The sequence below is a fragment of the Pseudomonas sp. GW821-FHT02H06 genome (assembly GCF_059421525.1).
Window position 1 is genome coordinate 57273 of record NZ_JBWKVD010000015.1, and the last position, 57232, is coordinate 114504.

At 60.7% G+C, this 57232-nt stretch carries 52 protein-coding genes and 1 pseudogene (2 of these 53 only partly in view); 16 read left to right on the forward strand and 37 right to left on the reverse strand.

All coding sequences use genetic code 11. The annotated features are described in order from the left end of the window. Positions 1-83 carry the final stretch of an efflux RND transporter permease subunit gene (locus tag AC07VF_RS21020; RefSeq protein WP_192173030.1) on the forward strand. The gene continues 3058 nt to the left of window position 1, outside the view, so only the last 83 of its 3141 coding nucleotides appear in the window; the start codon falls outside the window, past its left edge; the stop codon is at positions 81-83. A gap of 71 nt (positions 84-154) precedes the next feature. Here AC07VF_RS21020 and AC07VF_RS21025 read toward each other — a convergent pair whose 3' ends face one another. Next, the gene (locus AC07VF_RS21025; protein ID WP_495009647.1) at positions 155-601 is read right to left on the reverse strand and encodes a hypothetical protein; all 447 of its coding nucleotides are present in this window, start codon (positions 599-601) and stop codon (positions 155-157) included. Positions 602-860: 259 nt separating this feature from the next. Between AC07VF_RS21025 and AC07VF_RS21030 the strand changes: the two genes are divergently transcribed. After that, positions 861-3113 (forward strand): glycoside hydrolase, encoded by a 2253-nt coding sequence (locus AC07VF_RS21030; RefSeq protein ID WP_495009648.1) that lies wholly within the window; start codon positions 861-863, stop codon positions 3111-3113. Positions 3114-3156: 43 nt separating this feature from the next. Here AC07VF_RS21030 and AC07VF_RS21035 read toward each other — a convergent pair whose 3' ends face one another. The 13 genes from AC07VF_RS21035 to AC07VF_RS21095 all read right to left on the reverse strand — a co-directional run bounded on the left by AC07VF_RS21035 (position 3157) and on the right by AC07VF_RS21095 (position 15892). Then, positions 3157-3783 carry a class I SAM-dependent methyltransferase gene (locus AC07VF_RS21035; protein ID WP_192173027.1) on the reverse strand — a complete coding sequence of 209 codons (627 nt, stop codon included), beginning with the start codon at positions 3781-3783 and terminating at the stop codon, positions 3157-3159. Positions 3784-4134: 351 nt separating this feature from the next. Next, on the reverse strand, positions 4135-4779 hold the full coding sequence (locus AC07VF_RS21040) for a methionine ABC transporter permease (RefSeq protein WP_122536756.1): 645 nt from the start codon (positions 4777-4779) through the stop codon (positions 4135-4137). Further along, on the reverse strand, positions 4769-5899 hold the full coding sequence (locus tag AC07VF_RS21045; RefSeq protein ID WP_495009649.1) for a methionine ABC transporter ATP-binding protein: 1131 nt from the start codon (positions 5897-5899) through the stop codon (positions 4769-4771). Before AC07VF_RS21045 ends, AC07VF_RS21040 begins: the two co-directional genes overlap by 11 nt. Before the next feature lie 2 nt (positions 5900-5901). Further along, positions 5902-6696 carry a MetQ/NlpA family ABC transporter substrate-binding protein gene (locus tag AC07VF_RS21050; protein ID WP_495009650.1) on the reverse strand — a complete coding sequence of 265 codons (795 nt, stop codon included), beginning with the start codon at positions 6694-6696 and terminating at the stop codon, positions 5902-5904. Positions 6697-6791: 95 nt separating this feature from the next. After that, entirely contained in the window at positions 6792-8165 is a 1374-nt protein-coding gene (locus AC07VF_RS21055) for an LLM class flavin-dependent oxidoreductase (protein WP_495009651.1), read from the reverse strand. Then, a complete protein-coding gene (locus AC07VF_RS21060) occupies positions 8165-9376 on the reverse strand; it encodes an SfnB family sulfur acquisition oxidoreductase (RefSeq protein WP_495009679.1) in 1212 nt (403 codons plus the stop codon). The genes AC07VF_RS21055 and AC07VF_RS21060 overlap by 1 nt, the downstream gene beginning before the upstream one ends. 37 nt (positions 9377-9413) lie before the next feature. Continuing rightward, complete coding sequence (locus tag AC07VF_RS21065; protein WP_495009652.1) at positions 9414-10655, reverse strand: SfnB family sulfur acquisition oxidoreductase; 1242 nt, start codon at positions 10653-10655, stop codon at positions 9414-9416. 137 nt (positions 10656-10792) lie between these two features. Beyond that, positions 10793-10933, reverse strand: a complete 141-nt coding sequence (locus AC07VF_RS21070; protein WP_495009653.1) for a hypothetical protein — start codon at positions 10931-10933, stop codon at positions 10793-10795. A 210-nt stretch (positions 10934-11143) separates the two neighbouring features. Continuing rightward, entirely contained in the window at positions 11144-11878 is a 735-nt protein-coding gene (locus AC07VF_RS21075) for a hypothetical protein (protein ID WP_192173020.1), read from the reverse strand. Between the two features lie 572 nt (positions 11879-12450). Beyond that, complete coding sequence (gene tcyN, locus AC07VF_RS21080) at positions 12451-13194, reverse strand: L-cystine ABC transporter ATP-binding protein TcyN (RefSeq protein WP_192173019.1); 744 nt, start codon at positions 13192-13194, stop codon at positions 12451-12453. A gap of 3 nt (positions 13195-13197) precedes the next feature. Continuing rightward, positions 13198-13866 carry a cystine ABC transporter permease gene (tcyL, locus tag AC07VF_RS21085; RefSeq protein ID WP_495009654.1) on the reverse strand — a complete coding sequence of 223 codons (669 nt, stop codon included), beginning with the start codon at positions 13864-13866 and terminating at the stop codon, positions 13198-13200. Then, positions 13863-14660, reverse strand: coding sequence for a cystine ABC transporter substrate-binding protein (gene tcyJ, locus AC07VF_RS21090; protein ID WP_192173018.1), 798 nt, complete (start codon positions 14658-14660; stop codon positions 13863-13865). Before tcyJ ends, tcyL begins: the two co-directional genes overlap by 4 nt. Positions 14661-14890: 230 nt before the next feature. Next, positions 14891-15892 carry a D-cysteine desulfhydrase gene (locus tag AC07VF_RS21095; RefSeq protein ID WP_495009655.1) on the reverse strand — a complete coding sequence of 334 codons (1002 nt, stop codon included), beginning with the start codon at positions 15890-15892 and terminating at the stop codon, positions 14891-14893. A 215-nt stretch (positions 15893-16107) separates the two neighbouring features. Between AC07VF_RS21095 and epsC the strand changes: the two genes are divergently transcribed. Together epsC and betT are read left to right on the forward strand one after the other, a co-directional pair. Beyond that, positions 16108-17052 carry a serine O-acetyltransferase EpsC gene (gene epsC, locus AC07VF_RS21100; protein WP_197983925.1) on the forward strand — a complete coding sequence of 315 codons (945 nt, stop codon included), beginning with the start codon at positions 16108-16110 and terminating at the stop codon, positions 17050-17052. A 492-nt stretch (positions 17053-17544) separates the two neighbouring features. After that, positions 17545-19539 carry a choline transporter BetT gene (gene betT / locus AC07VF_RS21105; RefSeq protein ID WP_495009656.1) on the forward strand — a complete coding sequence of 665 codons (1995 nt, stop codon included), beginning with the start codon at positions 17545-17547 and terminating at the stop codon, positions 19537-19539. Positions 19540-19654: 115 nt separating this feature from the next. On the opposite strand, the gene AC07VF_RS21110 is transcribed toward betT, so the two are convergent. Then, a complete protein-coding gene (locus AC07VF_RS21110; RefSeq protein WP_495009657.1) occupies positions 19655-20407 on the reverse strand; it encodes an SDR family oxidoreductase in 753 nt (250 codons plus the stop codon). 238 nt (positions 20408-20645) lie between these two features. Between AC07VF_RS21110 and mgrA the strand changes: the two genes are divergently transcribed. Then, complete coding sequence (gene mgrA, locus AC07VF_RS21115) at positions 20646-21683, forward strand: L-glyceraldehyde 3-phosphate reductase (RefSeq protein ID WP_074890138.1); 1038 nt, start codon at positions 20646-20648, stop codon at positions 21681-21683. Between the two features lie 107 nt (positions 21684-21790). Here the strand turns inward: mgrA and ntrC are convergent, their stop codons facing one another. The 6 genes from ntrC to glnA all read right to left on the reverse strand — a co-directional run bounded on the left by ntrC (position 21791) and on the right by glnA (position 28066). Further along, entirely contained in the window at positions 21791-23227 is a 1437-nt protein-coding gene (gene ntrC / locus AC07VF_RS21120; RefSeq protein WP_074890141.1) for a nitrogen regulation protein NR(I), read from the reverse strand. Next, the gene (gene glnL, locus AC07VF_RS21125) at positions 23224-24309 is read right to left on the reverse strand and encodes a nitrogen regulation protein NR(II) (RefSeq protein WP_074890143.1); all 1086 of its coding nucleotides are present in this window, start codon (positions 24307-24309) and stop codon (positions 23224-23226) included. Before glnL ends, ntrC begins: the two co-directional genes overlap by 4 nt. A gap of 302 nt (positions 24310-24611) precedes the next feature. Next, on the reverse strand, positions 24612-25256 hold the full coding sequence (locus AC07VF_RS21130) for a DUF4124 domain-containing protein (RefSeq protein WP_495009658.1): 645 nt from the start codon (positions 25254-25256) through the stop codon (positions 24612-24614). Beyond that, positions 25240-25764: a DUF4124 domain-containing protein gene (locus AC07VF_RS21135; RefSeq protein WP_495009659.1), complete on the reverse strand. Its 525-nt coding sequence runs from the start codon at positions 25762-25764 to the stop codon at positions 25240-25242. The genes AC07VF_RS21130 and AC07VF_RS21135 overlap by 17 nt, the downstream gene beginning before the upstream one ends. Before the next feature lie 126 nt (positions 25765-25890). Next, positions 25891-26457, reverse strand: a complete 567-nt coding sequence (locus tag AC07VF_RS21140) for a chorismate mutase (RefSeq protein WP_495009660.1) — start codon at positions 26455-26457, stop codon at positions 25891-25893. A gap of 202 nt (positions 26458-26659) precedes the next feature. Further along, complete coding sequence (glnA, locus tag AC07VF_RS21145) at positions 26660-28066, reverse strand: glutamate--ammonia ligase (RefSeq protein WP_037018763.1); 1407 nt, start codon at positions 28064-28066, stop codon at positions 26660-26662. 332 nt (positions 28067-28398) lie between these two features. On the opposite strand from glnA, the gene thiI reads away from it, so the two are divergent. Then, on the forward strand, positions 28399-29853 hold the full coding sequence (thiI, locus tag AC07VF_RS21150; RefSeq protein ID WP_122624387.1) for a tRNA uracil 4-sulfurtransferase ThiI: 1455 nt from the start codon (positions 28399-28401) through the stop codon (positions 29851-29853). A gap of 140 nt (positions 29854-29993) precedes the next feature. Then, positions 29994-31814, forward strand: a complete 1821-nt coding sequence (typA, locus tag AC07VF_RS21155) for a translational GTPase TypA (protein WP_122536774.1) — start codon at positions 29994-29996, stop codon at positions 31812-31814. A 203-nt stretch (positions 31815-32017) separates the two neighbouring features. Here the strand turns inward: typA and AC07VF_RS21160 are convergent, their stop codons facing one another. The 3 genes from AC07VF_RS21160 to AC07VF_RS21170 form a co-directional block, all read right to left on the reverse strand. Further along, entirely contained in the window at positions 32018-32473 is a 456-nt protein-coding gene (locus AC07VF_RS21160) for a YkgJ family cysteine cluster protein (protein WP_074890161.1), read from the reverse strand. Between the two features lie 121 nt (positions 32474-32594). Then, the gene (locus AC07VF_RS21165; protein ID WP_495009661.1) at positions 32595-33980 is read right to left on the reverse strand and encodes a GTPase/DUF3482 domain-containing protein; all 1386 of its coding nucleotides are present in this window, start codon (positions 33978-33980) and stop codon (positions 32595-32597) included. After that, complete coding sequence (locus tag AC07VF_RS21170; RefSeq protein ID WP_495009662.1) at positions 33973-35352, reverse strand: DUF2868 domain-containing protein; 1380 nt, start codon at positions 35350-35352, stop codon at positions 33973-33975. The genes AC07VF_RS21165 and AC07VF_RS21170 overlap by 8 nt, the downstream gene beginning before the upstream one ends. Positions 35353-35606: 254 nt before the next feature. On the opposite strand from AC07VF_RS21170, the gene AC07VF_RS21175 reads away from it, so the two are divergent. Together AC07VF_RS21175 and AC07VF_RS21180 are read left to right on the forward strand one after the other, a co-directional pair. Further along, complete coding sequence (locus tag AC07VF_RS21175; protein ID WP_282373378.1) at positions 35607-36119, forward strand: dihydrofolate reductase; 513 nt, start codon at positions 35607-35609, stop codon at positions 36117-36119. Positions 36120-36425: 306 nt separating this feature from the next. Then, positions 36426-37481, forward strand: a complete 1056-nt coding sequence (locus AC07VF_RS21180; protein WP_495009663.1) for an HAD family hydrolase — start codon at positions 36426-36428, stop codon at positions 37479-37481. A 44-nt stretch (positions 37482-37525) separates the two neighbouring features. On the opposite strand, the gene AC07VF_RS21185 is transcribed toward AC07VF_RS21180, so the two are convergent. After that, a complete protein-coding gene (locus tag AC07VF_RS21185; protein ID WP_495009664.1) occupies positions 37526-38794 on the reverse strand; it encodes a DASH family cryptochrome in 1269 nt (422 codons plus the stop codon). Positions 38795-38937: 143 nt separating this feature from the next. Here AC07VF_RS21185 and AC07VF_RS21190 point away from each other — a divergent pair, with 143 nt between their 5' ends. Beyond that, on the forward strand, positions 38938-39402 hold the full coding sequence (locus AC07VF_RS21190) for a DUF3429 domain-containing protein (RefSeq protein ID WP_423573810.1): 465 nt from the start codon (positions 38938-38940) through the stop codon (positions 39400-39402). A gap of 144 nt (positions 39403-39546) precedes the next feature. Here the strand turns inward: AC07VF_RS21190 and ilvD are convergent, their stop codons facing one another. Next, complete coding sequence (ilvD, locus tag AC07VF_RS21195; RefSeq protein ID WP_192173005.1) at positions 39547-41394, reverse strand: dihydroxy-acid dehydratase; 1848 nt, start codon at positions 41392-41394, stop codon at positions 39547-39549. 422 nt (positions 41395-41816) lie between these two features. Continuing rightward, a complete protein-coding gene (locus AC07VF_RS21200; RefSeq protein ID WP_237252892.1) occupies positions 41817-43013 on the reverse strand; it encodes a class I SAM-dependent rRNA methyltransferase in 1197 nt (398 codons plus the stop codon). A gap of 167 nt (positions 43014-43180) precedes the next feature. Here AC07VF_RS21200 and AC07VF_RS21205 point away from each other — a divergent pair, with 167 nt between their 5' ends. The 3 genes from AC07VF_RS21205 to AC07VF_RS21215 all read left to right on the forward strand — a co-directional run bounded on the left by AC07VF_RS21205 (position 43181) and on the right by AC07VF_RS21215 (position 45399). Further along, the gene (locus AC07VF_RS21205; protein ID WP_192173003.1) at positions 43181-44047 is read left to right on the forward strand and encodes an HDOD domain-containing protein; all 867 of its coding nucleotides are present in this window, start codon (positions 43181-43183) and stop codon (positions 44045-44047) included. A 38-nt stretch (positions 44048-44085) separates the two neighbouring features. Continuing rightward, on the forward strand, positions 44086-44898 hold the full coding sequence (gene mutM / locus AC07VF_RS21210) for a bifunctional DNA-formamidopyrimidine glycosylase/DNA-(apurinic or apyrimidinic site) lyase (protein ID WP_192173002.1): 813 nt from the start codon (positions 44086-44088) through the stop codon (positions 44896-44898). Between the two features lie 165 nt (positions 44899-45063). Then, positions 45064-45399, forward strand: a complete 336-nt coding sequence (locus tag AC07VF_RS21215; RefSeq protein WP_192173001.1) for a multidrug transporter — start codon at positions 45064-45066, stop codon at positions 45397-45399. Here AC07VF_RS21215 and ggt read toward each other — a convergent pair. From ggt to AC07VF_RS21235, 4 genes are all read right to left on the reverse strand, one after another. Beyond that, on the reverse strand, positions 45381-47114 hold the full coding sequence (gene ggt, locus AC07VF_RS21220; protein WP_346631027.1) for a gamma-glutamyltransferase: 1734 nt from the start codon (positions 47112-47114) through the stop codon (positions 45381-45383). The two genes, AC07VF_RS21215 and ggt, sit on opposite strands and share 19 nt — an antisense overlap. Positions 47115-47201: 87 nt before the next feature. Continuing rightward, positions 47202-47453, reverse strand: coding sequence for a YfhL family 4Fe-4S dicluster ferredoxin (locus AC07VF_RS21225; RefSeq protein ID WP_065991092.1), 252 nt, complete (start codon positions 47451-47453; stop codon positions 47202-47204). A gap of 99 nt (positions 47454-47552) precedes the next feature. Continuing rightward, entirely contained in the window at positions 47553-48035 is a 483-nt protein-coding gene (gene coaD, locus AC07VF_RS21230) for a pantetheine-phosphate adenylyltransferase (protein WP_282368658.1), read from the reverse strand. Positions 48036-48358: 323 nt separating this feature from the next. Next, a complete protein-coding gene (locus tag AC07VF_RS21235; protein WP_495009665.1) occupies positions 48359-49798 on the reverse strand; it encodes a coniferyl aldehyde dehydrogenase in 1440 nt (479 codons plus the stop codon). A 147-nt stretch (positions 49799-49945) separates the two neighbouring features. Here AC07VF_RS21235 and AC07VF_RS21240 point away from each other — a divergent pair, with 147 nt between their 5' ends. From AC07VF_RS21240 to AC07VF_RS21250, 3 genes are all read left to right on the forward strand, one after another. After that, positions 49946-51142, forward strand: a complete 1197-nt coding sequence (locus tag AC07VF_RS21240; protein ID WP_495009666.1) for an MFS transporter — start codon at positions 49946-49948, stop codon at positions 51140-51142. A 72-nt stretch (positions 51143-51214) separates the two neighbouring features. Then, entirely contained in the window at positions 51215-51916 is a 702-nt protein-coding gene (locus AC07VF_RS21245; protein ID WP_495009667.1) for a TetR/AcrR family transcriptional regulator, read from the forward strand. A 62-nt stretch (positions 51917-51978) separates the two neighbouring features. Next, entirely contained in the window at positions 51979-52833 is an 855-nt protein-coding gene (locus AC07VF_RS21250; RefSeq protein WP_346627257.1) for a sulfurtransferase, read from the forward strand. Between the two features lie 18 nt (positions 52834-52851). Here AC07VF_RS21250 and AC07VF_RS21255 read toward each other — a convergent pair whose 3' ends face one another. From AC07VF_RS21255 to AC07VF_RS21280, 6 genes and pseudogenes are all read right to left on the reverse strand, one after another. Further along, positions 52852-53175, reverse strand: a complete 324-nt coding sequence (locus AC07VF_RS21255) for an AzlD domain-containing protein (protein WP_495009668.1) — start codon at positions 53173-53175, stop codon at positions 52852-52854. Then, on the reverse strand, positions 53172-53900 hold the full coding sequence (locus tag AC07VF_RS21260; RefSeq protein ID WP_495009669.1) for an AzlC family ABC transporter permease: 729 nt from the start codon (positions 53898-53900) through the stop codon (positions 53172-53174). The genes AC07VF_RS21255 and AC07VF_RS21260 overlap by 4 nt, the downstream gene beginning before the upstream one ends. Positions 53901-53968: 68 nt before the next feature. Next, positions 53969-54985 (reverse strand): hydrolase, encoded by a 1017-nt coding sequence (locus tag AC07VF_RS21265; RefSeq protein WP_495009670.1) that lies wholly within the window; start codon positions 54983-54985, stop codon positions 53969-53971. Beyond that, positions 54969-55589 carry a 16S rRNA (guanine(966)-N(2))-methyltransferase RsmD gene (gene rsmD, locus AC07VF_RS21270; protein ID WP_065991110.1) on the reverse strand — a complete coding sequence of 207 codons (621 nt, stop codon included), beginning with the start codon at positions 55587-55589 and terminating at the stop codon, positions 54969-54971. Before rsmD ends, AC07VF_RS21265 begins: the two co-directional genes overlap by 17 nt. Further along, positions 55589-56965, reverse strand: a pseudogene (locus AC07VF_RS21275) (M16 family metallopeptidase); the annotation flags it as partial. The pseudogene AC07VF_RS21275 and the gene rsmD, both read right to left, overlap by 1 nt. Positions 56966-57081: 116 nt before the next feature. Next, positions 57082-57232: the 3' portion of a M16 family metallopeptidase gene (locus AC07VF_RS21280; RefSeq protein WP_495009671.1), read on the reverse strand. The gene runs 1202 nt beyond the window's last position; 151 of the gene's 1353 nt are visible here — the last part of the coding sequence; the start codon falls outside the window, past its right edge; its stop codon occupies positions 57082-57084.

Here is a 57232-nt window from a genome sequence, read left to right on the forward strand (position 1 = left end):
GCAAACATCAGGAACGCCAGCAGGAAGAGCAACACCGCCGTGATGACGATACGGACGACGGCGCGTCCTCTCCCGCGCATTAATACCTATGGTTCAGGCGGAAGCGGTCGGGTGGCCACTTCCGCTTTTTATCTGCGCACCGGTGAGGGGGTTGTCAGGTCAGCTCGAAATCTTTGAAATGCACCTGCCCTGCCTGAGTTTTCAACTTTTCCGGATCAGAGACGGTGTGTACCTGCACGGTCACCGTAGTGGCAGGGATCGGTTTGCGCTTCATCTCGAGAGTGACTTTCTTCCACTCCTCGGTTGCTACCGAAATGTCACCAAACGCCTCGGCGCTCCCGACCGTACTGATCAGCACCCCATAACTGAATAGTATGGAATCGCCGGGCTTTATGATTTCCCCGGCCCGCACATAAAAACTAAATTTGCTGGGTTTATAATTGCCCTCCGGGAGGGACTGGGACAGACCGGCTGCCTTTGCCAGCTGCACGTAGTAAACCGACCCCTCTTTCTTGATCCCCCCAGTGACCTCAGTGGGGGTGATGGTCCAGGGTTCTAATTCGCCCGATGCGAAGTCACTGTTTTTCAATAAATTACTCATCGTCATTCCCTTGCTGATTGGCGATTGGCAGCCCGTGTTCATCAGGCAACCGGATCGTGGTTGGCACTCATGGCGCGGGTCCAGTGTGTGCGCGGGGACAGGAAGGGGCTACTGTCAGAAATGACAGTCCCGGACCCCCGTCAATTGAGCGAGCATTTGCGAGGTGGGGCAAGACCAGTCGTGATTTAGGAACGGTCCGACAGACACTCGTCGGTCCCTGCCTTACTGTGCCCCGCTGAATCGCTTCGCGGGGCTCGGCATGTCTTTTTCCTTGGTACGCTTGTGTGTCTGCCTCTTGTTGGGCTGGATGCTCCCATTCAGCAGTTCGGCTGAAACGTTGGAAAACGACTTCTGGCGGGTGGACGTTGATCCGCAGACACTCGCGGTCCGCGTCTCGCCGAGCGGGCAACCTGCCTTGCAAGCGTCAAGCGGGGTCAAGGCGCATCGCGTCAGTGAGCTCAAGACCTCGCAGGACTACCTCGCGTGGCAGTGGGACGAGGGCGCCTGGCATCTCGAAGCCCGGCTGCAGCAACGTGACCTCTTGCTGACCATCAAGGCCCGGAATGCCGGGGTACTGGAGTTCCTGAATCAGCCAGGCGACGCCATGGGCAAAGCGCTGATCTGGCCGATGGCAGAGGGGCATTATGTCCCTCGGGGGAACACTGTCTGGCAGCAGTTTCTTGCGACCCAGGGCGAGATCAACACCACACAGGACTTGAGCCTGCCGCTGTGGGGCATGGACCACGGCGCATTCACCCTGACCTGGCTGTTGACCCATCCATTCAACAACCGCCTTCGTTTGCATCTCCAAGGTGACGCCCTGGGTTTGTCCGCCCGACATGAGTTCACGGCGCTGGATGTCAGCACGCCAATGACCTTTCGCCTGTCGCTGGATGCCGCCGATCCGCTCGCTGGCGCAAGGCGTTACCGGCAGTGGCTCATCGACAATGGAGACTATCAGACGCTGGAAAGCAAGTTCGAGAAAACCCCAGAGGGGCGCAAGCTGCTCGGCGCCGCTCACCTGTATCTGTGGGGCAACGACCTGTTGGCCCTTGATGATATTCAGTCCTGGGGGCGTCTGACTCAGGTACTTGCGTCCGACGACCCACTGGCTGTGCAGTTGCGCAACCGGCTGGATAAAGAAGCGCTGGTTTTGCTGAGTGGCAGCCAGGGACCATTGCAGCGCTGGCAACAAGTCGCCCTGTTGCGCAGTCTGAACAGCGCGTTCAACTCGGTCGCAAGACAAGCATGGCAACGTGATGCCCAGCCCGACGTGTCGCGGTTGACGTCGCGTTACGGTGAGCTTCGCGCGGAGGTCGCCCACCTGTTTGCCGGAGCTCTCGCGGATGACCCGTCGACATGGGGCGGCGTGCTATCCCTGAAGGGTATCGAGAGCCTGCAAGCATCTGGTTTGTCACGCCTGTGGCTGGGGCTCGGCGAAGGTTGGGAGGGAGGTCTCTGGCATCCCGAAGCCGTTCGCGCCGCTGTGCAGGCGGGGTATCTGATTGCGCCCTATGACTCCTACGAAACGGCTCTGGCGACCCATGAAAACCCGGACTGGGTGACCGCTCACTTGGGCAGCGACGCACACCGTCAATGCGCCATTGTGCTGAAGGACGGAACGTTCAAAGCCGGTTTTCAACAGTCCGGGCATTACACCGATCCGCGTTGTGTCCGGCCGTTAATGGAGGCGCGGGTTACAGCTGTCCAGGCCGCTGCCGGTTTCAATAGCTGGTTTCTGGACGCCTATGCCACGGGGATGCTGTTCGACAGCTATCGGCCCGGCGCGACCATGACCGAGATGCAAAACGCCGCCGCTAATGTCAGTGCTTCGCAGTGGGTGGCTGAAGCCCGAGCGCTGCCCTCAGGTTCCGAGGACGGCAATGCCGTCACCGCCCAGGGCATCCTTTTCGCCCACGGCATGCAGACGCCGGTGATCGGATGGGGTGATCCGGAGCTCAGCCAGCACAAGTCCTCCCGCTGGTACCTGGGCAGTTGGTACCCGCCGGAGCAGCCGGACGTGTTCTTCAAACCGGTACCGATCAAGGAGCCTTATCGCACCATTCACTTCAATCCGACGACCCGCCTGCCGCTCTATCAGGCCGTGTTCCATGGATCGGTCATCACGACTCATCACTGGCTTTTTGACAGCCTGAAACTGGTCAATGTCAGGCAGGAGAACGAGCTCGCCCAGTTGCTCTACAACGTGCCGCCGCTGTATCACCTGAGCAGCGCGACGCTGGGCGAGCGGTTGCCGGTGATGCAGCGTCAGGACCGGTTTTTCAGGCCACTGCATGAGCGCCTTGGTACCCAGGCGATGACGGCGTTCAGTTGGCTGACGCTTGATCGACAAGTTCAGCAGACCACGTTCGCGGACGGAACGAGACTGGTGGCGAACTTCGATGGTGGGACCCGTGAGGTAGGGACGACCCGGTATGCAGGGCATAGCGTGACGGCGGTTGCGCCTGACGGAGCGGTCAGCGTCTATCACGCAACAGGCGAGGGCGGCTGATGCGCCAGGTTTTCCGAGTCTCGCTACGGGAGACCTGCAGCGGTCAGACCTTGCGCCACACGCTCGCCAGCCATGGCTGTTGATCTCTCGGTAATCCCGGCGGTCGGTAGTAATGCTCGACTTCGGTAAACCCGGCCTCGGTCAGTAACGCGCTCCACGACTCCAGATCATGGAACGCGCCATAGCGCTCGCCTTTCCAGCCTTCCTGATTGTCACCTCGGGGATTGGAGCTGAACAGCACGCCGCCGGGCTTGAGTGCAGCGCGCAACTCACGCAGCACCCGAGGCAATTCCTGACGCGGTACGTGGAACAGCGAGGCGTTGGCGAAGATGCCGTCGAAGCGTTCTGCGGGCAGATCAAGTTCCAGGAAGTTCTGGTGCAGCACCTCGCAGCCGCTGTCGGCGCGGGCCATCTCGGCAAAGCGTTCGGAGCCATCCAGGCCAGTGGCGATGTGGCCCATGGCAGTGAAGGTCTGCAGATCACGGCCAGGCCCGCAGCCGAAATCCAGAATCTGAAACGGCGCCGGGCCTGTGATATTGCGCAGCAGCGCATCAATGTTCTGGCTCACATCATGGTCGCGGGTCCCTTCGCGAAAACCCTCGGCGACATCGTTGTAGTTGCCGAGGGTAGTGGCCGTGATCTGGGCGAGGTCGGTTTGATCAAGTTTCATGAGGTGGTTGTCTGGGCGAATAAGGCCGCCAATATACCCCGCTCCCGAATTGCAATCTCCTGGCGGGACTGCATGCCGTTGGTAGGACCGGCTTCAGCCGGGAAGAGGCCCGTGGCAGCGCGATCAATTTTGCAGTGTGGCACCTGCCGCTTTCCCGGCTAAAGCCAGTCCTACTGAATAACGCATGCCGACAGTGGGACCGGCTTCAGCCGGGAAGAGGCCCGTGGGCAGCGCCATCAATCTTGCAGTGTGGCACCTGCCGCTTTTCCGGCTAAAGCCGGTCCTACTGAATGAACGCATGCCGATAGTGGGACCGGCTTCAGCCAGTCCTGCAGGGAAGGCGCCCTTTGATCAGCGCTTGTTCAGTCGCAACGCCAATCGGTCCCCGCCCAACTGAATCACCGCTACCAGGATCACCAGCAACACGATCACGGTGAGCATCACCTGCGTATCAAACCGCTGATAACCGTAGCGATAAGCGATGTCGCCCAGGCCGCCCGCGCCGATGGCACCGGCCATGGCCGACGAATTGATCATTGTCACAATGGTGATGGTAAATCCGCCGACGATGCCCGGCAGCGCTTCGGGCAACAGCACGTGCCAGACGATGTGCCACCGGCGGCAGCCCATCGCTTGTGCCGCTTCGATCAGGCCGTGGTCCACCTCGCGCAGGCTGACTTCCGCAATACGCGCGAAGAATGGCGTCGACGCGATGGTCAGCGGCACCACCGCCGCCCACACGCCGTAGGTCGTGCCGACGATCAGCCGCGTGAACGGAATCAGCGCGACCATCAGAATCAGGAACGGCACCGAACGAAAAATATTCACGAACGCGCCCAGCACCCGGTTCACATTGGGCGCCTCAAAAATGCCTCCCTTGCCGCTGGTGACCAGAATCACCGCCAGTGGAATGCCCAGAATCAACGCAATCAGCGACGACACGCCCACCATCAGAAAGGTGTCGATGACGCCCTGCCACAGACGATCAAGCCACATAACCCAATACCTCCGCGTGCTGCGCGTGTTTGCGGGCACGATTGAGCAATTCGTCCGCCGACAGCGGCGAATGACTTACCGCCAGCAGCAGGTGACCCAGCGCACGCCCCTGAATGCGTTCGACGCCGCCATGCAGCAGGCTCACCCGCCCGCCAAATGCATTGAACAGTGCCGACAAATCAGGCTCCTTGCCGTCGCTGCCGGTGAATTGCAGGTCCAGCACAACGCTGACGTGTTGTTCGGATGGCTGCGGCTGCAAGCGCGCCTGCAAATCCTCCGGCAGCGCATGTTGCAGCGGCGCCAGCAGCGTCTTGCTCACCTCATGCTGTGGATTGCCGAACACCTGCCAGACCGGGCCCTGCTCGACGACCTCACCTTTTTCCAGCACCACCACCCGGTCACAGATCTCCCGGATCACCGCCATCTCGTGGGTGATCAAAATGATCGTCAGGCCCAGGCGCTGATTGATCTCGCGCAGCAGGCCGAGAATCGATTGCGTGGTTTCCGGGTCGAGGGCCGAGGTCGCCTCGTCGCACAGCAGAATCGCTGGATCATGCACCAGCGCCCGGGCAATGCCGACGCGCTGCTTCTGCCCGCCCGACAATTGCGCGGGATAGGCGGTGTGCTTGCCTTCCAGCCCCACCAATGCCAGCAGCTCGGCGACTTTGCGCTGACGCTGCGCCTTCGGCACGCCCGCCACCTTGAGCGGCAGCTCGACGTTCTGCCAAACGGTCTTGGCCGACATCAGATTGAAGTGCTGAAAGATCATGCCGATGCGTCGGCGCAGCGCCACCAGCGTGTCTTCGTTGAAGTCGCCGATGTCCACCTGATCGATCAGCACGCGTCCGCTGCTGGGTTTTTCCAGACGATTGATGGTGCGAATCAGTGACGATTTGCCTGCGCCGCTTCGGCCGATGATGCCGAACACTTCACCGCGCTGGATATCCAGATCGATGGCCTGCAGCGCCGGCACCGGCCCTTGCGGACCTTCATAGACCTTGCCCAGATTGATGAAGCGCACATGGGCGCGTTGCTTCTCCGGGTGCAGTTCTGCTTGCTCGGCGGCATGGGGAGCCGCAGCACCCTCAAGCGTCAAAGCGCGTTGCGCGGATGCCGTCATGATCAGTTCTTCCAGCCAACCTGATACAGCGAGCCATTGACCTTATCCAGCGAGGCTCGCACGACCGGCGAGTGTTGGTAGATGTCGATGAACTTGGCCAGACGCGGGTCATCCTTGTGGTCCGGTTTGATGACGAACTGAATCACGTACTCCGGGTGATCGAGGCCGTCGAACAGAATCGCCGAGCCGGCATCGAAGGTCTTCGACAAACGAATGTAGGCCGGGTAGCCCTGCACGAGATCGGCATCGTCATAGGCGCGCACCAGTTGCACGGCCTCGACCTGAATCAGCTTGAGCTTCTTCGGGTTGGCGGTGATGTCGTCTTCGGTGGCCTTGTAGCCCACGCCCGGTTTCAACGTGATCAAGCCGGCCTTGGCCAACAGTTGCAGGCCGCGTCCGCTATTGATCGGGTCATTGGCGATTGCGACGGTGGCGCCTGTTGGCAGCTCATCGAAGCTTTTGTACTTCTTCGAGTACAGCCCGACATTGTTGATGATGCCCGGCGCGTACGGCACCAGATCAAAACCCGACGCCGCTTTGGCGTTTTCCAGAAACGGGATGTGCTGGAAGTAGTTCACGTCAATGTCGCCGGCGTTGAGGCTGACGTTGGGCGCGATCCAGTCGGTGAATTCCACCAGCTCGACCTTCAGGCCTTGTTTATCGGCTTCGGCGACGGCCGCTTCCAGCGGGATGGCGAACGCCGCCGTGGTGCCGACTTTGAGCGGTTGATCGGCAGCGTGGGTGACGCCGGCAAACAGGCCCAGGGACAGGGCGAGGGTGAGGAGGGTTTTGGTCATGGGTGGTAATCCGGGTCAGTGGTCTGGTTTGAATTCTTGGGTGTCTGTGGAGCCGTCTTCGCGAGCAAGCTCGCTCCCACGGAGTTCGAGCTCGCTCACGCCTGTGATGGGGTGAGTGTCCTGAAGCTCGCCCCCGCATGCCGTTCCGGCAGTCGAGCGTTGCCGTCCTCAAACAGCTTCTCGCGCAAAGTGCCGTGCTCGTATGCGGTCTTGTATGAGCCGCGCCGTTGCAGCTCGGGGATCACCAGATCGATGAAATCCCCGTAGCTCTCCGGGGTGACGATGCGGGTCAGGTTGAAGCCGTCCAGGCCGGTTTCGGCGATCCACGATTCCAGCTCGTCGGCGACCTGCTCGGGCGAGCCGATCAGCGTGATGTAACGGCCGCCGAGGGCGTGTTGATCGAGCAGCTTTTGGCGGGTCCAGTCGTTGTTCTTGAGGATCTTCGTGGCTGACTGAATGGCGTTGCCTTTCACGTGCTGGATCGGCTCGTCGAGCTCGTAGTCGGCGAAGTCGATGCCGGTGGACGCAGCAAAATGCGCGAGCCCGGCCTCCGCGCTGGCGTAGTTCAGATACTCCGCGTACTTGGCTCGCGCCGCTTCTTCGGTGGGGCCGACGATGACGTTGAGGCCCATGAAGACCTTGATGTCATCGGGGGTGCGCCCGGCGGCCACGGCACTGGCGCGGACCTTGTCGACCTGCTCGCGGGTCGCGGGTTTGTTCTGCGCGCTGATGAAGACGCACTCGGCGTTGCTGCCGGCAAACTGCAAACCGCGCTCGGAACTGCCCGCCTGAAACAGCACCGGCGTGCGCTGCGGCGACGGCTCGCACAGGTGATAACCTTCCACCTGATAGAACTCGCCGCTGTGCCGCACGTAATGGACTTTTTCCGGCTGGGCGTAGATGCGCGCCTGACGGTCCTCGATGACTGCGTCGTCCTCCCAACTGCCTTCCCACAGCTTGTACAAAACCTCCAGGTATTCATCGGCCTGGTCGTAGCGGCGGTCGTGTTCGATTTGCTCGGTCAAGCCCATCGCGCGCGCGGCGCTGTCCAGATACCCGGTGACGATGTTCCAGCCCACGCGGCCGCGGGTCAGGTGATCCAGCGTCGACATGCGCCGGGCGAACAGATACGGCGCCTCGTAAGTGAGGTTGGCGGTCAGGCCGAAGCCGAGGTTTTTGGTGACCGCGGCCATGGCCGATACCAGCAACAGCGGATCATTCACCGGCAACTGGATCGATTCCTTCAGGGTTACGTCCACCGACTTCTGGTAGACGTCATAGACCCCGACGATGTCCGCGATGAACAACCCGTCGAACAGCCCGCGCTCCAGCAACTGCGCCAGTTCGGTCCAGTATTCGAGGGTCTTGTACTGGGTGGACGTATCCCGTGGGTGTGTCCAGAAACCGTGGTTGATGTGGCCGATGCAGTTCATGTTGAACGCGTTGAGCAGGATCTTTTTCTTGCTCATCAGATCGTCCCCCGGCGTGGCGGGTTGACGTCATTGAGGTAGTAGTTGCCGATGGCGTGATACTTCCAGCGCACCGGGTCGTGCAACGTGTGGACCCGCGCGTTGCGCCAGTGCCGGTCAAGGCCGTGCTCCGCCAGCGTGGCCTGGGAACCGGCGAGTTCGAACAAGGTGCTGCCGGCTTCCAATGAGATGTCGGTGCTGATCGCCCGCGCCTCCGCGACCGCAATCGATGCCTGGGCCAGATTGTCTGCTGTGGTGTCGGCCTGGGCTCGATCCAGGAATTCCCCCGAACGTTCGAGCAGGGCTTCGGCGGCGTGCAGGCGAATGCCGAGCTTGCCAAAGCTGTGCAGCGTCAGCGGGTCATCGACGGCTTTTTCGATGCCAGAGTCGATCCAGGGCCGCGTGCGGGTGCGCACGAAATGCAGCGCGTCTTCAAAGGCCGCGCGGGCGATGCCGGTGTCGATGGCCGCATGGAGAATCTGCGCTAAAGGGCCGACAGTGGTCGGGCGCTCGAAGGCGGTCTGAAACGGCACCACATCATCGGCGTCAACGTACACGTTATCGAACACCACCGAGCCGCTGCCCGTGGTGCGCTGGCCGAAGCCGCTCCAGTCATCGATCACGCTCAGCCCCGTTGCGTTGGCTGGCACGAATGCCAGCTGCTGCACGCCGTTGTCATCAACGACCGAGGTTGGTATGCGTTGGGCGTAAAGCGCGCCGGTGGCGTAGAACTTGCGGCCGTTGATGCGCCAGCCGTTGCCGCTGCCGTCGCGGCTCAGTCGGGTGGTGCGGTCGTGGGCGGTTTTGGTGCCCAGTTCAGCCAGCGCGTTACCGAAGCGCTGACCGGCGAGGACCTCGGCGTACAGACGCGCCTGCTGCGCCGGGCTGCCATTCACCCGCAGCACTTCCAGCGCGTAAAAGTGGTTCTGTGGAATTTGCCCCAGAGAGGCGTCGGCGGCAGAGATGATCCGAATGACCTCGGCCAGGGTGACATTGGACACGCCAGCGCCGCCAAAGGCCTTTGGCACACTGATGCCCCACAGTCCCGAGCGGGAAAACGCTTCCAGTTCCTGATGGGGCAGGCGACGTTCGCGATCACGCGTCGCGCTCTGTTGCTTGAAATCTTCCGCCAGCGTGCGGGCGATACGCAGCGCCTCGGCGTCGTCACGAATGATCGCAGTCACGGCGGTCGCCTGCGTGTCACGCGGCAAGGTTTGAAGGCTCATAGGTGTGCTTCCAGTGGTCTGGTTATATCCAGGAGTGACGGGCGGGCAGGGCGCCGTTCAGGTGCCAGGCGCCGACGGCGTGGACCTTCCAGCGCACCGGGTCGTGGAGGGTGTGAACCCGCGCGTTGCGCCAGTGACGATCGAGATTGAATTCGGCCAGCGTCGCGCGACTGCCCGACAGCTCGAACAGCTTTTCGCTGGCCTGCAGGGCGATTTGCGTGGTCAGCACCTTGGCTTCGGCGACCACGATGGAAGCGCGAGCGGCAGATTGTTCGTCGATGGGTTCGGCGGCGATGTCATCCAGCACGCGGCCGGCCTTGCGCAGCAGCGCTTCTGCGGCGTGCAGCTCGAGTTTCAGCTTGCCGATGTCAGCGATCACATACGGATCGTCACCGGCGCGCTCGACATTGGCGTCGATCCACGGCCGCGAACGCTCGCGCACAAAACGAATGCTTTCGTCGATGGCTTCCCGGGCAATGCCCGCATCGATGGCGGCCTGAATCAGTTGCGAGACCGCGCCCTGAATGTTCGGAGACAGGCCCAGCTTCCAGTTATCAACAACCAGTTCGCCACTCACGCGCACGTTTTCCAGCAGCACGCTGCCGCTGGCGGTGGTGCGCTGACCGAAGCCGGACCAGTCGTCGATGATGTGCAGCCCCGGCGTCCCGCGTGGCACGAACACCAGCACCTGTTTGCCGTCGTCATTGATGGCCTTGACCGCCACCCAGTGAGCGAACAGCGCCCCGGTCGAGTAGAACTTGCGGCCATTGAGCAAAAACTGATCACCGTCCGCAGTTATTCGCGTTCTGACGTCGAGGGTGTTTTTGGTCCCGCGTTCGGGGCCGCCGTTGCCGATACGTGCGCCGTCGAGAACGCTGGCGAACAGGGTTTCTTTCTGCGCCTCGGTGGCGCTGCCGATCAGCGAGTTGAGAATCCCGAAGTGGTTTTGCGGAATCTGGCCCACGGCAGGGTCAGCCGCCGAGAGGATGGCGAAGACCTCGGCCACGGTTACGAACGACACCTGCGGCCCGCCGTATGCGCGCGGTACCGTGATGCTGCCCAGGCCGCTGCGGCTGAACAACTCGATTTCCGACCAGGGCAGTTGCCGCTCGCGGTCTCGCGTGGCGGCATTCGGACGCACGATCGCGGCCAGTTCATGGGCCGCGGCAAGGGCATCGGCGTCGTTGCGCAGTACGTTGGCAGGGAGCAGGGGAGGAGCTACGTCCAGGGTGTGCTGGACAGAAAGGGCGTTCAGATCAGTCATGGTGGTGACCTTCACGAGCGCGAGCACTGGGGTCGTTGTGCTTGACCATTCGAACCTCGAATCAATACCGCGATAGCGGCGGGAAAATTGACGATGGTCCGGTGGTCCGGTGCATATACCCTAAGCGTGTATAAACATTAAATAAACTCACATTTAGGAATAAGCATAGAAGGCGAAATGGCGGCTGCTGTCGCCAGCGCCGTGGCTTGCGTGTAGGTCAGGCATGAACCGAAGGCCAGCGCCAGAATCATGTACTTGACCAAATGGCTGAAGGGCATGGCGAACACCTTGTGAGGGGTTTCACCGCAGGCTAGCAGCCCGTTCCCGCGGATCCAGGGGGAAGCTGTAGGACGCTGATGGAGATGATGTGGGAGGTTTCTTCTCTGTGGCTGATCCGTGGCGTCGTTCACGGTTGCAGCACGCCAGGCGGCAGACGTATCGCGGCGCGCCGAGGGTGCGCCGCGACAGCGTCTTGAGCGGGGTCGATATCAAGCTCCGACCTCATCGGTCATGTCGGTCGATACCTTGATCAATCGCGCCGGTGCCCAGCGCGAGTTATTGCCGACCCGGTCAATCACGCAATAGCTCACCTCCAGGTGCGGATCATCGCCCGCCTCGCGCACCAATTCTGCTGGTACTTCAACCACGATGGGCAGTCCGACGTCTTCTTGGGTGAGCGCTGGCAGATCCAGACGCATGTCGCCCCAGCGAAGAGTGATTTCATCGTAGGCATCCATGTTGGGATAAGCGTCGAGGGTGAGCTGTACGCCCTCATCGAAGTGGCGCGCAGTCAAACCGTCCTGCATGACCGACTCGGCGAACGTCACCGGTGCCAGTCCCTGATTCTCATCGCCCTCGCCGCTGACCAATTGACCGCCGGGAATCTCCAGTTTGACCCATAGCTTGGCGCCGGGAGATTTAATGGGTTCGCTGCCAATTTTGGTAACGCGATAGTAGGTTTTCACTTTTCCACTTCGAAGAAAACTTTCGGGTACATGTAGGACGGATGTATGCCCGATGTCGGACTCCGATAAAAGTTTTGAGGCGGCATAACAGCCTCCCCAAAACAATTCGATCAAATCACCGCAGTCCATCTCTGGCCAGGGGTCGATGTGCACTCGCAGATCGGCCGCCGCCAGGGCGCCAATCCCGTGCTTGTTCGACTGCGGAAGATACGGCGCCATCAACTTGAAAGACTGAGTCATTACAGGGATACGGATCATCTTTTAATACTCTTCGAATGCGTGCCTGGATCAAGGCAAGTCAGGTGATTAATTCATTGCAACTGCAGCGTGAAAACGACTGGCACTAGTACACGCCGGGATGCATAGGCATGGCAAACATTACAAACGGTGGTAATTAGTGGGTTGCTGTTCTGGAAAAAGAATAAACCGAGAGCGATTTCAGCTAATTGTGTTGCGGTGTTTGTGTCAACAGTGATTAAGTTTTTAAAGTGTGTGTAACGCAAATGCAGAAGTTTCCTACAGTTGGGCGTTGCTTATGGGGAGGGGGGTGCGACTGTGGTCCTACCTGAGCCGCCGGGCGCGCCGTATTCCACAGTCAGCAGGCTGATGAAAAGTGTCAGCGGCAGTTATTTGTGGGCGAGGAAATGGTCAATCAACGTTGCGGGGAAGTAGAGCGAGTCAGCGCTGTTCGTATTGAAAAAACAGATAGATTGATTACGGCAAGCCGGCGTCGAAATAGTAGGACTTTTAGTGGGTCAACGCTTTTCTAAATATGAACGACAAAGAAAACGGCGCCTATTGGCGCCGTTTTAAACACATAACGTGTCGGACTAATTCCTGCTGCGCTCAAGAAACTGCCTTGTGCGTTCTTCTTTAGGGTTGGCGAACAGCTCTTTCGCTTCGCCCTGTTCAACGATGACGCCCTTGTCGATGAAAATTACCCGGTTGGCGACGTCCCGCGCGAAGCTCATCTCGTGGGTCACGATCACCATCGTGCGTTTCTCCAGCGCCAGAGCGTGGATCGTATTCAGCACCTCGCCCACCAGCTCGGGATCGAGCGCCGACGTTGGTTCATCGAACAGAATGACCTCCGGCTCCATGGCCAGCGCCCGGGCAATCGCCACACGCTGCTGTTGACCACCGGACAGACGCCGCGGATAAGCGTCCTCTTTACCCGCGAGGCCGACCTTCGCCAGCAGCGTGCGGCCCAGCTCGATGGCCTGTTCGCGCGGCATCTTCTTGACCACAGTGGGGCCTTCGATGACGTTTTCCAGCGCGGTGCGGTGGGGGAACAGATTGAAGTTCTGGAAGACGAACCCGACATGCTGGCGCAGTTGCCGGATCAGACCCTGCTGCTGGCTCAACGGGCGGCTCAAATCGACTTTGATGTCGCCCACGACAATGCTGCCGCTCGTAGGCACTTCCAGCAGATTCAGGCAGCGCAGCAGCGTCGTTTTACCCGAACCGCTAGGGCCGATGATCGCTACCACTTCGCCCGGCTCGACCGTCAGGTCAATGCCCTTGAGCACTTCGTTGCCCTTGAATTGCTTGGTCAGTTTTTCAACCGTGATCATGCCTCAGGACTCCACATCGTGGCGGTTGGCCCGTGCTTCCAGGCGATTTTGAAAATGCGCCAGGATGCTGCACAGCACCCAGTAGATCAGGGCGACGGTGAGATACATGGTGAAAATCTCCAGCGTCCGCGAAGAGATCAACTGCGCCTGGCGGAACACTTCCGGCACCTGAATGGTGGCGGCCATCGCCGTGTCCTTGACCAGTGAAATAAAGCTGTTGCCCAAGGGCGGCAACGCGGTGCGTGCAGCTTGCGGCAGGATGGCGCGGCGCATGGTCTGGGCGCGCGTCATACCAATGCTCGCAGCGGCTTCCCACTGCCCTCGGTCCACCGAACCGATCGCGGCCCGAAGGATTTCGCAGGCATACGCGGCCATGTTCAGCGACAGGCCGATCAGCGCTGCGGTGATCGCATCCAGTTCAATGCCCAGGTCCGGCAAGCCGTAATAGATCATGAACAGCTGGACGAGCAGCGGCGTGCCACGGAAGAACGAGACGTAAACCCTGGCGACGGCGCTGATGACCCAGATCTTCGACAAACGCATCAGTGCCAGGCCGAAGCCCAGCACCAATCCGAAAAACATCGACCCCAGGCTCAAGCCCACCGTGTAATACGCGCCCTTGAGCAGGAAGGGCGCGGAGTCCAGCGCGAGCTGAAGGCTCTCTGGAATCATTTGGTCACGTCAGCCTTGAAGTACTTGTCCGACAGCTTGGCGAGGGTGCCGTCGGCGCGCAGCTTGTCGATGGCCTTGTTGATCGCGTCCAGCAGTTCAGGCTCGCCCTTGCGCAGTGCGATACCGGATTCCTGACGGGAGAACGGTTCGCCGGAAACGGCCAGCTTGTCTTTGGTCTTGGCGACCAGTTCCAGCGCAGCGAGACGGTCGACGAGGATGGCGTCGATACGGCCGACACGCAGGTCCTGGTATTTGGTCGGATCATCGTCGTAGGTTTTGACGATGGCATCAGGCACGTTGGCTTTCAGCCATTCTTCGTAGTTGGTGCCCAGGCCGACGCCCACTTTCTTGCCTTTCAGGTCTGCGGCCGTTTTGATCACGCCGACGTCTTTGGTCTGCACCAGCGCTTGAATGCCCGACACGGTGTAGGGTTCGGAGAAGTCGTACTTCTTTTTACGCTCGTCGGAGATGGTCACCTGATTGACCACGACATCCAGACGCTTGGACTCCAGTGCCGCCAGAATGCCGGCCCACGGCGTGGCCTGCAGCTTGACCTTGACGCCCAGTTCCTTGGCCAGTGCTTCGGAGAACTCCACTTCGAAACCGGTCAGCTTGCCGTCTTCACCCACGAAGCTGAACGGGGGATAAGTGCCTTCCAGGCCGACATTAAGGGTTCCGTTCTTTTTGATGGTTGCCAGTTGATCGCCAGCGACAGCCTGGCTGACCAGACCCGTGCCCAGCACCAGGCTAAAGGCCGACAACAGAAAGGTGCGGCGGATTGCAGACATGTTCATGAAAGTCCCCTGTTTTAATTGGAATGTCAGGCAAGTATCAGACCCGACGAAGCTACGTTGGCATCACGCGTTTATCCAGCTTTTTCAGTCGCCTGCAACGCTCTGCACGCCGGCTGGCGGCGATCATAAGACTCGAGCCCAACGATGAAAAATAATAAAAAGCGGATCGGTTATCAGTTTCTGGAATATGGCGTTCACGCGACGGTTTGCGTGGCAGCGGGACGAAGGCCCTATCCCGCCGAAAAGACGTCTTGATACGCAAACAAAGCTGGCGCGCCGCCGGTGTGGAGAAAGACGATCGGGCCGTCTTCGAAGCGCTGCCGGCCAATGCCGTCGAGCAGTCCGGCCATGGCTTTGCCGGTGTAAACCGGATCCAGCAACAGCCCTTCATGGCTGGCCACCAGCCGGATCGCTGCCAACGTCCCGGCATTCGGCTCGCCGTATCGTGGGCCGAAGTATTCATCCCACAGCTGCACCTTGAATGCGGCGGGCAATGATTCGCCCAGCAGTTCGACGGTTTGCTCGGCCAGGCGCTGAACCTTGGGCGCCTGGGTTTCTTCCGGACGCGATACGGTCACGCCTATCACCGGAAGCTCAGGCAGTTCTTCCGCCAGCGCCAACGCCAGGCCGCTGTGGGTGCCGGCACTGCCCGACGCGAGCACGACGGCCGCGAATGACAGGCCGCTTTGCTTGATCTGCTCGGCCAGCTCAAAACCGGCCTGCACATAACCCAGAGCGCCGAGGGCATTCGAACCGCCGATTGGCACCAGATAGGGCCTCTTGCCGCTGAGGCGAAGTCGGCTGGCCAGGGCTTGTAACTGGTCGTCGGCGTTGTCGAGGTTCTCGACCAATTCGACCTTGGTATCGAACAAATCCAGCAGCAGGCGATTGCCGTTGCCCAGGTAATTGCTGTCGTCGGTTGCAATCGGGTTTTCCAGCAGCGCCACACAACCCAGGCCGAGGCGGGCGGCGAGGGCAGCCGTCTGACGCACGTGGTTGGACTGAATGGCGCCCGCAGTGATCAGCGTGTCACAGCCCTGAGCCAGGGCGTCGGCCGCGAGGTATTCCAGCTTGCGCAGCTTGTTGCCGCCCATGGCCAGCGGGGTGACGTCGTCGCGTTTCACGTAAATGTCGCGCCCGGCCCAGGTCGAAAGGCGTTCGAGCTTTTCAAAGGGCGTCGGACCGCCGAGCAATTCCAGACGATTAAAACGGGCGAGCTGTTGTTTGATCATGGTGGCGTCGACAGGTCTGCAATTGAGTCGCAGGACTATAGGCAGACGTTTCCCACAGGGCAACCGCCCGGCGTCCTCCGTCCCCTGCACAGAAGCCCCACGAAAATAGTTATTTTTTTGCCGCGAAGGGATGTCGTAGAGTGATTCCACTTCGGCCGTTACAGCCTGACTCGCCGTTGAATTGAGGAGAAATCTGCGTGAGCACTATTCCCGACCTGTCCCCGGAATCCTGCGCCGAGGGCGTGACCGGCCACTGGCAACTGCAGCGGATTGTGGGCGAATTGCGCGCCGCGCGTGATGACTGGCGTACCAGCAACGGCCGAATCAGCGGCGAGAAGGGCGGCCGCGAGCTGCCTTCCCGCGAGGCCATGCGCGACATTCTCGATGCGCTCTGCGGCGCGCTGTTTCCAATGCGGCTGGGGCCGGTGGACCTGCGCGAAGAGAGCGAGGACTTCTACGTCGGCTACACCCTCGACGTGGCATTGAATTCGCTGCTCGATCAGGCGCGGCTCGAACTGCGCTACGCCGCCCGCCAGAAAGGCCAGGATGCCAGCTGCGCGGATGTGCATGCGGAACGGCTGATTCAGGATTTCGCCAGCGCACTGCCGACGATTCGCCGCGTCCTCGACACCGACGTGCTGGCGGCGTACCACGGTGACCCTGCCGCGCGCAGTGTTGATGAGGTGTTGTTGTGCTACCCGGGCATTTTGGCGGTGATTCACCATCGTCTGGCCCATCATCTGTACCACAACGGTTTGCCCCTGCTGGCGCGCATCAGCGCCGAACTGGCCCATTCCGCCACGGGCATCGATATCCATCCCGGTGCGCAGATCGGCCCGAGCTTCTTTATCGATCACGGGACCGGCGTGGTCATCGGCGAGACCGCGATCATCGGCGAGCGCGTGCGCATCTATCAGGCCGTTACCCTCGGTGCCAAACGCTTCCCCTCCGATGAAGACGGCCAATTGCTCAAGGGCCATGCCCGTCACCCGATCGTCGAAGACGATGTAGTGATCTATGCCGGCGCCACGATTCTGGGGCGCATCACCATCGGCAAGGGCTCGACCATCGGCGGCAACGTGTGGCTCACGCGCGGCGTCCCGGCGGGCAGTAACGTCAATCAGGCGAGCCTGCAGCATGAGGATGGCTGTCCGAAGTAGCCCGTCATATCGCAAATTTCAGGGTGAGCACACTGGCCTCTTCCCGGCTGAAGCCGGCCCCACTAATTGACCGCATAGCTCTTGTAGGACCGGCTTTAGCCGGGAAGGCGTCAGTCGTTATGTCGCAAATCTTCGGGTGAGCACACTGGCCTCTTCCCGGCTGAAGCCGGTCCTACTAATTGACCGCATAGCTTTTGTAGGACCGGCTTTAGCCGGGAAGGCGTCGGTCGCCATACCGCCAAGCCTCCATAATTTTCCAGCGCATTGAAAACCCTACCGAACCCACGGAACGAAAGGCTTTCGTCGTCCGTCCTACCCTCGCCTGATTAAGCGTCACGCCACCGTGCATTAGTCTCCGGCCGTCTATTCGTGCTTTAATTGAACGTTCAATCAAGTTAAACCGGTGGTTCGCTGCCCGCTGATCTCAGGAGGCCTACCTTTGCCGCATCTACGTTGCATGATCGATCCCCTCGCCCGCGCGGCGGTATTCATATGAATAATTCAAGCGCTTCGAACAGCTCGCCTGTTCGCATGAACGGCCCTGTTTTCTACTTCGCTGCCAGCTTCATCCTCATCTTCGGACTGGTCGTGATCGGCTTCCCGGAAGCCTCAGGGGCCTGGTTGCTCGCCGCGCAGAACTGGGCCGCCAACACCGTTGGCTGGTACTACATGCTGGCCATGACCCTGTATCTGCTGTTCGTTGTGGTCACTGCGCTGTCCGGCTACGGCAAGATCAAGCTCGGCGCCGACCACGACGAGCCCGAATTCAGCTATCTGTCCTGGGCCGGCATGCTGTTCGCCGCCGGGATCAGCATCACGCTGTTCTTCTTCTGCGTGTCCGAGCCGTTGACCCACATGCTGCAGCCGCCCCAGGGTGAGGGCGGGACCACCCAATCGGCACGTCAGGCCATGCAGCTGCTGTTTCTGCATTGGGGCCTGCATGGGTGGGGCGTTTTCGCCTTCGTCGGTATGGCGCTGGCCTACTTCGCCTATCGCCATAACCTGCCGCTGGCGTTGCGTTCGGCGCTGTATCCGTTGATCGGCAAGCGCATCAACGGCCCGATCGGTTACGCAGTCGACGGTTTCGGCATCATCGCCACCATCTTCGGCCTCGGTGCTGACATGGGGTTTGGTGTACTGCACCTGAATTCAGGGCTCGACTACCTGTTCAACGTGCCGCACACCCAATGGATTCAGGTCGGTTTAATCACTCTGATGATGGGCGCGGCAATCCTCGTAGCCATTGCGGGCGTCGACAAGGGCGTGCGGGTCATGTCCGACATCAACATGCTGCTGGCCTGCGCGCTGCTGCTGTTCGTGTTGTTTGCCGGACCCACTCAGCACCTGCTCAATACGCTGGTGCAGAACATCGGCGATTACCTCGGCGCGTTGCCGGTCAAGAGCTTCGACGTCTATGCGTACGATGGCCCGAGCGACTGGCTGGGTGGCTGGACCGTGTTCTATTGGGCGTGGTGGATTGCCTGGTCGCCGTTCGTGGGTCTGTTCATCGCGCGTATCTCCCGTGGTCGCACCATTCGTGAATTCGTCTGCGGCGTGCTGCTGATCCCGCTGGGCTTCACCCTCGCGTGGATGTCGATTTTCGGTAACAGCTCCATCGACCTGGTGCTGAACCACGGCATGGCTGCGTTGGGCCAATCGGCTATCGACGATCCGTCGATGACCCTTTACCTGATGCTGCAGACGTACCCATGGAGCCGGACGGTCATTGCCGTGACGGTGTTCATCAGCTTCGTGTTCTTCGTGACTTCGGCCGACTCCGGCACCGTGGTGCTGTCGACGCTTTCTGCCAAAGGCGGCAGCCCGGACGAAGATGGCCCGAAATGGCTGCGTGTGTTCTGGGGCGTGATGACGGCGCTGATCACCAGCGGCTTGCTGTTCTCGGGCAGCATCGATGCGCTGAAGTCGGCGGTGGTACTGACTTCGTTGCCGTTCTCGCTGATTCTGCTGCTGATGATGTGGGGGCTGCACAAGGCGTTCTACATGGAGTCCCAGCGCCAGATCGCTCAGCTGTATTCACTGGCACCGGTCTCCGGATCCCGGCGTGGTGGCTGGCGTCAGCGTCTGACTCAGGCCGTGGCGTTCCCGTCCCGTGATGAGGTTTACCGCTTCCTCGACCAGACCGTACGCCCGGCGATTGAAGAAGTGACGGCAGTGTTCGTCGAGAAGGGCCTGACCGTCGTGACTCAGCCGGATCCGGCCAACGACACGGTGGGCCTGGAAATCGGCCACGGTGAAGAGCGTCCGTTTGTGTACCAGGTGACCATGCGTGGCTATTTCACACCGTCCTTCGCACGCGGCGGCATGGGCTCCAAACAGCTGAACAACCGCCGTTATTACCGCGCCGAAGTGCACTTGAGCGAGGGCAGTCAGGACTACGACCTGGTGGGCTACACCAAGGAACAGGTCATCAACGACATCCTCGACCAGTACGAGCGCCACCTGCAGTTCCTGCACCTGGTGCGTTAAGGCGCTTTCTTTTGTAGAAAAACACGTGCCCGCAAGGGCGTCGTGTCAGTCGCCCAACCGGGGACGGACACGACGCCCTTGCGGGCACGCTTGCTTTTACACCTTCGATTTCTACCTAAGCCAAGCCACCATTGGCCCGCAGCACCTGCCCATTCACCCAGCCTGAATCCGGGCCGGCCAGAAAGGACACGACGCTGGCGATATCTTCCGGCTGCCCCAGGCGCTGCAACGGCGGCATGTTGGCAAAGTGCTGGATTTGCTCCTCGGTTTTGCCTTGCAGGAACAGCTCGGTCGCCACCGGCCCCGGCGCGACGGCATTCACCGTGATATTCCGCCCGCGCAGCTCCTTGGCAAATACATGGGTGAAGGCTTCGACGGCCGCCTTGGTCGCGTTATAGATGGCATAGCCCGGCAGGTTCAGCGCCAGCGCAGTGGTGGAGAAGTTGATGATGCGACCGCCGTCGTTCATCCGCGCGCTGGCCTCGCGCAACGTGTTGAAGGTGCCTCGGGTGTTGATGTTGAACGCCTGATCGAATTGCTCATCGCTGGTGTCTGCCAGCGGCAGTGCCTTCATGACGCCGGCGTTATTGACCAGCACATTGACCTTGCCCAGCTTCGCTTCCGTTTGCTCGAACAGTTCGTGGACCTCGTCAGCCTTGGCAACGTCGGCTTTGATCGCGATGGCCTGACCGCCCTCGTCGTTGAGCTGCGCAACCAGGGCGTCCGCTTCTGCCGCGCTGCTGGCGTAATTCACGACCACCGCGAAACCATCGTGGCTCAAGCGCCGGGCGATTTCCGCGCCGATACCACGGGAGGCGCCGGTGACGATGGCGACCGGACGGGGGATGTGTGGAGTGGACTGCGTCATGGTGAGGCTCCGATTCATTTGAAAGTGAGTGCAGCTTCACATGGCAGACCGCGCTGATAAACGCCGCAGAAACGCCTTCATTGTTCTGCTGCAGCGAACAATGCAGTGGCCGTCGCTTTCCTTCAGCGCTGGAGCGTAGCGTTCGTCCACTCTCTTGAACCCCCTCGCCGCAGAGAAATCCGAGTAATCTCGCAGGTTCGTTTTGTGACTGACTTCCATACAAGAAAGAGAGGACTGGATGACTTACATCGCTGCCGAAAACCGTTATGAACGCATTCCCTATCGCCGTGTAGGCCGCAGTGGGCTGGTGCTGCCAGCGCTCTCCATGGGTCTGTGGCACAACTTCGGTGACAGCACGCCGATCGACACCCAGCGTGCGATGCTGCGCACGGCCTTCGATCTGGGTATCAACCACTTCGACCTCGCCAATAACTATGGCCCGCCGTACGGCAGTGCCGAAATCAACTTCGGTCGCCTGCTCAAGGAAGACTTCAAGCAATACCGCGACGAACTGATTATCTCCAGCAAAGCCGGCTGGGACATGTGGCCAGGGCCTTACGGTCAGGGCGGCGGATCGCGCAAATACGTGCTCGCCAGCCTCGATCAGAGCCTGCAGCGCATGGGCCTGGACTACGTCGATATTTTCTATTCCCACCGCTTCGACCCTGATACCCCGCTGGAAGAAACCGCGAGCGCACTGGCCACCGCTGTGCAGCAGGGCAAAGCGCTGTATATCGGGATTTCGTCGTATTCGGGCGCCAAAACCCGCGAAATCGCAGGCCTGCTGAAAGAGTGGAAAGTGCCGCTGCTGATTCATCAGCCGGCCTATAACCTGCTCAATCGCTGGGTGGAAAAAGACCTGCTGGACACCACCGAAGAACTCGGCTCGGGCGTCATTGCATTCACCGCGCTGGCCCAGGGGCTGCTGTCGGACAAATACCTGAACGGCATTCCAAAAGACGCACGGGTCAACCGTCCCGGTGGCGGGTCGCTACAGGCGGCGCATTTATCGGAGCAGAACATCGAGCACGTGCGTGCGCTGAACGAGATCGCCAAGCGTCGCGGTCAGAGCCTGGCGCAGATGGCACTGGCCTGGACACTGCGCGATCCGCGCGTCACGTCCGCACTGATCGGTGCAAGCCGTCCGGAGCAGATCATCGAGAACGTCGGCGCCCTCGACAATCTTGAGTTCAGTCAGGAAGAACTGGCCGAGATCGACCGGTTTGCGGTGGAAGGCGGGATTAATCTGTGGGAGAAGCCATCTTCGGCTGAGTAAACCCGCAGCCATCGTGGGCGCCCTTGCCCGCGATGGCGTCCTGCCTGCGGCGAATCCGTCTTTCAACTGACGCCATCGCAGGCAGGCGCTGCTGCCTATCGCAGGGCTTAGCCCTCGTCACCCTCGTCGTCATCCCCGCCATCGATCTTCATACCCAACTCCTTGATCTTGCGGGTCAAGGTATTGCGGCCCCAGCCCAGCAGCACGGCGGCGTCGCGACGACGGCCGGCGGTGTGCTTGAGCGCGGTCTCGATCATGATGCGTTCGAACGTCGGCACGGCACTGTCCAGCAGGCTGGATTGACCGCGGGCCAGCGCCTGATCGGCCCATTGGCGCAGCGCTTGTTCCCAGTTGGTCACCGGGGCAGCGTCCTGGGGCAGGCTCAGCAATTCGGGCGGCAGATCGCTGACATGCACTTCGCGGCCCGACGCCATCACCGTGATCCAGCGACAGGTGTTTTCCAGCTGACGGACGTTGCCCGGCCACGGCAGGTGCTTGAGGTATTCCTCGGTTTCCGCCTTCAGCAGCTTGGGCTCAACAGCCAGTTCCTGCGCAGCGCGGCTGAGGAAGTGGCGTGCCAGCGTCGGAATGTCTTCGCGACGGTCGGACATGCGCGGGATGTGAATGCGGATCACGTTCAGGCGGTGGAACAAGTCTTCGCGGAACTTGCCTGCCTGGACCAGGGTTTCCAGATTCTGGTGCGTCGCCGCAATAATGCGCACATCGACTTTAACCGGCACGTGGCCGCCAACGCGGTAGAACTCGCCGTCAGCCAAGACACGCAGCAACCGGGTTTGGGTATCGGCCGGCATGTCGCCGATTTCATCGAGAAACAGGGTGCCACCGTCGGCTTGCTCGAAACGCCCACGACGCAGGTTCGCCGCGCCGGTGAACGCGCCTTTTTCGTGGCCGAACAGCTCGGACTCCATCAAGTCTTTCGGAATCGCTGCCATGTTCAGCGCAATGAACGGCGAAGCCGAGCGTGGGCTGTGGCGGTGCAGGGCGTGGGCAACCAGCTCTTTACCGGTCCCGGACTCGCCGTTGATCAGCACGGTGATGTTGGAGTGGCTCAAGCGGCCGATGGCGCGAAACACCTCCTGCATCGCCGGCGCTTCGCCGATGATTTCCGGGGTGCGGGTCAAGGTTGGCGGAACGGCCAGGCCCTGCTGCTCCTGAGCGTGCTGATTGGCACGTTTAACGAGCGAAACGGCTTCGTCAACGTCGAACGGCTTTGGCAGGTACTCGAACGCACCGCCCTGATAGGACGCCACGGCGCTGTCGAGGTCCGAGTGAGCGGTCATGATGATGACCGGCAGGCGTGGATGCTGTTCGCGAATGCGCGCCAGCAAGTCCAGGCCGCTGGCGCCGGGCATGCGGATGTCGGAAATGATCACGTCCGGTTGCTGACGGGCCAGGCGGCTCATCACGCCATCGGCGCTGTCGAAACTCTGCGTGGTCATGCCCTCTTGCTGCAGGGCTTTCTCCAGTACCCAGCGGATGGAACGGTCGTCATCGACGATCCAGACAGTTTCACTACGGCTCATGTCGACGCTGCTCCTTGTTCCAGCGGCAGGAAGATCGAGAATGTTGTATGGCCAGGGTGGCTATCACACTCGATCAGCCCCTGGTGCTGACTGATGATGTTCTGGGTAATGGCAAGGCCCAGCCCGGTGCCATCCGGGCGGCCGCTGACCATGGGGTAAAAAATGGTTTCTTGCAGCTCCGGCGGAATGCCGGGGCCGTTGTCGATGATTTCGATCTTGCTGACCAGACGATGGCGCACATGGCCGATGGTGAACTGGCGCATGGCACGCGTGCGCAGGCTGATGCGGCCCAGACGCAGCTCGTTCTGGCTGCTGATGGCCTGCATGGCGTTGCGCACGATATTGAGCACGGCCTGAATCATCTGCTCGCGGTCAATCAGCACATCGGGAATGCTCGGGTCGTAGTCGCGCACGATAGTGATGCATCCCTGGCTTTCGGCTTCGACCAGGCTGCACACGCGCTCGAGCACTTCATGCACGTTGGTCATCGCCAGCATCGGCAGCTTGTTCGAGCCCAGCATGCGGTCGACCAGATTACGCAGGCGGTCGGCTTCTTCGATGATGACGTTGGTGTAGTCCTTGAGGCTCTCCTCCGGCAGCTCGCGTGCCAGCAACTGCGCGGCGCCGCGAATCCCGCCAAGGGGGTTCTTGATTTCATGGGCCAGGCCACGCACCAGCATTTTGGTGGTCTCCTGCTTGGACAACTGAGCCTCTTCCTTGGTGATCCGCAGCAAGCGATCACGGGGATGGACTTCCAGCAGCAGCATGGTCTCGGCCTGGGAAAGAATCGGGGTGACGGCGTAATCGACCGTCAACGTCTGGCCGGTGAGGGCGGTCAGCATCGCTTCACGTTTCGTGAACGGGTGCGCCTGTTCCACCGCCTGACGAAGCGAACTGAGCGCTTCGGCAGATTCGGTGAACAGCTCGCTGATGAATTGGCCGTGGCTGCGCTGACCACTGATGGCCAGCAGCATTTCAGCGGCAGGATTCATGTACTCGAGGCGCAGGTCCGAGTTGAGCAGAATCGTGGCAGTGGTCAGGTTGTCGAGTAACAACCGATGCAACGCATCGCTGATAGTCATGAATCCCGGTGACCTCTTTTGGCTCTATGCACTCGGGCTGGGCCGTGAGTGCAGGCTCTGATTGGTCTTTGCCAGCGTATGGAACCGCTAGAACGTGTGGTGTGCTCGCGCATTCATTACAAAATGCAAAAACCAAACCAAGGCTCCGAAAAGAAGCGCGGGTTGAGTAATTACGAACGTTTTTTGGACGGCAGGCCCGGCGACAGTGCATGGATTCCTGAACGTCGAACCAAAATGGGCTTATTACGCGAAAGCTCGTTCAGGTTATGCACCAGAATAGAGCATAGCCGGTCGGGCAGGGTTTAGCGGAAGAACGAAAAGAAACTCGATTCTTCTTCCGGCTTGTCCTTGATAGGGCATTCGGGGCGCACACCGTAATCATCGTTTTTACAGGGCTGTGCGAGCCGCTTCTGGGCCAGAGAGATGCGTATCAGGTGAAAGGGTTGATTGGGGGTTCGCTCCAGCACTCGCCCGTACTGATCAATGATCTCTACGGACAGCTGGTGAGTGCCACGGTCGATGTTCGTCAGCGGGAAAACCGGGCTGCGCGTCGGCTCGCCGTAGGGTTTGCTGTCGAGCAGTAACCGGTACAAGTGATCCGGCTGCAACTCGGGATCATTGCTGACGGTGACATTCAGATTGCCTTCAATGTCGCGGATCGTGCTGTCGGGTTCCGGCGCCAGAATGCGCAGCAACTGATAATGGAAGATGGGTCTCGCCGCTGGCTTCGGTGTGGATGCCCGACTGGGCGCCTTCGTGGGCTGATCGACCCGGTTGGTCGGCGCTATGTCGACCTTCTTCGCATTGCGGTGAGGCTGATCGGTGAAGACCCGATTGCCGTCTGCATCGACGTAGGTATACACCTCCGCCAAAACGTCCTGGCTCACGCTGAACAGCAGGCACAGAGCGACGGCCAACTGGTAGACGTATTTAAGGCCGGCCGACATGGACTCGCTGCACTGTCAGATTGACCGTCTCGCTTTGCTGGATCGAACGCTGATTTTCCAGCACCTGAACCGAAAAGCTGTGTTCGCCCCGATCAAGCTCCATGACCTGCAGCCGAGGAATATTCGTGGGCTGGCCATAGGGTGCGCCGTCCACCACCAACTGCAACAAATGCCCAGGCTGCAAACGGGGCTCTATGGCCACGCCAACAGTGAACGAGCCGTTATTGGCACGAAGCGCTTCGTCCTGGGGCAGGTCTTTCAGCGCGAGCACCTGATAGGTGGCAGCGGTTTGCTGATTCTGGTTCTGGGTCGCGGGCAGTGGCGGCGGCGCGGCAGGCACGACGGTCTCGACGCTGTTGAGCGGCGGCAGCTCGACAGTTTCGGCTTTGGTACCGTTCGGCGGCTGGTTGCTGTACGCCGTGTTCCCGGAGGCATCGGTGTATTTGTAGATCTGCGCGGCAGCGGGCAGCGCAAATACCAGCAACAGAAGGGCAAGACATTGACGCATGAACACTCCGGTGCAGCGATCAGGACAACCAACAATGGTGCCGCGCTAAATCCATGACGCGGCACGGGTCAGCATAGAGGAATACTGATCGACGGTGTCATTTGAGAAGCGGACCTGCGCACCCGCTCACGGGCTTGGTGTGGTCCGGCAGAGGTCGCCTCCCGCCCGTTGCAGCGCGGTCTCAATGACGGGATCACTTGCCTGTCGCTGGATTTCCGACTGCACCCAGCCAGCGCATTTGGCATCGCTGCGGTAAGGCTGAAACGCCGAGTAACTTTGCATCAACACCGGCAGCAGCGTATCCAGCCGACCCCGGATGCCATCGGTCAGGTTGACGTCTGGCTTCTCCGGGGAGTGGCCGGTTTCGCGCCACTGCTCGATACGCGCGTATTGCACCATCTTGTTGGCTTCCATCTGGGCGGTCATGAAATCGCGTACGTCGTCGGCGCCCAGCTCGAATTCACTCGCCCGTGACTCGGCGTTCTGAATCACCTGGCGCTCGCGCTCACTGTCCTGAACCGGCTTGCCGCTGTGCCATTTGCTGCGCGCCACGTCATTGGCGATTTCCAAGCGTTGCTCCATGGCTGCGATGAGCGGTTGAAGCTGTGCGGGAGGCTGCTGAGTGTTCGCTGCATAAAGGCCTGGCGCAAACACGGCCAGCGCGAAGAGGGTGATCTGAATCAGCTTGGGCATAAGGGTGTGTTCTCGCATGAGTAATCTGGCTCGCGATCGTCGAGGCACGTGTTCGGAAAAGTCGGAGTGCTGACTATATTGCCTCAACAGGTGATCTCAACTGCGTTACATATGTATGTACGTAACGCGGCGAAAGACGAGCACAAAAAAGGCCTCCCGAAGGAGGCCTTTTGTTCACGCGGCTTTCGCCGACGCGACTGGATCAGCAGCTGTAGTACAGCTCGTATTCCAGTGGGTGTACGAAGGTGCGCACTTTGATTTCTTCTTCGGATTTCAACGCGATGTAAGCGTCGATGAAGTCGTCGCTGAATACGCCGCCTTTGGTCAGGAACGCACGACCTTTGTCCAGCTCTTCCAGGGCTTCCTTCAGGCTGCCGCAAACTTGCGGGATCTCTTTCGCCTCTTCAGGCGGCAGGTCGTACAGGTTTTTGTCAGCCGCATCGCCAGGGTGGATCTTGTTCTGGATGCCGTCCAGGCCAGCCATCAACAGGGCAGCGAAGGCCAGGTACGGGTTGGCTGCCGGGTCCGGGAAACGTGCTTCGATACGACGGCCCTTAGGGCTGTTGACGTAAGGAATACGGATCGACGCCGAACGGTTACGAGCCGAGTAGGCCAGCATGACCGGCGCTTCGAAGCCTGGAACCAGACGCTTGTACGAGTTGGTTGCCGGGTTGGTAAAGCCGTTCAGGGCCTTGCCGTGCTTGATGATGCCACCGATGAAGTACAGAGCGGTGTCGGACAGGCCGGCATAACCTTCGCCTGCGAAGGTGTTCTTGCCATCTTTGGAGATGGACATGTGAACGTGCATACCCGAACCGTTATCGCCGTACAGAGGCTTTGGCATAAAGGTAGCGGTGCGGCCGTAAGCGTCGGCGACGTTGTGCACGACGTATTTCAGGGTCTGAACTTCGTCAGCCTTTTTAACCAGCGTGTTGAATTTCACGCCGATTTCGTTCTGGCCTGCGGTTGCCACTTCGTGGTGGTGAACTTCGACGACCTGGCCCATTTCTTCCAGGGCGTTGCACATTGCGGTGCGGATTTCGTGGTCGTGGTCGAACGGTGGAACCGGGAAGTAGCCGCCTTTGATGCCTGGACGGTGACCCTTGTTACCGCCTTCGATGTCAGCATCGGACATCCACGAACCTTGTTCGGAGTAGATTTTGAACATGGAGCCGGAGATGTCGGACTTGAATTTCACTTCGTCGAAGATGAAGAATTCTGGCTCAGGGCCGGCGAATACAGTGTCACCGATACCGGTCGACTTCAGGTATTCCTCGGCGCGGTGAGCAATGGCGCGTGGGTCGCGATCATAACCTTGCATGGTCGAAGGTTCGATGATGTCGCAAACCAGGATCAGGGTAGGCTCTTCGGTGAACGGATCCAGCACGGCGGTTTCGTCGTCCGGCAGCAGGATCATGTCGGAGGCTTCAATACCTTTCCAGCCCGAGATGGAGGAACCGTCGAACATTTTGCCGACTTCGAAGAAGTCGTCTTCCAGCGCATCGCGGGCCGGCATGGTCACGTGGTGCTGAGTGCCTTTGGTGTCCGTGAAGCGCAGATCAATCCACTTTACGTCATGATCTTTGATGAGTTGAACCGACTTCGACATGTTGTCCTCCGGGGTGGATTAGGGCCTGAGTAGTGGTTGGCCCTTCAATTTGGGTGATGCCGGGCGCGATACTCGACCAAGGCAACCTGCCTCACAAGGGAGCAATTTGCATGCCAGTGCCCTGTGTTGGGTTTTCCGAGGGAATAGCTGCCTTTAAGCGCGTTAAACGTCGCATATTCGAAAACCGGCGCACCCTTATGGTGCCAAGTAATTGTATACAGGGCCGTTTTGGTGCGCGGACGATTGGCCGTACGATAACTGGTTAAACCTTGAGCAATTTCCGCTATAATCCGCGCCCCCCTTTTTCGACCGGGACCTAGCGCGCTGTTTTCATGAAATTAATCGTCAAAGTCTTCCCAGAAATCACTATCAAAAGCCGGCCTGTGCGCAAGCGCTTCATCAAACAGCTGGCCAAGAACATCCGTACGGTGCTCCGCGATCTGGACCCGGCGTTGGTGGTGGATGGTGTGTGGGACAACCTTGAGGTCGAAACCAGGGTCGAGGATGCCAAAGTCCTGCGCGAGATGACCGAGCGCCTCAGCTGCATGCCCGGCATCACGCACTTTCTGCAGGTTGACCAGTATCCGCTGGGCGACATGGAAGACATCTACGAGAAGTGCAAGCTGCACTTCGGCGACGCGCTCCCCGGCAAGATTTTCGGGGTGCGCTGCAAGCGTGCGGGCCATCATGACTTCAGCTCCATGGACGTCGAGAAGTACGTCGGCAGCAAGCTGCGTCGTGAATGCAACGCCGCCGGCATTTCGCTGAAAGCCCCGGAAGTCGAGGTCAGAATCGAGATTCGGGACCAGCGCCTGTTCGTGATCCACAGCCAGCACAACGGCATCGGCGGTTATCCGCTGGGTTCGCTTGAACAGACCCTGATCCTGATGTCCGGTGGCTTTGACTCAACCGTGGCCGCGTACCAGATCATGCGTCGCGGCCTGATGAGCCATTTCTGCTTCTTCAATCTGGGCGGACGTGCCCACGAGCTGGGCGTGATGGAAGTCGCGCACTTCATCTGGAAGAAGTACGGCAGCTCTCAGCGGGTGCTGTTCGTGAGCGTACCGTTCGAGGAAGTTCTGGGAGAAATTCTCGGAAAAGTCGATAACAGTCATATGGGCGTAGTATTGAAGCGTATGATGTTGCGCGCTGCGACCAACATTGCCGACCGGCTGGAAATCGACGCGCTGGTGACCGGCGAGGCGATTTCCCAAGTGTCCAGCCAGACGCTGCCCAACCTGTCGGTCATCGATTGCGTAACGGAGAAGCTGGTCCTGCGACCGCTGATCGCCAGTCACAAGCAGGACATCATCGACCTGGCCGATCAGATCGGCACCGGCGATTTTGCCCGGCACATGCCCGAATACTGCGGTGTGATTTCGGTGAATCCGAAGACCGCCGCCAAGCGCAATCGGGTCGAGCACGAAGAAAAATCGTTCGACATGGCCGTGCTCGAACGTGCGCTGGAAAACGCTCGTCTGGTACCGATCGATCGCGTGATCGAGGAATTGGGCCAGGACGTTCAGATTGAAGAAGTCAGTCAGGCGCTGGCGGGGCAAGTGGTCATCGACATCCGTCACCCGGATGAAGCAGAAGACCGCCCGCTGGCGCTGACTGGCGTCGAAGTACAAACGCTGCCGTTCTTTGCATTGAACAGCCGTTTCAAGGAACTGGATGACACGCGCCAGTACCTGCTCTATTGCGACAAAGGCGTCATGAGTCGCCTGCATGCTCATCATCTGCTCAGTGAGGGGCATGCCAATGTGCGCGTTTATCGACCGAGCTAAGTGCCCGGGGCTGTTTGCCTGTGGCTTGCGTCACCGGCCCCCCGACACCAGTCGTCAGCCGTAACGGCTTTCGCCGGCTCCACCGTTCATAGCTGCCTACAATCAGACAGCTGACCGAATCCTCTGATCGAGATACACAAGTGATCGAAAATCTACGCAACATCGCCATCATTGCTCACGTTGACCACGGTAAAACTACCCTCGTCGACAAGCTTCTGCGCCAGTCCGGCACCCTTGAGCGCAACGAGCTCAACGACGAACGCGTGATGGACTCCAACGACCAGGAAAAAGAGCGCGGTATTACCATTCTCGCGAAGAACACCGCGATCAACTGGAATGGCTACCACATCAACATCGTTGACACCCCGGGCCACGCCGACTTCGGTGGTGAAGTAGAGCGCGTGATGTCGATGGTTGACTCCGTTCTGCTGCTGGTCGACGCTCAAGACGGCCCTATGCCGCAAACCCGTTTCGTGACCAAGAAGGCTTTCGAAGCCGGCCTGCGTCCGATCGTGTGCATCAACAAGGTTGACCGTCCAGGCGCGCGTCCGGACTGGGTTCTGGACCAGATCTTCGACCTGTTCGACAACCTCGGTGCCACCGAAGAACAGCTGGACTTCAAAGTCGTCTACGCCTCGGCCCTGAACGGCATTGCCGGTCTGGATCACACCGACATGGCTGAAGACATGACCCCGCTGTACCAGTCGATCGTCGACAACGTACCTGCGCCGAAAGTCGACCGTGACGGTCCGTTCCAGATGCAAATCTCGGCACTGGACTACAACAGCTTCCTGGGCGTCATCGGTGTTGGCCGTATCGCTCGTGGCCGCGTCAAGCCGAACACCCCGGTTGTCGCGATCGGTGCTGACGGCAAGCGCCGCAACGGCCGTATCCTGAAACTGATGGGTCACCACGGTCTGCACCGCATCGACGTAGAAGAGGCTGCCGCTGGCGACATCGTCTGCATCAGCGGTATGGACTCGCTGTTCATCTCCGACACTCTGTGCCACCCGGACGCAGTTGAAGCGATGAAGCCGCTGACCGTTGACGAACCGACCGTTTCGATGACCTTCCAGGTCAACGACTCGCCGTTCTGCGGTAAAGAAGGCAAGTTCGTGACCTCCCGTAACATCAAGGAGCGTCTGGACAAAGAGCTGCTGTACAACGTTGCTCTGCGCGTTGAAGAAGGCGACTCGGCTGACAAGTTCAAGGTCTCGGGCCGTGGTGAGCTGCACTTGTCGGTACTGATCGAAACCATGCGTCGCGAAGGCTTCGAAATGGGTGTCGGTCGTCCTGAAGTGATCATCCGTCAGGTAGACGGTGTGAAGCAGGAACCGTTCGAAAACGTCACCATCGACACCCCTGAAGAATCCCAGGGCAAGGTCATGGAAGAGATGGGTCTGCGTAAGGGCGACCTGACCAACATGGTGCCGGATGGCAAAGGCCGTGTGCGTCTGGAATACAACATCCCTGCTCGTGGCCTGATTGGTTTCCGTAACCAGTTCCTGACCCTGACCAACGGTGCTGGCATCCTGACCTCGATCTTCGACCGCTACGACACCATGAAGTCCGGCGACATGTCCGGTCGTCAGAACGGCGTTCTGGTATCGGTTGAAACCGGTAAGGCACTGACCTACTCCCTGGAAACCCTGCAGGCGCGCGGCAAGCTGTTCGTCGAGCACGGTCAGGAGATCTACAACGGTCAGATCGTTGGCTTGAACAGCCGCGACAACGACATGGGTGTGAACCCAACCAAAGGCAAGAAGCTCGATAACATGCGTGCTTCGGGCAAGGACGAGACCATCGCTCTGGTTCCACCTGTTCGCTTCACACTGGAACAGGCTCTGGAATTCATCCAGGACGACGAGCTGTGCGAAGTCACCCCTAAGTCGATCCGTCTTCGCAAGAAGATCCTCGACGAAGGCGAGCGTACCCGTGCTGCCAAGAAAGCCAAGGCGTAACTAGCCCCGGCTGAACGAAAACGCCCCCGGTCGAAAGGCCGGGGGCGTTTTTGTTTGTGTGGATTTTGGTTTGGCCGGTGTCGATGTGAGGGCGATGTTGCTCAATCCGGCCCCTTCCCGGCTAAAGCCGGTCCCACTAAAGCCCGCGCGCCTTTGGTAGGACCGGCTTTAGCCGGGAACGCGTGCGCGAACTCTGTAGGGGCTTAGAACTTCAACGGCACCCGGCCGGAGTTCGAGTTCAGCGTACCGGTGCTTTCGCGCACGACTTCTTTCGGCTTGTACGCGCAATAACCCGGGCGAGGGCCGATCTTCGGGTGATTGCGGCAGGTGTCGGGGCGCTTGTCGTAGATCGTGCACAGCCGGCTCTTGCGATCCAGGTACAGGCAATCGTTGTTGCTCATGCGCTGGAGGGTGAAGATCCCGGACTTCTGATTGAAGCGCTCGACGATCCCGTCCTTTTGCAACCGCTTGGCGATGTTCTTCGGGTTATCCCCTTGTTCGAACTCGTCAACGATGCCGATGCGGATCAGGTCCTTGATCTTCACTTCCACAGGCAGCGTGCAGCAGCTGGAAACGCAGCCCCCGCACATATAGCTGGAGTATTTCTGCCAGGTCTCGATGCGGTCGAGTTCTGCAGCGGCGATCAAGGTGGGTTTCATGCGCGTGTGCTTCCGGGTGTATCGGGCGCGCGATCATACCGGTCCGCGCGCAATTCCCCTACCGCAAAATGATTGAAGCGACTGTCGGCAGCTTGCCGCCCGATCAGTCGTGTGGCTCATTTCAGACGAGCACGGTCTTCGCCAACGCCTCAACTTGCTCCTGCCGCTCGCTTTGATTCAGCTTCGCCCCCGGATTCAGCGACGACCATTGCGGGTGCGCCCGCGCCTTATGCAGCGCCTCTGGCAGCTTGCCTTCGCGCCAGGTTTTGTCGAGAGGGGCCGTCAGTTTGATGCTCTCTATCGCGGCATGACCCCGCACCTCCAAGGCTTGCAGCAGTTGCCGTTGGCGCAGCGCCAGCAGTCGGAGCACGGCATCGTCGACCGTCAGTTCGCGCTGCCCCTTGAATTTGTCCATCAACCGGCTGCCATAACTGCGCGCTGTTTGCAGGGCGCCGCCGGCAATCGCGCCGACCAGTGCCGCCGCACCCAGCGTGATGCCGCCGACCAGCAGGTCCACGCCTGCACCTGCCGCCGCGCCCGCAGCGATACCGCCACCCACACGTACGCCCAGCAATTTCAGGGTTTCGGGATTGAACAGGTCATCGCCCCAACGGCCGTCCATCAACGGTAAATCGCTGGCTGAGGCGTCTTCGCGACGAAAGGCGTAGAGCTTGAGCAGCGACTCGACGCAACGTTGTTCGCGCTGGCGCACGGCCTTGCGCAGGTCATCGATCGCCGCCTGCACCTGACCGGAATCCGTTGCCACACTTCGGCGACAGGCTGCGCAGTCCAGCAACAGTTCGGCGATCAGCCTGGCTGCGCTCTGCTTGCGAGCTTCACGCTGGGCCTGCTGGTCTGCGATAAGACGCTCAAGTCTTCCCCGTGATGTTTCCAGCAGCAGGGCGAGGCTTTCATACAGACGGCGTTCGCCATCTTCCGGTGGGGCGACGCTGTCGAAGCGTACCAGCGCATGCAGCCCAAGACGCGCCAGCGCTTCACGCCAGTCCGGTTCGCGCTGCTGCGCACTGCTGACAAAATTGAGCACGGGCAGCAAGGGTTTGCCGCAACTGGCGAGGACCGCCAGCTCGTCGCGATATTTGGCGAGCACCGGCTCTCGCGCGTCGATCACGTACAAGCCGGCGTCGGAGGCGAGCAACTGACGAAGCACTTTGGCTTCCTGTTCGAAACGCTGGCGCGCCTCGCTGCCCTCCAGAAAACGCCCGAGCCGCGCCGGGCCGTCGAGCCGTTCGCCGGGTCTGTCCAGCCGCTCGAGATAATCCAGCAGGGCGATGGCGTCTTCCAGGCCGGGCGTGTCGTACAGCTCAAGTAGCGCCTCGCCATCCACCGACAACCGCGCGCCTTCGACGTGCCGGGTGGTGCTCGGGCGATGGGAGACCTCGCCGAAGCCGACATCGCGCGTGAGCGTGCGCAACAGCGAGGTTTTGCCGACGTTGGTGTGGCCAACCACGGCCAGTTTCAGCGGTCGAATTGCGTCCTTGTCAGTCATGTCCGCCCTCCAGCCAGGTCACTGGCGCGCTGTCGGTCCAGTTCAGTTCAAGCTGCTGCAACGCCGTGTGCCAATCCTCCAGTCGGTCGGCGTCCAGCGCCTGTCCGCTGGGGGCCGGCAACAGCCAGATGCGTGTGGAGGTGGCACAGCGCGCGAGTTCTGCAATCAACGCCAGGCTGCCGCGGTCTGGCGAGCGACGTGGGTCGCAGGCAATGGCAAGGCGCGCGGGCGGATAGCGTGTCAGTTGGTCAAGCAGTGTGCGCCGTGATTCCCGGGAGTCGAGAACGCCGGCATTGACCACGTTGTCGGGAAGCTCGGGCGGCCACGGCTGCTGATTGTCCAGCTCGATGGCGACGAGCAGCGCGCCCTGGCTTTCGCTCGCCGACGGACCGGAGGTTACCGCGTGAAGCTGAGGAGGCGCTGCATCGTTGATGCCCAGCCGTTCACTGCTGGGCATCAAGCGCTCGCGCAGTTCGACGAAGTCGGGGTGATTCAGATCCAGCGCCAACCCTTGTCGACCCACGCGCCAACGCAGGTAACACAGCACCGTCAGCAGAAGACGCGGCACAATACCGAACACCACCAGCACGCCGACCAGCCATCCGGCCCAGGCCTGACGGGCGTTTTCGATGGCGAGGGCGTTGTCGCCGCTGGCGCGAATCATCGATTCGGTCGGCACGCTGAAACCCAGCAACGACGGAATCGCCCCCAGGCCTCGGGTCAGGCTGACAAAAGTGTCACTGCCCAAAATGGTCGTTTCCCAGACGAAGCCGTAGCGCCGCGTCGCCATCAGTAACAGCAGCAGCGTCAGGGCGCTGAGCAGGGCGAGCAGCCACAGGCCATTGACGCAGATGCCCAGCACCCAGCGGTTCAGACGCTTGCGTTGCAGCAGCAATATCAACGCCGGCGCGAGCTGCGCGGCCTGGGCATCGCGTGCCAGCTTCTCGCTGAGCCACATCCAGAGGCGACCGAGGCCAGCGGTACTTTCCCCGACGAAGAGCAGGCCCATCGCCCAGCTTGTCAGCAGAATCAGGTTAAGTCCGAGCAGGCTGCCCAGCGCCCAGAACACATTGACGGGTGTCTGTCCGTCGCCCAACGCAGCGAAAGCCAGTCCGGCGCCGCTGACCACCGCGAACACCGCCAGCACGATCAGCGCCAGCCGCGCGCCTTGTTTCCAGTGGTGCAGGGCCTTGCGCATGCCGTCACGTTCGGCGAGCCACAGGGCACGGTGTTTGATCCGGGTTTGCAGGTCGCCCGCAGCGGCGCGAGCGCGGCGATTGGCTTCTTCGTCTTCGAGCGCGCCGGCGTGTTCTTCACGCAGGCGCACAGCTTCGGTCAGCCAGAGTTCATCAAGGGGAGTCAGTGCAGTCACGCGGCGTCTCGTCGGTAAAGTCGTGGGTGAGCATAACCGGTGTGGCTGCGATCGCGCATTGCCAAGGGTTCGCGTTGTTTGGACAACCGCCATCGCGAGCAAGCTCACTCCTACAGGTTCGTCGTTCGCAATTTTCCGCCATCTGCGGCCATTGTAGGAGTGAGCTTGCTCGCGATAGGGTCCTTCCGGGCGATGGTCATTCGGCTCGCACTCCGGGGAAGGAATCCGGGGGTGGCCTCTGATATCCTCGCGCCATGAAAAAACATCTCCCCCTGAGCTTGATCGCCGCACTCGCTGAAAACCGGGTCATCGGCGTCGACAATTCCATGCCCTGGCACCTGCCGGGCGATTTCAAATATTTCAAGGCAACCACGCTGGGCAAGCCGATCATCATGGGTCGCAAGACCTGGGATTCCCTGGGCCGTCCGCTGCCGGGCCGGTTGAATCTGGTGGTCACGCGCCAGCAGGATTTGCAGCTTGAAGGCGCCGAAGTATTTACCTCTCTGGACGCGGCGGTGCACCGCGCGGAAGAGTGGGCGCGCGAGCAAGGTGTCAGCGAAGTGATGCTGATCGGCGGCGCTCAGCTCTACGGGCAAGCCCTTGAGCACGCTGACCGCCTGTACCTCACCCGCGTTGCGTTGAGTCCCGAAGGCGATGCGTGGTTTCCGGAATTCGATCTGGCGCAGTGGAAACTGGTTTCCGACACGCCAAACCCGGCGCTGGATGACAAGCCTGCGTACAGTTTCGAGGTTTGGGAAAGGGCCTGATATCGCTATCGCGAGCAAGCTCACTCCTACAGGGGGAATGCGATCAACTGTGGGAGTGAGCTTGCTCACGAAGATGGCATTTCAGCCGGTGAAGATTTAGGGGATGTGCTGGCCTATTCGCGAGCAAGCTCGCTCCCACGAGTTTAAGCAGCTCAAGCGTTGTCACAAAAACGTCGTTTTCATGTCATCTGTCGCGAATGGCGCCCGAGGTGACGCGGTGAGGACGGACGTTGTCGCTGACGCATCGAAACAGTCATGGCTTTTTGTTACGGTCCTCCTCGAACCAAAAAAGGGGAGGGGATCACCATGAAATTCGTACCAACATTATTGGCCACCGCACTGTGTCTGGGCCTGGCCGGACAGGCACTCGCCACCGAACTGACCCACTGGCCTGCGCCCGCCGCCAAGCAGCTCAACGCAATGATTGCGGCGAACGCCAACAAAGGTAACTTCGCCGTTTTCGACATGGACAACACCAGCTACCGCTACGACCTGGAAGAGTCACTGCTGCCGTTCATGGAAAACAAAGGGCTGATCACCCGCGACACGCTCGATCCTTCCCTCAAGCTCATCCCGTTCAAGGACACCGCTGACCATAAGGAAAGCCTGTTCAGCTATTACTACCGGCTGTGCGAAATCGACGACATGGTCTGTTATCCATGGGTCGCGCAAGTGTTTTCCGGCTTCACCCTCAAAGAACTCAAAGGCTACGTCGACGAGCTGATGGCCTCGGGTAAACCCGTACCAAGCTCGTATTACGAAGGCGATGTGGTCAAGACTATCGAAGTGCAGCCGCCCAAGGTCTTCACCGGCCAGGCCGAGCTGTACAACAAGCTGATGGAAAACGGCATCGAGGTCTATGTCATGACCGCGGCCTCCGAAGAGCTGGTGCGCATGGTCGCCGCTGATCCCAAGTACGGCTACAACGTGAAGCCGCAGAACGTGATCGGCGTGACCACGCTACTGAAGAACCGCGAGACAGGCGAATTGACGACCGCGCGCAAGCAGATCACCGCCGGCAAGTACGATGAGAAAGCCAACCTCGGTCTTGAGCTGACGCCTTACCTGTGGACCCCGGCGACGTGGATGGCCGGCAAGCAGGCGGCGATCCTGACCTACATCGATCAGTGGAAAAAACCGGTGCTGGTGGGCGGCGACACCCCTACCAGCGACGGTTACATGCTGTTCCACAGCGTCGACGTCAGCAAAGGCGGCGTTCACCTGTGGGTCAATCGCAAGGACAAATACATGACCCAGCTCAACGGCATGATGAAGACCAACGCCGAGGCCCAGGCCAAGGAGGGCTTGCCGGTGACGGCGGACAAGAACTGGGTGATCGTCAAACCGGACGAGATTCAGTAACCCGTCTCATCGCGCGGCGCGGCGATATGCCGTGCCGTGCACTCTCAGGCCCATAGCCTGCGGTAGGCGCCGTCGGCATCATGTTCGTCCGCCTGCTTCGCGGTGTTGAAGCGCCGACCGCCCCTCGGGTCCGTTCCGTAGCCGGCGATGTACAGCCAATTGCCCTGATTGCTGTAGACGTCGTAATCCACCAGATGCGCTTCGAACCAGGCGGCCCCGGCGCGCCAATCGCCCTTCAGGTCAAAAATCAGGTAACTGGCGACGATCTGGCGCATTCGGTTGGATAAGTAGCCGGTTGCTGCCAATTCCCGCATGCCAGCGTCTATCAATGCTTCCCCGGTTTCACCCCGACACCAGCGCGCGAACCCCTGTGGGTTGTGGCCCGGCTCGCTGCCACCTTTCAGGCCGCTGGCGCGGTAGAGAAGCCGGCCGTATTTGAGGTGCAGCAAGCGAAAGTAATCACGCCACAGCAACTCGAAGTAGATCCAGTACGTGCTGTCGTTGGCGCCGTGTTCGGCCTCGAAAGCCTTCAACGCCTGATCAATCTGCGGCGCTGACAGCGAACCCCGTGCAAGCCAAGGCGAAAACTTGGTGGAGTCGTCCACAGCACTCAGGTTGTTGCGGGTGGCTTTATAGCTGTTCGCCAGACCCCGACGGAAATACTGCTGCAGATGTTCGATGGCCGCCTGCTCGCCGCCGCTGAACGCTTGCTGTTGATAAGGAAACGCCGAGCGGGTGTCCAAAGCGGGAGGCGCCTGCAGCGTGACCGGCTTGATGCTCGAACCTGGGGGCAGTGCAGGAATTGTCGTTGGCGACGGTATGACGGGGCGTGCAGAGGTGTGGGCTTTTTCCACAAGGCGGCGAAAGCTACTGAACACATCCGGCAGCTCTTCGACCGCCATGGGCAACTCGTCCAGCGAAAACAGCGTCGACTGCCAGTGATCTTCCACGGTCAGTCCCGCTGCGCGAAGGGCTTGCACCTGTGCTTCCTCTTCGGGCGCCGCGATGCGTTCGCAGATGACCGTATCGACACCCCATTCGTGGGCCAGGGCGACAAGCCGCTCCACCGGATCACCCTCGATCTGCATCAACCCACTGCCGTGAGCCCGCAACTGCTCGGCCAGTGCGTTGACCGCTGATTGTTCGAAATACTGGCGGTGGGCGCCGATACGCTCGAATCCCCACGGCGTCGAAGTCGCTACGGGTGTGCAGTGAACCGGCAGCAGCGTGTTGGCAAGTTCACACGCGTGAGTAAAGGCAGGGTTGTCGGCAAGCCGAAGATCCTGACGGAACCAATAGATCAACGTATTCATATGAAGGTCTCAGCGTCTAGGGATCAAGGCCTTGATCAGTTGGTTTGAGGACGTGGTCCTTTTTCCGTTCGAGCGAAGAGAAGCTAAACAGGATTGCGCTTTTGAGCGATAGTCTTTCAAGTAAATGACTGGAAGGGGCTCAAATGAAAGCGTTGTCGCTGTCTTCGTCGCCAAGGTATGTCGCCCTGCTGGGTTATGGGGGTCTGCTGCCATTCGTTGGGCTGCTGTTGCTGATCCCGTTTTCAGTCGAGTACCGCCCGTTCTTGACGCAAGCGCTGGTCGCTTACGGGGCGGTGATCCTGAGCTTTGTGGGCGCGCTGCATTGGGGGTTCGCCATGACCCTGCAAGGCTTGAGTGCCGATCAATGTCGCGAGCGGTTCATCTGGAGTGTCATCCCGGCACTGATCGCCTGGCCCGCTCTGTTATTGCCGGCACCGCTGGGGCTTTTGCTGTTGATTTTAGGTTTCGTCACGCACTACTGGCAGGACCGGCGTCTGGTGAAGGCGACAACACTGCCCGCCTGGTATTTGCCGATGCGTCTGCGTCTGACGTTGGTCGCCAGTCTTTGCCTGCTGTTGGGTGCGATCACCGTAGCCATTGGCTCATGAATCGCCGGTGTCTGGATCTGTTGCCGGCGAAATTGATGGGCCCGGGTGGATGTTCGACGGATGGTCGAGCCTTGCCTCTTTAAAGCGGCTGGCAGACAAAAAAACACCCCGACAGGCGGGGTGTTCTTCAGTGCGAGGTAATGCTTATGGCACCAGCTTGTCCAGCAGGGCCTTGTCACGCACGGCACCTTTGTCGGCGCTGGTCGCCAGCAGGGCGTAGGCCTTGAGGGCGGTGGTCACCTTGCGAGGGCGCGACTCAACCGGCTTCCAGCCTTTCTTTTCCTGCTCGGCGCGACGTTCGGCCATTTCCGCGTCGTCGATCATCAGGTTGATCGAGCGATTCGGAATGTCGATCAGCACTTTGTCGCCGTCACGAACCAGACCGATCGCGCCGCCGGCTGCGGCTTCAGGAGAAGCATGGCCGATGGACAGGCCCGAGGTCCCGCCCGAGAAACGCCCGTCGGTCAGCAGCGCACAGTCTTTGCCCAGGCCTTTCGACTTCAGGTACGACGTCGGGTACAGCATTTCCTGCATGCCCGGGCCGCCTTTCGGACCTTCGTAACGGATGATCACGATGTCGCCGGCCTTCACCTCGTCCGCCAGAATGCCGCGAACGGCGCTGTCCTGGCTTTCGAAAATCTTGGCGTTGCCTTCGAACACGTGAATTGACTCGTCCACACCCGCAGTTTTCACCACGCAGCCGTCAAGCGCGATGTTGCCGTACAGCACGGCCAGGCCCCCTTCTTGAGAGTACGCGTGCTCGACGCTGCGGATGCAGCCGTTCTCGCGGTCGTCGTCCAGGGTTTCCCAACGGGTCGACTGGCTGAAGGCCGTCTGGGTCGGAATACCGGCAGGACCCGCTTTGAAGAAGTGATGCACCGCTTCGTCGTCAGTCTGGGTGATGTCCCACTTGGCGATGGCTTCTTCCATGGATTTGCTGTGCACGGTCGGCAGGTCGGTGTGCAGCAGGCCGCCACGGGCCAGCGAGCCCAGAATGCTGAAGATGCCACCGGCACGGTGAACGTCTTCCATGTGGTACTTCTGAATGTTCGGCGCAACCTTGCACAGCTGCGGCACGCGGCGCGACAGGCGATCGATGTCGCGCAGGTCGAACGGAATCTCGGCTTCCTGGGCAGCGGCCAGCAAATGCAGGATGGTGTTGGTCGAACCGCCCATGGCGATGTCGAGGGTCATCGCGTTTTCAAAGGCCTTGAAGTTGGCGATGTTGCGCGGCAGCACCGAGTCGTCATTGTCTTTGTAATAGGTTTTGCACAGGTCGACGATGGTGCGGCCGGCCTGCAGGAACAGCTGTTCGCGGTCGGAGTGGGTCGCCAGCGTCGAGCCGTTGCCCGGCAGTGCAAGGCCCAGGGCTTCGGTCAGGCAGTTCATCGAGTTGGCGGTGAACATCCCGGAGCACGAACCGCACGTCGGGCAGGCGCTGCGCTCGTATTCGGCGACTTTTTCGTCGGACGCGGTGGAGTCGGCAGCAATGACCATGGCGTCAACCAGGTCCAGGCCGTGGCTGGCGAGCTTGGTCTTGCCGGCTTCCATCGGACCGCCGGAAACGAATACCACCGGGATGTTCAGGCGCAACGCAGCCATCAGCATGCCGGGGGTGATCTTGTCGCAGTTGGAGATGCAGACAATGGCATCGGCGCAGTGGGCGTTGACCATGTACTCGACCGAGTCGGCGATGATCTCGCGGCTTGGCAGCGAATACAGCATCCCGTCATGGCCCATGGCGATGCCGTCATCCACCGCGATGGTGTTGAATTCCTTGGCGACGCCGCCTGCTCTTTCGATCTCGCGCGCCACCAGCTGACCCATGTCCTTCAAGTGGACGTGGCCCGGTACAAACTGGGTGAACGAGTTGGCGATGGCGATGATCGGCTTCTTGAAATCGTCGTCCTTCATGCCCGTGGCACGCCACAAGGCGCGCGCGCCGGCCATATTGCGGCCGTGGGTGGACGTTTTCGAACGGTAATCAGGCATTGGAACACTCCGGCTAATCGGCTGAATAAGGAAGGGAGTGAGCTTCTAGTGACGTCGTGTGCAAAAGGCAGTGACCGGATGCAGCGAAGAAACCGAACGATACGGGATCACCGTACGCCCAGCCTGAGCTCATAAACCCGCCGGGGGATGACTGGCGATGAATAGCGCTGATTCTACACCTGTGAGGGCGGGAGGGAATGGCGGGAAGTGGGGCTGCGGATTCATCGGTCTGATAACACAGATGTATCTGCAGACAAACGCAACTGTGGGAGTGAGCTTGCTCGCGAAGGTGGCGGTACATTCGCTAAAGCTTCAGCGGGTGCAACGCCGTCTTCGTGAGCAAGCTCACTCCCACAAGGATCAGTCGCCTACAGATCCGCGCGGGATCTGCATAAATGGGCGATCTCGTTACGCCACAGCCATCAGCTGTTCGGCAGCAACCGGCAGGTGATGCTTTTGATGTAGCGCGTCTCTGGGATCGCAGGGTGGACCGGGTGGTCCGGGCCCTGGCCGCCGCGCTCGAGCAGCTGGATGTTGCGGTCCAGATGGCGGGCGCTGGTCAGCAGGATGTTTTGCAGGTCGTCTTCCGGCAGGTGCATCGAGCAGGAAGCGCTGACCAGAATGCCGTCCTTGCTGAGCAGGCGCATGGCTTGCTCGTTCAGGCGGCGGTAGGCGCCTTCGCCGTTTTTCATGTCTTTCTTGCGTTTGATGAACGCAGGCGGGTCGGCGATGATCACGTCGAAACGCTCTTCAGCGGCTTTCAGCTCCTTCAGCGCTTCAAACACGTCGCCTTCGATGCAGGTGACCTTCTCCGCGAAGCCATTCAGCGCTGCGTTACGCTCTACACCGTCCAGCGCAAAGGCGGACGCATCCACGCAGAACACTTCGCTTGCGCCGAACGCACCGGCCTGGATGCCCCAGCCGCCGATGTAACTGAACAGGTCGAGCACACGTTTGCCCTTGGCGTAAGGCGCCAGGCGCGCGCGGTTCATGCGGTGGTCGTAGAACCAGCCGGTCTTCTGACCTTCCATCACCGGCGCTTCGAACTTCACGCCGTTTTCTTCCAGCGCGACCCACTCCGGCACCAGGCCGAACGCGGTTTCAACGTAGCGGTTCAGCCCTTCGGCGTCGCGCGCGGCGGAGTCGTTCTTGAGCAGAATGCCGCTCGGTTTGATCACTTGAATCAGCGCAGCCAGCACGTCGTCTTTCAGTTGCTCCATGGCGGCTGACGCCAGCTGCACCACCAGAATGTCGCCGAAACGATCGACTACCAGACCCGGCAGCAGGTCGGAGTCGCCATAGACCAGGCGATAAAACGGCTTGTCGAACAGACGCTCGCGCAGCGACAGGCAGACGTTCAGGCGATGAACGAGCAACGACTTGTCCAGTGGCAGCTTGACGTCGCGGGACAGCAACCGTGCGCAGATCAGGTTTTGCGGGCTCATCGCGACGATGCCCAGCGGCTTGCCACCCGCGGCTTCGAGAATGGCTTGAGCGCCAGGAGCAAAGCCGTTGAGCGGGGTGGCAGCGACGTCGATTTCGTTGCTGTAGACCCACAAATGACCGGCGCGCAGGCGGCGATCGGCGTTGGGCTTGAGGCGCAAGCTAGGCAGGGACATGACGTCGCTCCGGAAAAAAGAGCGGGAGTATAGCGCGTCAGCCGGCTGGCAGGCGCGCCGTGCTCTGTTACCGTCTGGCTGTCCGTCGGATCCGTTGAATCGTCATCCAGTTGTCGACCCATGGCCGCGAGGGGTTAGAATCGTGGCCTGACCCCGAGTGTGAAGTTATGTCCCAAGAGCTTACGTCCGAGCAGATCCAGCAGGCGTTACAAGGCATCAGCGTTCCGCCCCAGCCGCAAATCATGGTGGATTTGCAGATGGAGCAGTACATGCCCGACCCTGATCTGGGTGCCATCGCCCGGTTGATCGCCCAGGATCCGGGGCTTTCCGGCGCGCTGCTGAAAATCGTCAATTCCAGCCATTACGGCCTGAGCAATAAAATCGCTTCGATTCAGCGGGCGGTGAATCTGCTCGGCAGTCGCTCGGTCATCAACCTGATCAACGCGCAGTCGATCAAGGGCGAGATGAGCGACGAAACCATCGTCGTGCTCAACCGTTTCTGGGACACCGCCCAGGACGTTGCGATGACCAGTCTGACGATCGCCAAGCGCATCGGCTCACAAACCGTGGACGAATCCTACGCGCTGGGTCTGTTTCATGACTGCGGCGTGCCGCTAATGATCAAGCGTTTCCCCGATTACATGAGCGTGCTCGAAGAAGCGTATTCCAACGCCACCGCCGAGTGCCGCGTCGTCGACACCGAGAACAGGCTGCTGAACACCAACCACGCCGTTGTCGGTTATTTCACCGCCAAGTCCTGGCGTTTGCCTGAACATGTGAGCAACGCCATTGCCAATCACCACAACGCGCTGGCGATTTTTCAGGACGACTCGGGTCGCAACGCGCCACTGAAAAACATGCTGGCGGTGCTGAAAATGGCCGAGCATGTGTGCGAATCTCACCGCGTCCTGGGCAACGAGCCCGTCGACCACGAGTGGAACAGCATTGGTCCTCTGGTGCTCGACTACGTCGGCTTCTCTGACTATGACTTCGAAAACCTCAAAGAAAGTATTCGTGAGCTGAGTGCGCACTGATCCTGCGCACCTGACCTCACCCTTCATCGAGCGGCCCCATGCCTGAATTACCTGAAGTCGAAACCACTCGTCGGGGCATCGCACCGCATCTGGTGGGCCAGCGCGTCAGCCGGGTGATCGTGCGCGATCGTCGCCTGCGCTGGCCGATCCCCGAAGACCTCGACGTGCGCCTGTCTGGGCAGAAAATCGTGGCCGTCGAGCGCCGCGCCAAGTATCTGCTGATCCAGGCGGAGGTCGGCACCTTGATCAGCCACCTCGGCATGTCGGGCAATCTTCGCCTGGTGGATGCCGGTCTGCCGCCGCTCAAGCATGAGCACGTCGACATCGAACTCGAGTCCGGCCTGGCCTTGCGCTACACCGACCCCCGTCGTTTCGGCGCCATGCTCTGGAGCCTTGATCCGCTCAACCACGAGCTGCTCGCGCGCCTGGGGCCGGAACCGCTGACCGAGGTGTTCGATGGTTTGCGTCTGTTCGAGCTTTCTCGCGGCCGGGCGATGGCAGTCAAGCCTTTCATCATGGACAACGCAATCGTGGTGGGCGTCGGCAACATCTATGCGACCGAAGCCCTGTTTGCCGCCGGAATCGATCCGCGCCGTACCGCCGGGAGTGTTTCCAAGGCGCGCTATATAAAGCTGGCGATTGAAATCAAACGCATCCTGGCCGCCGCCATCGAGCGAGGCGGGACGACGCTGCGGGATTTCATCGGCGGCGACGGCCAGCCCGGCTACTTCCAGCAGGAACTGTTCGCGTACGGCCGCGGCGAGCAGCCGTGCAAGGTCTGCGGGACCACGCTGCGAGAAGTGAAGCTGGGTCAGCGGGCCAGCGTTTACTGCCCGAAGTGCCAGAAATAATTCCCGACAGCGACAGGAAGTACTGACCGCCGCTTGGTCGCCAGGGTTTATCCGACGTCTCCTACAGGGCGTGTGTCGTCAGTGAGACACGCCGCCCCTTGCGTAAGCCCGCGCCCTGTTTATAGTGAACAGCTTCATATCTGCCTTAGCCTGAAGGACCATGCCATGAGCCCGTTTCGCATGCTTGCTGCCACGTTGGCCGTGTTCTTCGGCTTGCAATTCACGCCTGCGCTGGCTCAGGACGCGACAGGCAGTGGTGATCCCGTCTACGAAATCGAAAGTCCTCCTGCCTACGCGATGATCGGCGACCTGCTGATTGCGCGGCCGATTCTCATCGTTGCCACCGTCATTGGCGCCGGGTTGTTTGTGGTTGCATTGCCGTTTACCGCCGCCGGTGGCGGCATTGGCCGCACCGGCAAGGCCCTTGTCGTGGATCCGGGCAAGGCGGCATTTGTCCGCTGCCTGGGTTGCACCGGCGATGGTTACGGCAAGCAGGACTGATCGGCGCAGGCGCGCATCAGCTTCAGCGCGCCATCGGGTTTGAATATCGTCGAAACGCCGATGCCGCGTGGATCACTGGCCGCTTCAACCCGGGCACTGTTCTTGTGCCACAACAACACCTGCTGGTTGCCAAAATCCTTCGCCGTCTCTTTCAGCGTGTAACCGCGCTCGCGCAGGTCAGCCAGTTCCTGCTCAGTGAAAGTCCCCGGCTCGTACTCGACCACATCCGGCGTGTACTGGTGGTGATAGCGCGGCGTTGATGCCCAGTTGGCAATCGGCTGATCATCAAGGTATTGCAGTATCGACAGCAGCACCATGCTGGGGATACGGCTGCCGCCCGGGGTGCCGAAGGCTGCGAGGGACTGCGGGCCTTCTATGAAACTCGGGCTCATGCTGGAGAGGGGCCGCTTGCCCGGCTCAATGGCGTTGGCGTGACCGCCTGCCGCCGCCGAGGTGCTTTGGCCTTTGGGGTCGATGGCAAAGTCGTCCATTTCATCGTTGAGGATGATCCCAGTGCCAGGCACGGTGAACGCGGAGCCGAAGGGCAGATTCAGCGAGAGTGTCGCTGTGACGGCGTTGCCCTCGTTATCCAGGACCGCGAAATGGCTGGTGTTATCGCCCTCACGCCAGCGCGGGGCGGGTGGCAGGATGTTGTTGGGCGTGGCGCGGTGGGGGTCGATGCTGGTGGTGAGTTGCAGCAGGTAGTCGGGGGAGAGCAGTTGAGCCACCGGATTGGGCACGAAGTCAGGGTCCCCCAGCAATACGCGATCACGGTAAGCGCGGCGCAGTGCCTCGATCACCAAGTGCGCCCGCTGGATTTTCCCTGACGACCGCCACGGCAGCTGTTGCAGCATGGACAGGCTTTGCGCCACAGCGATGCCACCTGCCGAGGGCGGCGGTGCGCTGATCAGCTCCCGTTGATCGGCCATCTGAACGCGCAGAGGCGTGCGCGTGACGACTTCATATTCTTCGAAATCGTGGTAATTCCAGATGCCCCCTGCGCGGCGAACGCCGCTGACCATCGCCTGCGCCACCAGACCGCTGTAGAACCCTGCGCGGCCATTGTCGGCAAGGCGCTCCAGCGTCTGCGCCAGTTCCGGCTGGGTGATGACGTCACCCAGATTTGGCACATCGTTGTTGCGCAGAAACAGGCGCGCACTTTCCTTGTTATTACGCAGCGCGAACAGCCGCCAACTGGCGCGTTCGCGATAAACACTGTCCACTTTGAAACCGCGATAGGCGACCCGGATTGCCGGCGCGAGTGAAATCGAAAGCGGCAATCGGCCATAGCGTTCGGCGAGCTCGACTAGCGCAGCGGGAAGCCCGGGAATCGCGGCCGCCAGAGGTCCGTTGAGGGACAGGTCCGGCTGGAGGATGCCTTTGCGGTGGAACATTTTGGGTTTGGATTTGAGCGGCGCCTTTTCGCGCGCGTCGAGAAACTGATACTGAACGGGGTCGCCGGATTGGCGCAGCAGGAAAAACCCGCCGCCGCCGAGGCCCGACCCGTAGGGCTCCACGACGGCGAGGGTCGCGCTGATGGCTATTGCGGCATCGAATGCGTTGCCGCCGTCGACCAGGATTTCCTGACCGGCGGCCGTCGCAATGGGATGCGGACTGGCAATGGCGGCCTGATCAGGGTGATCGGGGCTGGCCTGGGCCGAAAAAACGCACAGCAGAAACACTGCGCCTGACAAAACAGGTATCCGTTCCAGCATAGAGATCATGCGTATCTCGCTCAATTCAACAGGCGTTAAGCCAGTGTCTTCGGCGAAAGCACGTATGCCGACAGGATATGCGTTCGGTTATGCCTTGCTTGTGATCAGGTTGTACTTCGCCATAAGCTCGTCCTTGCTCTCCACGTGGTTTTCATCCAGCGGGATGCAGTCCACAGGGCAGACTTGCTGGCACTGCGGCTCGTCATAGTGACCCACGCATTCGGTGCACAGGTTGGGATTGATCACGTAGATCTCTTCACCCTGGGAAATCGCTTCGTTCGGGCACTCGGGTTCGCAGACGTCGCAGTTGATGCAATCGTCGGTGATGATCAGGGACATGGATACTCCTGCCACGGTCGACACCGGGGCATATCAAAACGAATGCGGCGGATTGTGCCGCATTAGCGCTCGGTATGCACCTCGCCTCGACGCAAGGCCTCAGGCTTTTTTGAAGCGTTCGCTCAGCGCCTGGGCCACGGCGGGGTGTACGAATTTGGTGATATCACCACCTAACGCTGCGATTTCCCTGACCAGCGTAGATGAAATGAACGAATAGCGTTCGGACGGCGTAAGAAAAAGACTTTCGATGTCCGGGGCCAGTTGCTTGTTCATGTTGGCGAGCTGAAATTCGTACTCGAAATCCGACACCGCGCGCAGGCCGCGCAGCAGGATGTTGGCGTTCTGTTCCTGGGCGAAGTGCGCCAGCAGTGTCGAGAATCCTACGACTTCCACGTTTTGCAGATGTTTGGTCGCTTCGCGAGCAAGCGCAACCCGTTGCTCCAGCGGAAACAGGGGGTTTTTCTTGGGGCTGGCGGCGACGGCAATGACCACCTGATCGAACAGGCGCGAAGCGCGCTCGACCAGATCGCCATGACCCTTGGTGATAGGGTCGAAGGTGCCGGGGTACAACACTCGGTTCATCGCGTCGTCCTGGTCGGAGTTCGTTGGGGACTGGATGGTAGCGCAGCACGCTGAGCCGGCCAAGTCGCGCAAGTCTGGAGTGGGCCTGCCGGTGTGATAACCCTTGGGTTTACGGCGTGACGCTAAATGCATTCCCGGCTAAAGCCAGTCCTACAGGATGATCGCGTTCAAAGAGTGGGACCGGCTTCAGCCGGGAAGAGGCCAATGTGGGCGCCATCAGACTTGCGGCGTGACGCCAAATGCATTCCCGGCTAAGCCGGCCCCAGAATGTTCCACAGCCAGTCCTGCGGGGCGCGTTGTGTCGTTGTGAATTCGCACACGCATCACCGCACGAACAGTTTCTGAATCAGCTTCTGGATCGCCTTTCCATAGGGCGGGTAGATCAGGCGTGCGGCGTTGAAGCGTTGTTTGATCAGCACGCCTTTGGCATGACTGAACGTCAGAAACCCTTCGTGCCCGTGGTAATGGCCCATGCCCGACGCGCCGATGCCGCCGAAAGGCAAGTCGTCCTGAGCGACATGCAGCAGGGTGTCATTCAGGCAGACGCCGCCCGAATGCGTCTGCTCCAGCACGCGGTTCTGTTCATGTCGGTCGTAGCCGAAGTAGTACAGCGCCAGTGGCCTTGGGCGTTGATTGATGTAGGCGAACGCGTGCTCGATCTGGTCATAGGGCACGATCGGCAGCAGCGGTCCGAAGATCTCGTCCTGCATGATCAGCATGTCGTCGCTCACATCCAGAATCAGGCTGAACGGCATTCTGCGGTCCTGCCCCTCGGCGAACAGCTGTACCACCCGGGCACCCTTGGTTTGCGCGTCGGCGAGATACGAATTCAGCCGTGCGACATGCCGCTGATTGATGATTGCGGTGTAGTCCGGGTTGTCGGCCAGCGTGGGATAAAAACGCGTGACGGCTTCTTTGTAGGACTCAACGAATTCGTCAACGCGGTCCCTGGGCACCAGCACGTAGTCGGGTGCTACGCAGGTTTGTCCGGCGTTGAGGGTTTTGCCGAAAGCGATGCGTTCGGCGGCGTCCTTTAGCGGGATGTCGCGGGACACGATGGCGGGGGATTTACCGCCCAGCTCCAGCGTCACGGGCGTGAGGTTTTCCGCCGCCGCGCGCATGACATGCCGCCCGACGCTGGTGGCGCCCGTGAACAATAAGTGATCAAACGGTAACCTCGAAAAGGCCGCGCCGACCTCCGCCTCGCCCAGCACAACCCCGACGTGATCCTCCGCAAACACTCGTGCCAGCAGGCTTTTTAGCAAAGCGCCGGTGGCGGGCGTGGATTCGCTGAGCTTGAGCATCACGCGGTTACCCGACGCCAACGCGCCCACCAGCGGCCCGATGGCCAGATACAGCGGGTAATTCCACGGCACCACCACGCCAATCACGCCTAACGGCTGGTAAACGACTTTCGCGCTCGCGGGCTGGAACGCCAAGCCGACGCTTCGGCGGGAAGGCCGCATCCATTGCTTCAAATGACGCTGGGCATGGCGGATGTTGTGCAGGCAGGGCATCAGCTCGGCGAGGAGCGTTTCATCGGCGCTGCGGTGGCTGAAATCAGCGCTGATCGCGTCAATGATCGCCTGACGCTCGGTGCTGAGCAGCCCGTGCAGGCGGTCGAGCCATTGCTTGCGTTCTTGCAGCGTCAGCATCGGATTGGCGGCGAATGCGCGACGTTGTTCGTCGAATACCTGCTCCAGGCTGCTGCGAAAGGAAGGGGCATCGTCTGCATAGGGCAGAAGCTTGGATTCGACGGGCATCGCAGCAGTCCTTATTAACGTTATGCAGGGGTTTTTAGAGTCATTGCTCTACGAAGTCAACGGTCCTTGCATTCGCTCGCAGACGCACGCCAGACTGTCCCGGCTAAAACTAAACTGCCGCCCTGCAACACCTGACACGGAGTCTCAATGCGCACGGACTATCTGGCGTTTTTCATTTCCCTGTTTCTCTCCCGCCTCGCCGATCAGGTTCTGCTGTTTCTGGTGCCGCTGATTGTCTTTCAAACCACCAACAGCGCGTCCCTGGCGGGGCTGGCGTTCTTCGTCGAGACATTACCGCGCTTCCTTGCATTCCCGATTTGCGGCGCGCTGTGCGACAAATACTCGCCCATCCGGTTGCTGCACATCAGCCAGATCTACCGCGCCTTGATCTGTCTGGCCGCGATGGGGCTGTACGGCCTGTTTGGCGGCATCGGCTGGCTGATCGGGCTGTCGGCGATCTGCGGCGTCCTGACCACCCAGGGGATCATGGCCCGGGAAGTGGTCATGCCGCATATTTTCCCGGATTACCGCTATGGCAAGACGCTCTCCTACTCTCAGATCGCCGACCAGACCGGCCTGGTGCTCGGGCCTTTGCTGGCCGCGCTGGCCCTGGAAATCTGCCCGTGGTGGGGCGTCGTGATGGGTGTGGCGCTGGTGTTCGTTGCGGCGGATCTCGCCATGGGCGTCTGGCAACGCAAGAGCGACGTCACGCTGGAGCGCTTTGATCAGCACGCAGGCCGCTGGACCCAGCCACTGAAAATCGCCTTCGGACACATCTTCCGACTGGCCGAACTGAAGAAGATCATTTTGCTGGCGGTCGGCGTCAACCTGATCGTCGGCGTCACCCTGGCCAGCTCGGCGGCCATGGCGATCGGCTCGTTTGGCGAGAGCAAAGATTTCTACGCCGGTCTGCAGGCGGCGGGCGCCTTGCTGACCATCGCGATTCTGTTTGTTCTGGCCCGGGTCAGCCTGCCGCTGAAACTGCTCGGTGCGATGTCATACATCGCCTTGCTGCTGGGTGCATTCATTACCGCCACAAGTGCGTCATCCGAGGTCTACCTTGTCGGCTTTCTGCTGATCGTCGGCTTCGACAAGATGTTCAACGTCTACATGCGCAGCATTCGTCAGCGGGTCATTCCGGCGCGGGACTTCGGCAAGACCGTCGGCGTCATCACGCTGCTGAACAACCTGTCGCAACCGCTGGCCGGGTTACTGGTGGGAGTGCTGACGGCGCCGATCGGTCTGCGCGGCGTCATTTTAATCAACGTGCTGGCGGCAGCCGTGCTCGGTGTTGGCGTCGCAGCGGTGGTTCGGCTCAGGGTGGCAACGGCCGTGGAGCGATGAAGTCTGCAACGGATCCGACGCTTGCGTTAAGATCCGGCACATCCCTGTTACGTTTCGACGTTCGAGTTGAACATGGCGCCGCGCATCAAAACCGTACGCATCAAAACCGTACGCATCAACACCCGTGAACGCATCGTGCACAGCAGCCTGGAGCTGTTCAATCAGCAGGGCGAGCGCAGCGTCAGCACCAATCACATCGCTGCGCACATGGAAATGTCGCCCGGCAATCTGTACTACCACTTCCCCAACAAGCAGGCGATCATCGCCGAGTTGTTCACCGAATATGAAACGCTGGTCGACAGCTTTCTTCACCCGCCCAAGGGCCGTCTGCCGGGTGTCGAAGACAAACGCCATTACCTGATGGCGATCATCGACGGCATGTGGCGCTACCGTTTTCTGCACCGCGACCTCGAGCACCTGCTTGAAACCGATCCCGAGCTGGCAGTGCGTTACCGACGCTTTTCCCAACACTGCCTGATCAAGGCGATGTCCATTTACAGCGGCTTTGTCGACGCGCAGATTCTGAGCATGGACAAGGTCCAGATCGAATCGCTGACGCTCAATGCGTGGATCATCCTCACGTCTTGGGTACGGTTTCTGTGCACCACCCGGGAAAACGCCGCTCACCTGAATGAGGACGCGATACGTCGCGGCGTTTATCAGGTGCTGATGCTGGAACTGGCCTACGTCACGCCCCAGGCGCGGGAAGCAGTGAATGCGCTGTGCGCGGAGTTTTACGTGCCGCTGGCCAAGGCACTGGAAGACGCTGGCTGACTCGGCCCGGTCGTCTCACTCGATTGTCATATCGCCCTTTTTACTGCCTGCAGGAGCCTGTCATGTCCATCGCGCAATTGATCAGCCCGCAACAATTGTCAGAACGCCTGACCCAGCCCGGGCTTGTGATACTGGATTGTCGTTCGTCGCTGGACGATCTGGACTACGGCCAGCGCAGCTACGCAGAGGGCCATATCGAAGGCGCTTCCTACGCTGACTTGCTCAATGATCTCAGTGGTGCCATCACCAAGGGTGTGACCGGTCGCCACCCGCTGCCGGATCCGCAGACACTGATCGAGCGCTTGCGGTTCTGGGGTGTGAACAACCACAGCGATATCGTGCTGTACGACGATGGCCCGGGTGCGTATGCCGCCCGAGCCTGGTGGTTGCTGGCGTGGCTGGGCAAGCGCGACGGCGTGTATGTGCTCGATGGCGGGCTCAAGGCCTGGCATGGGGCGGGTCTGCCGCTGAGTCTTGATCCGCCGCACCAACCCGAGGGTTCATTCGACGGCGTGCCAGATGAATCGATGGTGCTGACGGCCGAGCAACTGCAGGCCCGCATCGGCGATCCCGCCATGACGCTGATTGACGCACGTGCCCCCGCGCGGTTCCGGGGTGAGGTCGAGCCCATCGACCCTATTGCGGGGCACATTCCGAGCGCACAGTGCGCGGCATTCACCGACAACCTCGGGCCGGATGGCCGCTTTCTCCCGGCAGAGCAACTGAAGCAGCGCTTCGCCGAGGCACTACAAGGCCGTCCTGCCCATGCGCTCGTCGCTTATTGCGGTTCCGGCGTAACGGCCTGTCACAACCTGTTTGCCTTGGCCCTCGCCGGGTATCCGTTGGGGGCGCTGTACGCGGGATCGTGGAGCGAGTGGATCAATGATCCGCAGCGAGGCGTCGCGACCGGGGACTAAGGTCGCGACGTATGTGCCTCACATCTGGCCCATCGCCCAGCGCAGCAAGAAGAACACCAGCAACCCGCCGCCGATTGTCGCCAGAAGGTTACGGCTGAATGCCGCAATGCCAATCGACACGATCCCGGCCAGCAGGTAGGTGTTGTCCAGGGACAACTGCCAGTGCGCGCCGTCGGGCAGCAACATGCCAGGGACGACGATGGCGGTCAGCACAGCGGTGGGTACGTAATGCAGGCCTTGGCGCACCAGCGGCGGGAAACGCAGGTTCGGCCAGGCGAACAGGCTGTAGCGCATCAGAAAAGTGATCGCCGCCATGCCCAGAATCAGCCACCAGTACGTCATGGGCGCACCTCGTTCGGGGTCATGTCGTCCAGCCTTGCCGCTTGCCTTCTCTCCAGAAACACCCCCGCCGCGATGCCACTGAACGCTGCGGCCATGAGCCCCAGCTTGTAGGGCCATGACCATGTCAGCATGGCAACCGCGCCAGCGACCAGCGCGGCGGCGATCTGCGGTCGGTTGCGCAGCAGGGGCACGACGATGCCGATGAAAGTTGCCAGCATCGCGAACTCCAGGCCCCAACTGGCCATGTCGGGAAAAGCCTGACCAAACAGCACGCCCACCAGTGAGCTGCTCACCCAGCAGGCATACAGCGAGCTCGCCACGCCCAGCCAGTACCAATGCGCGAGCGGCGTCCGGCCGTGGACCAGGTAGTGGCGTTGGACGATGGCGAAAGTTTCGTCCGTCAGCCAGAACGCCAGCAGCAGTCGCCATCGCTGGGGCAGCCCCTGAACCTGTGGCTGCAGGGTGGCGCTGTACAGCACGTGGCGCAAATTGACGATGAACGTCGTCAACAGAATCACCACCGCGCCGGCCCCGGCGCCCATCAGGCTGATGACGATAAACTGCGCCGATCCTGCGTAAACGAACATCGACATGCCGACCGCCTGCCACAGGGTCAGCCCGCCGACGCCTGCGAGGGTGCCGAAGATAATGCCGAACGGGGCAATACCGACCAGCATCGGCACGCTGTCGCGAAGACCGCGGACGAAGAATTGATGACGGGACATGGTTTTTCTCCTTATGCCCCGGATGGTAAGCGTGCGGCGCACACGTGTCTTGAACGATCGTGCAAGCGTCAGCGGCTTGGCTGCGTGCCATGGACATCCGTCAACCACGCCGGAATCCGTTGCTCCAGGTAATACGTCGGCGTTCTAATGGTGCCGCCGACAAAACCCACGTGCCCGCCTTTTTTCTGCAGGTCGAATTCGGTACTGGGCGAAAGCTCCGAGCCTTCAGGCAGGCTGTGCTTGAACACGAACGGGTCATCAAGGGACTGAATCAGCAGGGTGGGTGTGCGAATGGCGCCGAGGAAGTACCGACTGGAGGCGCGCCGGTAGTAATCATGGGCGTCCACGAATCCATTGAGCGGCGCTGTCACGCGCCCGTCGAAATCCCAGAACGTGCGCATGTCTTTCAGCGAGCCCAGTGCCGCCAGTTCTGCCAGCCCGTCACTGAGGCCTTCGTGCTGAAAGCGTCGCTGCTTGTCCTTGATGTAGCCGACCATCTCGCGCATGAAGTGCCGTTGGTAAACCCTGGAAAACCCCAGCCCGATCCGGTCGGCGCACTCGTCCAGTCGAAACGGCACCGACACCGCCACAGCGCCTTGCAGGTGGCTGTCGGGCCCGGTTTCGCCAAGGTGCTTGAGCAAAATGTTGCCGCCGAGGGAATACCCGACCGCGTAAAGCGGCGCCAACGGTCGAGCCTTGCGCAGATGATCGATCACGGCGGCAAGGTCTTCGCTGGCGCCGGAGTGATAGCTACGGGGCAACAGGTTCGGCTCCCCTGAACAGCCTCGCCAGTTGAGGGCAACACTGGCCCAGCCGCGTTTTTCCATGGCGTGCTGCAGCCCGGCGACATAGGGGGAGTTGGACGAGCCGGTCAGACCGTGCAGCACCAGCACAACTGGCACAGTGGCGTCGTGCGGGCCGTGCCAGTCCATGTCGAGGAAATCACCGTCTTCCAGCCAGATGCGCTCGCGCCGACGTTCGAGGTGAGTGGTCGGCCGCCAGAGCGGTCCCCACAGGGTCTGCAAGTGCGGGTTGCCCAGGCCGAATGCCGGGACAAACCCGGGAAGGTCAGCTCGCGACGGCACTGCGTTCCCACACCGCGTAGTGAACCTGACCGGCTTTCTTTTCACGGTGCAGGCGCCAGTTGGCGGGCATGCCCAGCGTCGACGGCGCGGTTTCGCTTTCGGTGTAGATCCACGCGCTGTCCGCCAGCCAGTTGCGCTCTTCCAGCAGCGTGCAGGCAGGCATCAGCAAGTCCTGGTGGAACGGCGGGTCGAGGAACACCACGTCGAACTGTTCGGCCGGCTGGGTCTCCAGATGACGGAGCGCGTCGCCGGTAGCGGTTTTGCCGACGGTGCAACGCAGCGTGCCGAGGTGTTCGCGCAGGCTGGAGATCGCCATCGAGTTGGTATCCAGCGCCAGACCCATGCTGGCGCCGCGGGACAGGGCTTCGAGGTACAGCGCGCCACTGCCGGCGAACGGATCGAGCACGCGCGCGCCCTCGATGTACGGGGCCAGCCAGTTGAACAGGGTTTCCCGCACACGGTCCGGCGTCGGACGCAGACCGGGGGCGTCAGGGAAACTCAGACGGCGACTGCGCCATTCGCCGCCGATGATCCGCAGTTGGCCCAGGCCCGTGTGGATTTTGTGCCCTTTGTGGATACGCGGCGGCTTGGAAGTCGAGGTCATCAGTGCTCCGGAACACCGAGCGGTTGCTCGGCGGGTTTGTCAGTAGGGGGTGGCAGTGGCTTCTGCGGGACGGTCGGACCTGCGGTCACGATCACCAGCTTGTCGGCGTCCAGATGTTTGTTCATCACGGTCTTGATCTGCTCGACCGTGACGCTCTGGGACTGCGTCATGAAATCTTCGAGGTAGGTCAGCGGCAGATTATAGAAGCCGACTGCGCCCAGTTGGCCAACGATGGCCGCATTGCTGGCAGTCGCCAGTGGAAAGCTGCCGGCCAGTTCGCGCTTGGCATCATCGAGCTCTTTTTGGGTCGGGCCGTTGGCAAGGAAGTCACGGGTGATGTCCTTCACCAGCTTGAGGGTGTTTTCGCTGAGTTCGGCCCGGGTCTGCAGGCTGATCATGAACGGACCTTGTGCCTGCATCGGCGTAAAGCCCGAAGAGACGCCGTAGGTCAGGCCACGTTTTTCCCTCACTTCGGTCATCAGACGGCTGCCGAAGCCGCCGCCACCGAGGATCGAGTTGCCCAGTGCCAGGGCCGCGTAATCAGGATCGCCGCGAGTGATGCCCAGTTCAGCCAGCATCAGGTGCGTCTGCTTGGACGGAAACTCGATGTGAGTCTCACTCGGCTTGGGTTCGGTGGGTGCGACGGTTGGTGCCAGCGCCGGGCCTTTGGGGAGCGCAGCGGAAACTTGCGCCGCAACGGCTTCGGCTTCCGCTCGCGTCAGGTCTCCGGCCAGCGCAATCACTGCGTTGCCAGCGGCGTAGGCCTTGGCATGAAAGGCCTTCAGTTGAGCCAAGGTCAGCGGCGCGATGCTTTTGGCCGTGCCCATGCTCGGATGCGCGTAGGGATGATCGCCGTACAACCGCTTGAACAGCTCATCGCCTGCGAGCTTGCCCGGGTTCTGCTTTTGATATTCGAAGCTCGCCAGCAGCTGATTTTTAATCCGCGCCAGCGAGTCCGCCGGGAACGTCGGTTTGCCCACCACTTCGGCAAACAATTTCAACGAGGGCTCGCGCTTGTCGGCGGCGCTCAGGCTGCGCAGCGAAGCGATCGCCATGTCGCGATAGGAGCCGTTGCCGAAATCAGCGCCCAGCCCTTCGAAACCTTCGGCGATGGCGCTGACGTTCTTGCCTTTGACGCCCTCGTTGAGCATCGCGTTGGTGACCAGCGCAATACCGGGATTGGCGCCGTCCTGGCTGCTGCCGGCCGCGAACAGCAGGCGCATGTCGAACATCGGCAGTTCATGGGCTTCGACGAAGAGCACGCGAGCGCCTTCGGCGGTATTCCACGACTGGATGTTCAGCGAGCGGCGAGCCGGCGCTTTACCGTCCAGCTCTTTCAGGGATTCCAGCGTGCTGGCGGCCTTGTCGATGGCTTTCGGGGCTTCGGCGGCGGTCTCTGCCATTGCCGATGCCGCACCGAACAGACCAAACGTGACGGCAAGTGCGAAGGAGCAGGCCTGCGTTCGCGCAAAGCGGGAGTCGTTGCGCTGGTTCATTGGGCTTTCTCCTCAGGCAAAACATGCGCAACGGCGAGGCGCTCGCGGGTGAAATAAGTACGGGCAGCTTTCTGGATGTCTTCCGGCGTCACGCTTTGCAGCGCGGCCAGTTCCTGATCGATGAGTTTCCAGGACAGGCCCACTGTT

Bases quoted from the DNA above. Each gene is read 5' to 3' on its own strand.
- AC07VF_RS21160 (WP_074890161.1), bottom strand. From the start codon at position 32,473: ATGAAACCCACCTTGATCGCCGCTGCAGAACTCGACCGCATCGAGACC.
- AC07VF_RS21165 (WP_495009661.1), bottom strand. From the start codon at position 33,980: ATGACTGACAAGGACGCAATTCGACCGCTGAAACTGGCCGTGGTTGGC.
- thiI (WP_122624387.1), top strand. From the start codon at position 28,399: ATGAAATTAATCGTCAAAGTCTTCCCAGAAATCACTATCAAAAGCCGG.
- AC07VF_RS21245 (WP_495009667.1), top strand. From the start codon at position 51,215: ATGGCGCCGCGCATCAAAACCGTACGCATCAAAACCGTACGCATCAAC.
- AC07VF_RS21025 (WP_495009647.1), bottom strand. From the start codon at position 601: ATGAGTAATTTATTGAAAAACAGTGACTTCGCATCGGGCGAATTAGAA.
- AC07VF_RS21055 (WP_495009651.1), bottom strand. From the start codon at position 8,165: ATGAGCAAGAAAAAGATCCTGCTCAACGCGTTCAACATGAACTGCATC.
- ggt (WP_346631027.1), bottom strand. From the start codon at position 47,114: ATGCTGGAACGGATACCTGTTTTGTCAGGCGCAGTGTTTCTGCTGTGC.
- tcyJ (WP_192173018.1), bottom strand. From the start codon at position 14,660: ATGAACATGTCTGCAATCCGCCGCACCTTTCTGTTGTCGGCCTTTAGC.
- AC07VF_RS21185 (WP_495009664.1), bottom strand. From the start codon at position 38,794: ATGAATACGTTGATCTATTGGTTCCGTCAGGATCTTCGGCTTGCCGAC.
- glnA (WP_037018763.1), bottom strand. From the start codon at position 28,066: ATGTCGAAGTCGGTTCAACTCATCAAAGATCATGACGTAAAGTGGATT.
- AC07VF_RS21250 (WP_346627257.1), top strand. From the start codon at position 51,979: ATGTCCATCGCGCAATTGATCAGCCCGCAACAATTGTCAGAACGCCTG.
- ntrC (WP_074890141.1), bottom strand. From the start codon at position 23,227: ATGAGCCGTAGTGAAACTGTCTGGATCGTCGATGACGACCGTTCCATC.
- AC07VF_RS21095 (WP_495009655.1), bottom strand. From the start codon at position 15,892: ATGATCAAACAACAGCTCGCCCGTTTTAATCGTCTGGAATTGCTCGGC.
- rsmD (WP_065991110.1), bottom strand. From the start codon at position 55,589: ATGACCTCGACTTCCAAGCCGCCGCGTATCCACAAAGGGCACAAAATC.
- tcyL (WP_495009654.1), bottom strand. From the start codon at position 13,866: ATGATTCCAGAGAGCCTTCAGCTCGCGCTGGACTCCGCGCCCTTCCTG.
- AC07VF_RS21030 (WP_495009648.1), top strand. From the start codon at position 861: ATGTCTTTTTCCTTGGTACGCTTGTGTGTCTGCCTCTTGTTGGGCTGG.
- coaD (WP_282368658.1), bottom strand. From the start codon at position 48,035: ATGAACCGAGTGTTGTACCCCGGCACCTTCGACCCTATCACCAAGGGT.
- AC07VF_RS21235 (WP_495009665.1), bottom strand. From the start codon at position 49,798: ATGCCCGTCGAATCCAAGCTTCTGCCCTATGCAGACGATGCCCCTTCC.
- ilvD (WP_192173005.1), bottom strand. From the start codon at position 41,394: ATGCCTGATTACCGTTCGAAAACGTCCACCCACGGCCGCAATATGGCC.
- AC07VF_RS21260 (WP_495009669.1), bottom strand. From the start codon at position 53,900: ATGTCCCGTCATCAATTCTTCGTCCGCGGTCTTCGCGACAGCGTGCCG.
- mutM (WP_192173002.1), top strand. From the start codon at position 44,086: ATGCCTGAATTACCTGAAGTCGAAACCACTCGTCGGGGCATCGCACCG.
- AC07VF_RS21065 (WP_495009652.1), bottom strand. From the start codon at position 10,655: ATGACTGATCTGAACGCCCTTTCTGTCCAGCACACCCTGGACGTAGCT.
- AC07VF_RS21040 (WP_122536756.1), bottom strand. From the start codon at position 4,779: ATGTGGCTTGATCGTCTGTGGCAGGGCGTCATCGACACCTTTCTGATG.
- AC07VF_RS21035 (WP_192173027.1), bottom strand. From the start codon at position 3,783: ATGAAACTTGATCAAACCGACCTCGCCCAGATCACGGCCACTACCCTC.
- glnL (WP_074890143.1), bottom strand. From the start codon at position 24,309: ATGACTATCAGCGATGCGTTGCATCGGTTGTTACTCGACAACCTGACC.
- mgrA (WP_074890138.1), top strand. From the start codon at position 20,646: ATGACTTACATCGCTGCCGAAAACCGTTATGAACGCATTCCCTATCGC.
- AC07VF_RS21110 (WP_495009657.1), bottom strand. From the start codon at position 20,407: ATGACGCAGTCCACTCCACACATCCCCCGTCCGGTCGCCATCGTCACC.
- tcyN (WP_192173019.1), bottom strand. From the start codon at position 13,194: ATGATCACGGTTGAAAAACTGACCAAGCAATTCAAGGGCAACGAAGTG.
- AC07VF_RS21255 (WP_495009668.1), bottom strand. From the start codon at position 53,175: ATGACGTACTGGTGGCTGATTCTGGGCATGGCGGCGATCACTTTTCTG.
- AC07VF_RS21130 (WP_495009658.1), bottom strand. From the start codon at position 25,256: ATGTCGGCCGGCCTTAAATACGTCTACCAGTTGGCCGTCGCTCTGTGC.
- AC07VF_RS21190 (WP_423573810.1), top strand. From the start codon at position 38,938: ATGAAAGCGTTGTCGCTGTCTTCGTCGCCAAGGTATGTCGCCCTGCTG.
- AC07VF_RS21180 (WP_495009663.1), top strand. From the start codon at position 36,426: ATGAAATTCGTACCAACATTATTGGCCACCGCACTGTGTCTGGGCCTG.
- AC07VF_RS21140 (WP_495009660.1), bottom strand. From the start codon at position 26,457: ATGCCCAAGCTGATTCAGATCACCCTCTTCGCGCTGGCCGTGTTTGCG.
- AC07VF_RS21205 (WP_192173003.1), top strand. From the start codon at position 43,181: ATGTCCCAAGAGCTTACGTCCGAGCAGATCCAGCAGGCGTTACAAGGC.
- betT (WP_495009656.1), top strand. From the start codon at position 17,545: ATGAATAATTCAAGCGCTTCGAACAGCTCGCCTGTTCGCATGAACGGC.
- AC07VF_RS21135 (WP_495009659.1), bottom strand. From the start codon at position 25,764: ATGCGTCAATGTCTTGCCCTTCTGTTGCTGGTATTTGCGCTGCCCGCT.
- AC07VF_RS21200 (WP_237252892.1), bottom strand. From the start codon at position 43,013: ATGTCCCTGCCTAGCTTGCGCCTCAAGCCCAACGCCGATCGCCGCCTG.
- AC07VF_RS21215 (WP_192173001.1), top strand. From the start codon at position 45,064: ATGAGCCCGTTTCGCATGCTTGCTGCCACGTTGGCCGTGTTCTTCGGC.
- AC07VF_RS21175 (WP_282373378.1), top strand. From the start codon at position 35,607: ATGAAAAAACATCTCCCCCTGAGCTTGATCGCCGCACTCGCTGAAAAC.
- AC07VF_RS21075 (WP_192173020.1), bottom strand. From the start codon at position 11,878: ATGATCCGTATCCCTGTAATGACTCAGTCTTTCAAGTTGATGGCGCCG.
- AC07VF_RS21045 (WP_495009649.1), bottom strand. From the start codon at position 5,899: ATGACGGCATCCGCGCAACGCGCTTTGACGCTTGAGGGTGCTGCGGCT.
- AC07VF_RS21050 (WP_495009650.1), bottom strand. From the start codon at position 6,696: ATGACCAAAACCCTCCTCACCCTCGCCCTGTCCCTGGGCCTGTTTGCC.
- AC07VF_RS21070 (WP_495009653.1), bottom strand. From the start codon at position 10,933: ATGCCCTTCAGCCATTTGGTCAAGTACATGATTCTGGCGCTGGCCTTC.
- AC07VF_RS21225 (WP_065991092.1), bottom strand. From the start codon at position 47,453: ATGTCCCTGATCATCACCGACGATTGCATCAACTGCGACGTCTGCGAA.
- AC07VF_RS21240 (WP_495009666.1), top strand. From the start codon at position 49,946: ATGCGCACGGACTATCTGGCGTTTTTCATTTCCCTGTTTCTCTCCCGC.